Annotated in this window: 60 protein-coding genes (2 of these 60 running past the window's edge); 29 read left to right on the forward strand and 31 right to left on the reverse strand. The window is 46.8% G+C overall.

The window, feature by feature from the left end:
* The 4 genes in view from EXU85_RS12040 to pyrE are tightly spaced (at most 41 nt apart) and all read right to left on the reverse strand, a layout consistent with a single transcriptional unit that may run on beyond the window.
* A protein-coding gene (locus EXU85_RS12040; RefSeq protein WP_142772315.1) for a hypothetical protein crosses the window boundary here: on the reverse strand, positions 1-55 show its start. Its footprint begins 899 nt before the window's first position; 55 of the gene's 954 nt are visible here — the first part of the coding sequence; its start codon is at positions 53-55; the stop codon falls past the left edge of the window.
* A 41-nt stretch (positions 56-96) separates the two neighbouring features.
* Positions 97-546, reverse strand: a complete 450-nt coding sequence (locus tag EXU85_RS12045; protein ID WP_142772316.1) for a (4Fe-4S)-binding protein — start codon at positions 544-546, stop codon at positions 97-99.
* A gap of 18 nt (positions 547-564) precedes the next feature.
* Positions 565-981 carry an OsmC family protein gene (locus tag EXU85_RS12050; RefSeq protein WP_142772317.1) on the reverse strand — a complete coding sequence of 139 codons (417 nt, stop codon included), beginning with the start codon at positions 979-981 and terminating at the stop codon, positions 565-567.
* Positions 982-1013: 32 nt separating this feature from the next.
* Positions 1014-1652 (reverse strand): orotate phosphoribosyltransferase, encoded by a 639-nt coding sequence (pyrE, locus tag EXU85_RS12055; RefSeq protein ID WP_142772318.1) that lies wholly within the window; start codon positions 1650-1652, stop codon positions 1014-1016.
* A gap of 257 nt (positions 1653-1909) precedes the next feature.
* Between pyrE and EXU85_RS12060 the strand changes: the two genes are divergently transcribed.
* Both EXU85_RS12060 and EXU85_RS12065 read left to right on the forward strand, forming a co-directional pair.
* Positions 1910-2890: a cytochrome c gene (locus EXU85_RS12060; RefSeq protein WP_142772319.1), complete on the forward strand. Its 981-nt coding sequence runs from the start codon at positions 1910-1912 to the stop codon at positions 2888-2890.
* Positions 2891-2914: 24 nt separating this feature from the next.
* Positions 2915-3466, forward strand: a complete 552-nt coding sequence (locus EXU85_RS12065; protein WP_142772320.1) for a cupin domain-containing protein — start codon at positions 2915-2917, stop codon at positions 3464-3466.
* Between the two features lie 27 nt (positions 3467-3493).
* Here EXU85_RS12065 and EXU85_RS12070 read toward each other — a convergent pair whose 3' ends face one another.
* The 9 genes from EXU85_RS12070 to EXU85_RS12110 form a co-directional block, all read right to left on the reverse strand.
* Positions 3494-4780: a hemolysin family protein gene (locus tag EXU85_RS12070; RefSeq protein ID WP_142772321.1), complete on the reverse strand. Its 1287-nt coding sequence runs from the start codon at positions 4778-4780 to the stop codon at positions 3494-3496.
* A gap of 84 nt (positions 4781-4864) precedes the next feature.
* Complete coding sequence (locus EXU85_RS12075; RefSeq protein ID WP_142776693.1) at positions 4865-5092, reverse strand: hypothetical protein; 228 nt, start codon at positions 5090-5092, stop codon at positions 4865-4867.
* Positions 5093-5184: 92 nt separating this feature from the next.
* Complete coding sequence (gene ccsA / locus EXU85_RS12080) at positions 5185-7845, reverse strand: cytochrome c biogenesis protein CcsA (protein ID WP_142772322.1); 2661 nt, start codon at positions 7843-7845, stop codon at positions 5185-5187.
* A gap of 3 nt (positions 7846-7848) precedes the next feature.
* Positions 7849-8103 carry a hypothetical protein gene (locus EXU85_RS12085; RefSeq protein ID WP_210422462.1) on the reverse strand — a complete coding sequence of 85 codons (255 nt, stop codon included), beginning with the start codon at positions 8101-8103 and terminating at the stop codon, positions 7849-7851.
* Positions 8100-8297 carry a hypothetical protein gene (locus tag EXU85_RS12090; RefSeq protein WP_142772323.1) on the reverse strand — a complete coding sequence of 66 codons (198 nt, stop codon included), beginning with the start codon at positions 8295-8297 and terminating at the stop codon, positions 8100-8102. Before EXU85_RS12090 ends, EXU85_RS12085 begins: the two co-directional genes overlap by 4 nt.
* Positions 8294-8734, reverse strand: coding sequence for a cytochrome c maturation protein CcmE (locus EXU85_RS12095; protein ID WP_142772324.1), 441 nt, complete (start codon positions 8732-8734; stop codon positions 8294-8296). The genes EXU85_RS12090 and EXU85_RS12095 overlap by 4 nt, the downstream gene beginning before the upstream one ends.
* Before the next feature lie 52 nt (positions 8735-8786).
* Positions 8787-9041: a CcmD family protein gene (locus EXU85_RS12100; RefSeq protein ID WP_142772325.1), complete on the reverse strand. Its 255-nt coding sequence runs from the start codon at positions 9039-9041 to the stop codon at positions 8787-8789.
* Between the two features lie 66 nt (positions 9042-9107).
* A complete protein-coding gene (gene ccsA / locus EXU85_RS12105) occupies positions 9108-9767 on the reverse strand; it encodes a cytochrome c biogenesis protein CcsA (protein ID WP_142772326.1) in 660 nt (219 codons plus the stop codon).
* A gap of 67 nt (positions 9768-9834) precedes the next feature.
* Positions 9835-10509: a heme exporter protein CcmB gene (locus tag EXU85_RS12110; protein WP_142772327.1), complete on the reverse strand. Its 675-nt coding sequence runs from the start codon at positions 10507-10509 to the stop codon at positions 9835-9837.
* 78 nt (positions 10510-10587) lie between these two features.
* Between EXU85_RS12110 and EXU85_RS12115 the strand changes: the two genes are divergently transcribed.
* On the forward strand, positions 10588-11355 hold the full coding sequence (locus EXU85_RS12115; protein ID WP_142772328.1) for a TSUP family transporter: 768 nt from the start codon (positions 10588-10590) through the stop codon (positions 11353-11355).
* 91 nt (positions 11356-11446) lie between these two features.
* Here EXU85_RS12115 and EXU85_RS12120 read toward each other — a convergent pair whose 3' ends face one another.
* From EXU85_RS12120 to EXU85_RS12130, 3 genes are all read right to left on the reverse strand, one after another.
* On the reverse strand, positions 11447-12292 hold the full coding sequence (locus EXU85_RS12120) for a serine/threonine-protein kinase (RefSeq protein ID WP_142772329.1): 846 nt from the start codon (positions 12290-12292) through the stop codon (positions 11447-11449).
* A gap of 92 nt (positions 12293-12384) precedes the next feature.
* Positions 12385-14166, reverse strand: a complete 1782-nt coding sequence (locus tag EXU85_RS12125; RefSeq protein WP_142772330.1) for an ABC transporter ATP-binding protein — start codon at positions 14164-14166, stop codon at positions 12385-12387.
* Positions 14167-14192: 26 nt separating this feature from the next.
* Positions 14193-15518: a hypothetical protein gene (locus EXU85_RS12130; RefSeq protein ID WP_142772331.1), complete on the reverse strand. Its 1326-nt coding sequence runs from the start codon at positions 15516-15518 to the stop codon at positions 14193-14195.
* Between the two features lie 328 nt (positions 15519-15846).
* On the opposite strand from EXU85_RS12130, the gene EXU85_RS12135 reads away from it, so the two are divergent.
* Positions 15847-16074, forward strand: a complete 228-nt coding sequence (locus tag EXU85_RS12135) for a FeoA family protein (protein ID WP_142772332.1) — start codon at positions 15847-15849, stop codon at positions 16072-16074.
* 107 nt (positions 16075-16181) lie between these two features.
* Positions 16182-18299 carry a ferrous iron transport protein B gene (feoB, locus tag EXU85_RS12140; protein ID WP_142772333.1) on the forward strand — a complete coding sequence of 706 codons (2118 nt, stop codon included), beginning with the start codon at positions 16182-16184 and terminating at the stop codon, positions 18297-18299.
* A 457-nt stretch (positions 18300-18756) separates the two neighbouring features.
* Here the strand turns inward: feoB and EXU85_RS12145 are convergent, their stop codons facing one another.
* The gene (locus EXU85_RS12145; RefSeq protein ID WP_142772334.1) at positions 18757-20274 is read right to left on the reverse strand and encodes an NAD(P)H-hydrate dehydratase; all 1518 of its coding nucleotides are present in this window, start codon (positions 20272-20274) and stop codon (positions 18757-18759) included.
* 114 nt (positions 20275-20388) lie between these two features.
* On the opposite strand from EXU85_RS12145, the gene rplS reads away from it, so the two are divergent.
* The 3 genes from rplS (at position 20389) to EXU85_RS12160 (ending at position 22594) form a co-directional block, all read left to right on the forward strand.
* Positions 20389-20763, forward strand: coding sequence for a 50S ribosomal protein L19 (rplS, locus tag EXU85_RS12150; protein WP_142772335.1), 375 nt, complete (start codon positions 20389-20391; stop codon positions 20761-20763).
* 83 nt (positions 20764-20846) lie between these two features.
* Positions 20847-21620, forward strand: a complete 774-nt coding sequence (dapF, locus tag EXU85_RS12155) for a diaminopimelate epimerase (RefSeq protein WP_142776695.1) — start codon at positions 20847-20849, stop codon at positions 21618-21620.
* A gap of 44 nt (positions 21621-21664) precedes the next feature.
* Positions 21665-22594 carry a bestrophin family protein gene (locus EXU85_RS12160; protein WP_142772336.1) on the forward strand — a complete coding sequence of 310 codons (930 nt, stop codon included), beginning with the start codon at positions 21665-21667 and terminating at the stop codon, positions 22592-22594.
* A gap of 1 nt (position 22595) precedes the next feature.
* On the opposite strand, the gene EXU85_RS12165 is transcribed toward EXU85_RS12160, so the two are convergent.
* Positions 22596-22904 (reverse strand): rhodanese-like domain-containing protein, encoded by a 309-nt coding sequence (locus tag EXU85_RS12165; RefSeq protein WP_142772337.1) that lies wholly within the window; start codon positions 22902-22904, stop codon positions 22596-22598.
* Positions 22905-22954: 50 nt separating this feature from the next.
* On the reverse strand, positions 22955-23320 hold the full coding sequence (locus tag EXU85_RS12170; protein WP_142772338.1) for a hypothetical protein: 366 nt from the start codon (positions 23318-23320) through the stop codon (positions 22955-22957).
* 149 nt (positions 23321-23469) lie between these two features.
* On the opposite strand from EXU85_RS12170, the gene htpG reads away from it, so the two are divergent.
* A complete protein-coding gene (htpG, locus tag EXU85_RS12175; protein WP_142772339.1) occupies positions 23470-25314 on the forward strand; it encodes a molecular chaperone HtpG in 1845 nt (614 codons plus the stop codon).
* Positions 25315-25384: 70 nt separating this feature from the next.
* Here htpG and EXU85_RS12180 read toward each other — a convergent pair whose 3' ends face one another.
* Both EXU85_RS12180 and EXU85_RS12185 read right to left on the reverse strand, forming a co-directional pair.
* On the reverse strand, positions 25385-26017 hold the full coding sequence (locus EXU85_RS12180) for a DUF4126 domain-containing protein (RefSeq protein WP_246859535.1): 633 nt from the start codon (positions 26015-26017) through the stop codon (positions 25385-25387).
* Between the two features lie 95 nt (positions 26018-26112).
* Positions 26113-27606, reverse strand: coding sequence for an ATP-dependent RecD-like DNA helicase (locus EXU85_RS12185; protein ID WP_142772340.1), 1494 nt, complete (start codon positions 27604-27606; stop codon positions 26113-26115).
* Between the two features lie 165 nt (positions 27607-27771).
* Here EXU85_RS12185 and EXU85_RS12190 point away from each other — a divergent pair, with 165 nt between their 5' ends.
* The 5 genes from EXU85_RS12190 (at position 27772) to EXU85_RS12210 (ending at position 30894) form a co-directional block, all read left to right on the forward strand.
* Positions 27772-28209, forward strand: a complete 438-nt coding sequence (locus EXU85_RS12190) for a CBS domain-containing protein (protein WP_142772341.1) — start codon at positions 27772-27774, stop codon at positions 28207-28209.
* 119 nt (positions 28210-28328) lie between these two features.
* Positions 28329-28859, forward strand: coding sequence for an NUDIX hydrolase (locus EXU85_RS12195; protein WP_142772342.1), 531 nt, complete (start codon positions 28329-28331; stop codon positions 28857-28859).
* Between the two features lie 102 nt (positions 28860-28961).
* Positions 28962-29840 carry a DUF3822 family protein gene (locus EXU85_RS12200; protein WP_142776697.1) on the forward strand — a complete coding sequence of 293 codons (879 nt, stop codon included), beginning with the start codon at positions 28962-28964 and terminating at the stop codon, positions 29838-29840.
* 67 nt (positions 29841-29907) lie between these two features.
* The gene (coaD, locus tag EXU85_RS12205; RefSeq protein ID WP_142772343.1) at positions 29908-30378 is read left to right on the forward strand and encodes a pantetheine-phosphate adenylyltransferase; all 471 of its coding nucleotides are present in this window, start codon (positions 29908-29910) and stop codon (positions 30376-30378) included.
* A gap of 9 nt (positions 30379-30387) precedes the next feature.
* Positions 30388-30894 carry a heme-degrading domain-containing protein gene (locus EXU85_RS12210; RefSeq protein ID WP_142772344.1) on the forward strand — a complete coding sequence of 169 codons (507 nt, stop codon included), beginning with the start codon at positions 30388-30390 and terminating at the stop codon, positions 30892-30894.
* Positions 30895-30917: 23 nt separating this feature from the next.
* Here the strand turns inward: EXU85_RS12210 and EXU85_RS12215 are convergent, their stop codons facing one another.
* From EXU85_RS12215 to EXU85_RS12230, 4 genes are all read right to left on the reverse strand, one after another.
* Complete coding sequence (locus EXU85_RS12215; RefSeq protein ID WP_142772345.1) at positions 30918-31565, reverse strand: SCO family protein; 648 nt, start codon at positions 31563-31565, stop codon at positions 30918-30920.
* A gap of 35 nt (positions 31566-31600) precedes the next feature.
* Positions 31601-32257, reverse strand: coding sequence for a toxin-antitoxin system YwqK family antitoxin (locus EXU85_RS12220; RefSeq protein WP_142772346.1), 657 nt, complete (start codon positions 32255-32257; stop codon positions 31601-31603).
* Positions 32229-32981 (reverse strand): YHYH protein, encoded by a 753-nt coding sequence (locus EXU85_RS12225; protein ID WP_210422463.1) that lies wholly within the window; start codon positions 32979-32981, stop codon positions 32229-32231. Before EXU85_RS12225 ends, EXU85_RS12220 begins: the two co-directional genes overlap by 29 nt.
* 457 nt (positions 32982-33438) lie before the next feature.
* Positions 33439-34143 (reverse strand): NUDIX hydrolase, encoded by a 705-nt coding sequence (locus tag EXU85_RS12230; RefSeq protein WP_142772348.1) that lies wholly within the window; start codon positions 34141-34143, stop codon positions 33439-33441.
* A gap of 119 nt (positions 34144-34262) precedes the next feature.
* Between EXU85_RS12230 and EXU85_RS12235 the strand changes: the two genes are divergently transcribed.
* Together EXU85_RS12235 and EXU85_RS12240 are read left to right on the forward strand one after the other, a co-directional pair.
* The gene (locus tag EXU85_RS12235; RefSeq protein ID WP_142772349.1) at positions 34263-35552 is read left to right on the forward strand and encodes a hemolysin family protein; all 1290 of its coding nucleotides are present in this window, start codon (positions 34263-34265) and stop codon (positions 35550-35552) included.
* Between the two features lie 65 nt (positions 35553-35617).
* The gene (locus EXU85_RS12240) at positions 35618-35968 is read left to right on the forward strand and encodes a hypothetical protein (protein ID WP_142772350.1); all 351 of its coding nucleotides are present in this window, start codon (positions 35618-35620) and stop codon (positions 35966-35968) included.
* Here the strand turns inward: EXU85_RS12240 and EXU85_RS12245 are convergent, their stop codons facing one another.
* Entirely contained in the window at positions 35969-37729 is a 1761-nt protein-coding gene (locus tag EXU85_RS12245) for an ABC transporter ATP-binding protein (protein ID WP_142772351.1), read from the reverse strand.
* Between the two features lie 138 nt (positions 37730-37867).
* On the opposite strand from EXU85_RS12245, the gene EXU85_RS12250 reads away from it, so the two are divergent.
* Positions 37868-39199, forward strand: a complete 1332-nt coding sequence (locus EXU85_RS12250; RefSeq protein ID WP_142772352.1) for a Gfo/Idh/MocA family protein — start codon at positions 37868-37870, stop codon at positions 39197-39199.
* Between the two features lie 134 nt (positions 39200-39333).
* A complete protein-coding gene (locus EXU85_RS12255) occupies positions 39334-40590 on the forward strand; it encodes a DUF2264 domain-containing protein (RefSeq protein ID WP_142772353.1) in 1257 nt (418 codons plus the stop codon).
* A gap of 1 nt (position 40591) precedes the next feature.
* Here EXU85_RS12255 and EXU85_RS12260 read toward each other — a convergent pair whose 3' ends face one another.
* The 3 genes from EXU85_RS12260 to metG all read right to left on the reverse strand — a co-directional run bounded on the left by EXU85_RS12260 (position 40592) and on the right by metG (position 43403).
* Positions 40592-41092 (reverse strand): DUF6169 family protein, encoded by a 501-nt coding sequence (locus EXU85_RS12260; protein ID WP_142772354.1) that lies wholly within the window; start codon positions 41090-41092, stop codon positions 40592-40594.
* Complete coding sequence (locus EXU85_RS35325; RefSeq protein ID WP_168207777.1) at positions 41073-41231, reverse strand: hypothetical protein; 159 nt, start codon at positions 41229-41231, stop codon at positions 41073-41075. Before EXU85_RS35325 ends, EXU85_RS12260 begins: the two co-directional genes overlap by 20 nt.
* Before the next feature lie 123 nt (positions 41232-41354).
* Positions 41355-43403, reverse strand: coding sequence for a methionine--tRNA ligase (metG, locus tag EXU85_RS12265; RefSeq protein WP_210422464.1), 2049 nt, complete (start codon positions 43401-43403; stop codon positions 41355-41357).
* Positions 43404-43603: 200 nt separating this feature from the next.
* Between metG and EXU85_RS12270 the strand changes: the two genes are divergently transcribed.
* From EXU85_RS12270 to EXU85_RS12285, 4 genes are all read left to right on the forward strand, one after another.
* Positions 43604-44728: an AAA family ATPase gene (locus EXU85_RS12270; RefSeq protein WP_142772356.1), complete on the forward strand. Its 1125-nt coding sequence runs from the start codon at positions 43604-43606 to the stop codon at positions 44726-44728.
* On the forward strand, positions 44721-45236 hold the full coding sequence (locus tag EXU85_RS12275) for a hypothetical protein (protein ID WP_142772357.1): 516 nt from the start codon (positions 44721-44723) through the stop codon (positions 45234-45236). The genes EXU85_RS12270 and EXU85_RS12275 overlap by 8 nt, the downstream gene beginning before the upstream one ends.
* Complete coding sequence (locus tag EXU85_RS12280) at positions 45217-46230, forward strand: NAD-dependent epimerase/dehydratase family protein (RefSeq protein ID WP_142772358.1); 1014 nt, start codon at positions 45217-45219, stop codon at positions 46228-46230. The genes EXU85_RS12275 and EXU85_RS12280 overlap by 20 nt, the downstream gene beginning before the upstream one ends.
* Before the next feature lie 206 nt (positions 46231-46436).
* Positions 46437-47840: a tetratricopeptide repeat protein gene (locus EXU85_RS12285; RefSeq protein WP_142772359.1), complete on the forward strand. Its 1404-nt coding sequence runs from the start codon at positions 46437-46439 to the stop codon at positions 47838-47840.
* 61 nt (positions 47841-47901) lie between these two features.
* Here EXU85_RS12285 and EXU85_RS12290 read toward each other — a convergent pair whose 3' ends face one another.
* Positions 47902-48516 (reverse strand): hypothetical protein, encoded by a 615-nt coding sequence (locus EXU85_RS12290; RefSeq protein WP_142772360.1) that lies wholly within the window; start codon positions 48514-48516, stop codon positions 47902-47904.
* A gap of 323 nt (positions 48517-48839) precedes the next feature.
* Between EXU85_RS12290 and EXU85_RS12295 the strand changes: the two genes are divergently transcribed.
* Entirely contained in the window at positions 48840-49598 is a 759-nt protein-coding gene (locus EXU85_RS12295; RefSeq protein ID WP_142772361.1) for a hypothetical protein, read from the forward strand.
* A gap of 175 nt (positions 49599-49773) precedes the next feature.
* Positions 49774-50967, forward strand: a complete 1194-nt coding sequence (locus EXU85_RS12300) for a BamA/TamA family outer membrane protein (protein ID WP_246859537.1) — start codon at positions 49774-49776, stop codon at positions 50965-50967.
* A 98-nt stretch (positions 50968-51065) separates the two neighbouring features.
* Here EXU85_RS12300 and EXU85_RS12305 read toward each other — a convergent pair whose 3' ends face one another.
* The gene (locus EXU85_RS12305) at positions 51066-51947 is read right to left on the reverse strand and encodes a mechanosensitive ion channel family protein (protein ID WP_142772363.1); all 882 of its coding nucleotides are present in this window, start codon (positions 51945-51947) and stop codon (positions 51066-51068) included.
* A 105-nt stretch (positions 51948-52052) separates the two neighbouring features.
* On the opposite strand from EXU85_RS12305, the gene EXU85_RS12310 reads away from it, so the two are divergent.
* The 5 genes from EXU85_RS12310 to EXU85_RS12330 all read left to right on the forward strand — a co-directional run.
* Positions 52053-53216 (forward strand): cysteine desulfurase family protein, encoded by a 1164-nt coding sequence (locus EXU85_RS12310; RefSeq protein ID WP_142772364.1) that lies wholly within the window; start codon positions 52053-52055, stop codon positions 53214-53216.
* A gap of 67 nt (positions 53217-53283) precedes the next feature.
* Entirely contained in the window at positions 53284-53805 is a 522-nt protein-coding gene (locus EXU85_RS12315) for a hypothetical protein (protein WP_168207778.1), read from the forward strand.
* 274 nt (positions 53806-54079) lie between these two features.
* The gene (locus EXU85_RS12320; protein ID WP_142772366.1) at positions 54080-54634 is read left to right on the forward strand and encodes an RNA polymerase sigma factor; all 555 of its coding nucleotides are present in this window, start codon (positions 54080-54082) and stop codon (positions 54632-54634) included.
* A 22-nt stretch (positions 54635-54656) separates the two neighbouring features.
* Positions 54657-55676, forward strand: coding sequence for a FecR family protein (locus EXU85_RS12325; protein WP_142772367.1), 1020 nt, complete (start codon positions 54657-54659; stop codon positions 55674-55676).
* Between the two features lie 181 nt (positions 55677-55857).
* Positions 55858-57671, forward strand: partial view of a TonB-dependent receptor gene (locus tag EXU85_RS12330; RefSeq protein WP_246859538.1) — the 5' portion only. It continues 1801 nt past the right edge of the window; the window shows 1814 of its 3615 coding nt (coding positions 1-1814); it begins with the start codon at positions 55858-55860; the stop codon falls past the right edge of the window.

The following is a 57671-nucleotide window of genomic DNA, read 5'->3' on the forward strand; positions in this document are numbered from 1 at the left end:
GGATGTCGATCAAGTCTGGCCGACCAATTCGTTCCGCTATCTTTTTTCCAATCATAGCCGTAACGCGACTCTTTTCTAGCTGTAATAGGGTTCTGTTTATCCCGTAAAGCCAATTTTAAGATGAGACCCATCACAGTAGGGTTTGTTGCTGCTGGCTCCACATCGGCAAAAAGCCGTGACTTTATTTTTCTGGGTCTCATGGCCACTGGCATCTTTTACGCGTAGGTTACCATATACCAGCAAAGGGCCGTTGGGCAATGGTTCCACAAGGCTTTCGGCCTGAATATCCTCAGGTTTCAGTGGTTCATCGTTTCGGAAATAGCTTAAGGCTTTCGATGGGCAGCGGTCTACCTGTTCGGCAATACGATCGGTGGTGGCGCCCTCCATTTTGATCCAAGGACGCTCTCTTGGATTGAATACCTCAATCAACTGCGTCCAGCAAACTTTGGAATGAATGCAGACGGCCGGTTTCCAGACAACCGTGATTTCGCCGTTGGTGTAGGTTTTGGTAATATCGGGAGTTGAGTTGTGTTCGGCCTGGCTCATAGTAGGTTGAGTTGAACCTTATCGGTTTGTGGTTATAGGATCTTCAATCAGGATCGTTTCAAAGTCAATGGGATTTTGCAAGGCTCGATGAACCGGGCATCGGTCGGCCATCTCAAGCAGCCTTGCCCGCTGATCATCGGTCAGGCTGCCATTTAAGATCAGTTTCAACACAAAAAGCGATCGCCTGGAAATCGGGTCATTTGAATACTCAACATGGGCAACGGCCGAATCGAGTGGCCAGCCTTTCCGATCGGCGTACATACGCAGCGTCATTACGGTACATGTAGCCAACGAACCTGCCAATAGTTCACCCGGTCGCATACCCCGATCCTGACCACCCATGTCCATCGGCTCATCGGCAACAATAACCTGCGAATCAGTTGAGAGGTGTGTTTCGTACGGTGTTCGCTCGATTCGTGCTGTTACAATAGCCATGAGTGATTGATTTTAAAGTCTAATTAGCCTAACTATTGTCCCCACTGAGCTGGATTTTGTCGCCAGGCAGCTAATGAGTCCATGGCTTCGGCTGGAATATAGTCGAGTTCCTGCGCTTCGATCAGGAGAGCATCATAATCACTAAGGCATACAAGTGGCACGTTTTTACTGGCAAAATTCTGGCTGGCAATTGGAAAGCCGTAGGTGAAAATAGCAGCCATGCCCAATACTTCGGCACCCGCAGCCCGTAGCGCATTCACCACTTTAAGGGAGCTGCCTCCGGTTGAAATCAGATCTTCAATCACAACCACGCGTTGGCCTTGGGCTAAATGTCCTTCAATCTGCTTGCCCATGCCGTGGGCTTTGGGTTCGGGTCGGACGTAGCAATAGGGGAGGTTGAGTACATCGGCAACCAGGGCTCCTTGTGGAATACCCGCCGTGGCCACACCGGCAATAACTTCTGCCGTTGGGAACTGCTGTCTGATAGCATCGGCGAGTGCATTTTTAATAAATGTACGAACGTCAGGATAAGCCAGTGTAACCCGATTGTCGCAATAGATGGGGGACTTCCAGCCGGAGCTCCAGGTAAAAGGCTCATTGGGCTTGAGTCGAACAGCCTGTACGGCGAGCAAATGCCGCGCTACAGTTTTTTGAATGAGTAGTGAATCCACAGGGTCATGAAAAGTAATGGCCCAAAAGTAAGCAAACTCCTTAAATTCTCCGGTGAATCTATTTGCCGATTTAGCAGGATAGCTACGGATCAGGATACGCTTTAGGGCTGTCCTGGTTGACAGTTACGGTCCGATTACACCCGCTTCATCGGAAATTTCTTCCGTTTCACCTGTCTGAGCATTGAATTGGGTATAGGTCAGACCTCAACTTTGACCCCGTCGACACGACACTTCCTCTTTTTAACTCAATCAGTACCATGAAAAAAATAGTAAAACTCGTCGGCATCGTTTTAGGGTGCGTTGTCCTGCTTGTGCTGGTTTTCTGCGCATATGTTGCCGTGGTCGGCGTTGCTTCCTACGACCCTCCTGTTACACCAAAACTAACGGTCGAACGAACACCGGCTCGGGTGGCTCGCGGTGAAGCTATTGCCCAGGTACAGTGCATGAGCTGTCATGCGAACGATGAAAATCGGTTGACTGGTAAATATTTAGGTGAAATCCCGGCCGCTTTCGGTAAGATTTATTCGAAAAATATTACGCAGGATACCGAGAAAGGCATTGGGAACTGGACTGATGGTGAGCTTATGTATTTCCTGCGGACAAGCGTTAAACCCGATGGTACGTTTTCTGGAATTATGCCACGCTATTCGCTAATGGCTGAGGAAGACCTTAAGTCGGTAGTGGCCTGGCTACGTTCAGATCGGTTTCCTGTGCAACCCACGAAGCAGGAAGCACCGGAAGCGGAGTACAGCTTTCTCTCAAAGCTATTATCACACACGATTATTAAAGCTGGTGACTATCCACAGCAACCTATACCGATGCCGGACTCTACCGACCAGGTAGCGTTAGGACGTTATATCGCTGATGGGGTAGCCGATTGCTATAGCTGCCACTCATCCGATTTTCTGGATCAGGATAAACTTCATCCCGAACGCTCGAAAGGGTATTATGGCGGTGGCAATAAGCTAAATGGCGAAGGTGGAAAACCGATTTTTACGGCCAATCTGACCTTTGATGAGGAAACAGGGATTGGCAAAAAATACACAAAAGAACAGTTTATACGGGCTGTAAAATTGGGAGTTCGGCCGGATGGTTCGACCCTGCGCCTGCCTATGGAGCCGCGGCCTTCCTTGAGTGACTATGAAGTGGGCGCCATCTATGAATACCTGAAGACGATCCCAAAATTGAAGAATGATATCGCCGGGAAGAACGCTGAATTACAACTGGCGAAAAAATAAAGCTAACCTGCCCAAACAATACTCATGGCCTACGCAAACAAAACAATACGCAATACCCTAACCGGGCAGGTTATTCGATTTATTAAGACTGGTAAAGATACGGCCGGAGAGCTTCTCGAGATGGAAGCTTGGTATGAAGGACAATCCATTGAACCAGCTCCCCATTATCACCCACATCAGGCCGAAGATTTTACGATTTTGTCGGGAGAATTAACGACGAAAATTAATGGGCAATTGAAAACACTTCGAGCTGGCGACAAACTACACATCCCGAAAAATACGGTCCATTCCATGTGGAATCAGTCGGGAGAGAAGACGATTGTAAAGTGGCAGGTACAACCTGCTCTGGATACAGAATACTTCTTTGAAACGGCGACCGGACTAGCTAATGATGGAAAAACCAATGCTCTGGGTATGCCCAATTTTTTGCAGGGTCTTCTACTAATCAATCGGTTTTCGAGCGTATACCGGTTAACGAAGCCGAAGTTTTTTGTTCAGAAAATTGCCTTTCTGGTACTAGCACCGGTTGCCTATCTACTCGGTTATCGACCAACGTACACAAAGTATTTGGATTGACAGGGCTTGTGTAGACCTGGCTACGTTTTATTCTGGATTTAAATGCACTTTAACCGTGTCGATCCGGGTGCCATCCATAGAGACGATAGTGAATGTGAAGGGAGAAAATTCAACAACCTCGCCCACTTGGGGAACATCTTCATGGGCGGCCAGAATCAGACCGCCAAGCGTATCGTAACTTCCGTCGGGTATGTGCCAGCCATAGGTTTTATTCAGGTCGTCAATCTCGTGTCGGGCACTGAGCAGCCAGGTTTTTTCATCAAGTTGTTGCTCGGTCCAGTCTTCATTGGTATCGTATTCATCCTGAATCTCACCAAAAATCTGTTCAACCATATCCTCAACACTCACGATACCCGCTGTTCCGCCAAACTCATCTACCACCAAAGCCAGACTCTTGCGTTCCGAGAGAAACCGAAGAAGCAAATCCTGCGCAGGCATAGTTTCCGGAACCGTAATAATGGGGGTGATGATTTCTTCGACAGTCGCCGGTTTTTTAAACAGAGCTAACGCGTGGCAGTAGCCAATTACGTCGTCGATGGTATCGCGATAGACAACAATTTTAGAATGGCCGCTTTCCTGAAAGGCATGTCGTAATTCCTCTACTGTATCGTCTACAGCTATGGCAGCAATTTCGGTGCGGGGTACCAGGCAGTCACGAACGCGCACATCGCGAAACTCAATGGCGTTGTTGAAAATCTGCGTGTCTACTTCTACCGACTCTTCCGTGGTATCGGCTTTCTGATTATTGAGTTGCTGGAGATAATGATTTAAGTCCGTTAAGCCAAAAACGGGGCGAATTTCCGGGTTTTTCTTGCCCAATACATACCGAATAAAAAAACGCGCTGTGCCAACCAATACCCGAACCACTGGCGCAATGGCTTTGTAGATCACCCAAAGTGGGACTGCCAGAGCCTCCAGAAAGCGGTCGGGATGGATAAGGGCCAGGCTTTTGGGTATATAATCGGCAAAGGGAAGGAAAATGATCGTCAGAATGAGGGTCTCAATGGCAATAACGACGAACTCATGGGCTGTCCATGACTGCGGTAAAATTGCCGTCAGGAGAGGATTCAGGGCCATTACACCCAGTACCGTATACAGAACCAGAAAGAGCGTATTGCCAGTCAGCGTGGTACCAACGAACAAAATCGGGTTTTTCAAAAAGCCCGATACTAATTTTTCGCTGAGCGGTCCCTGCTTGCTATGGAGCTCAAAATACAGCCGGTTAACCGATACATACGCCATCTCGACTGCCGAGAAAAAACCGGCTAGCACAAGAGCAAGTAAAGCACCGAATAAGAGGGCGTAGGACTCCATAAGTAGTGAATAAGTGTAGTAGGTGGAGTGAGTGTAGTAGGGCTAAGGGCAAAATTGGCCACTACACTCACTCCACCTACTACACTATTTTTTCTTTTTCTTCCGATCGTCCACCATTTGCTTTATGGTTGGCGAGATGGCTTTTTCGCGTTCGAGACGCTTATTTTTAACATATTGAAAGGCGAACAAACAGGTCATTGACAGCATGAGCAGCCAATAGCTATCGCCAAAGGTTGTACGCTGATATTCGGCAATCCAGAGTAGTAGAAAACCGGCAGCAGCCGATAGAAGCAAAATTTCTGAGAGTTTCAGTTTCATTACGAATTCACTGGTTGACAGTCGTCAAGTGGAGTCATTTGTTGGCAGTGGGCTACAGACTGCAACCGTTGACTAAAACCTGTTGACTAGGCAACTTTGTTTTTCATCTTACTGAATTCCCGATACCGACGGATAGTTGCAATCAGGAAACCAAGTACAACAACCAGCGTTCCGATCCAGAGTATATTGATGAGTGGCTTTTCAAAGGCTTTCATTACGATATAATCCCGTTGCGTCCGGTTAACGGCAAAGGTAAACTTGCCCGTCCGGGGATCAATTTCATTAAGCTGGATACGAACACCCAACTCATCGCTCATTTCGGCCGGGTGCGCTACCATACGATCCTTAATGATAAAGGCCGGGTTTAGAATATGCTCACCGGTTTTATCCAGCACCCGTACCCGCGCCCGGACTGCGGCATCGTTGGGGCCAATCTCCATTCCTTCTACCTCAGTTGCCCGTGCCACATCATCCAGAATTGCCACATAGTCGTTCAGGAAAAATGTGTCTTTGATGGCAACGCTGTACGTTTCGGTTTTCTCCCACTTATTTTCGTCTGCTGGGTTAGGTACCGAGTTGACATACGTGTAAATGTCGCGATCGATTTTGTGTCGAGTATCCGGTGATGCTAGCAGCCCCATTTTTTCATTTACCTGTGCCCGTGGATACAGGTTGAAAATGGGCCCGTTTGGCTCCCGATATTCAACTTCATAATAGGTATTTTCGGGATACAAGGCCAGCGTATCACCCTTCTTGTGGTACACCTTACCATTCTGTTCAAGGTCTCGCTGGGCAATACCGTGGAAATCCCCTTCAATGACCGTTACATCCTTAATGGGGATGTATTTGGGCATATCCCGAACTTCAATACGCTGACCACGATAGGTAATTTGGTAGTTCCCCATTTTCTCGGGCTGGTTCAACCAAAGCAGCGTATTTTCCTTGTTTTCTTTATTGTCGTTTTTCGTAAACTCATCCTGTTTGGAAATGAGCAGGCCACTATTATTGATCGAAATAACCTTCGAGAAACCGGCCGAGTACAGAATACCAAGCAGCATAAGCGCCATACCAATGTGCGCAATCGCTCCTCCCGACATCCGGTAGTTACCACGAATAATACCCAGCAGAATAGTGCCATTGGTAACCAGTGCAAAAACGCCAGCCACCAGAATAGCCATATAAACCGGACTTTTTACCGAACCGAAGGCAATCAGACCCGCGCTGATAAGCAGCGTCAGAATACCGGGCGTAATCAGCGCATCCCATTTTTTATTGTCGAGCTTCCGCCACCACATAAACTGACCAATACCCGTCAGCAAAGCAATGACAACAAAAAACCAAATCTGAAACTTGGAATAGTGCGCAATCTGATCGGCGGGTAAAGCAAGGTTAGAGATTTTACCAAAAGCTTCCAGTATCTTGTTATAAACTGGGATCGAGGTGGTGGCAATAACCTGGAAAGAAGCCAGACAGATAACCGTTGCGCCAATAAATAACCAAAATTCTTTAGTATAGACTGACGCTTCCTGCTCATCGGTTGGAATGTATTTCCACTTACGGGCAGCTAGTACGACGGCAAAAACGACAAATACCATCAGATAGATAAGCAATTGTCCCGACAAACCTAAATCGGTAAACGAGTGTACCGATGCATTCCCCAGAATACCACTTCGAGTCAGGAAGGTTGCGTATAGAATCAGCAGGAATGTGCTGATGGTCAGGATAATGGCTGATTTTAACCCTGTTGATGACTTCTTTGCGATCAGCATGGTGTGTAGGGCGGCCACCATCACAAGCCAGGGTACATATACGGCATTTTCGACGGGATCCCAGTTCCAGTAGCCACCAAAGTTGAGGGTTTCATAAGCCCAATACCCCCCCATCATGATCCCGATTCCCAGAATCATGGCGCCAAACAACGTCCAGGGCAGCGCAGGGCGAATCCATTCGAGAGGTTGGTTGCGCCACAGCCCGGCAATGCAATAAGCAAATGGCACCAGAGTCAGCGCAAACCCAAGGAATAAGGTTGGCGGGTGAATCACCATCCAATAGTTCTGAAGCAGGGGGTTCAGGCCATTTCCGTCTTTTGGAACAAAGTTCGGGTCGGCACCGAAAATGGGTGCTTCGGGCATGGCTTCTCTCAACAACAGAAAGGGTGTAGAGCCAATTTTAAACGTTTCTCCGAAAACAACGCCCAGAATCATTGAGGCCAGGAATACCTGCACCAGGGCGAAAAGTGCCATGATGGGCGCTTCCCAGGTGGAACCGGCTTTCCGAATTAAAATAGCACCCAGTACCGCATTCCAGAACAGCCAGAGTAAAAATGAGCCTTCCTGGCTTTCCCAGAAACAGGCAATCATGTACTGAACCGGCAATGCCCGAGACGAGTGACTCCAGGCATAATGGTACTCGAAGTAGTGATTGAAAATAATGTAGAATAGGCTGGCAGCCACACCGACTACAGCCGCTCCATGAATATAGAACGCCCAGCGAGCCAGCGTTTTCCACTCATCACGAGCGGGGGGCGTAGCGGCCTGGGCCGTGGTTTTTACCTTACGTTTGGTCGTCTTGCCGCCAAAACTAGACTCTCCGGCGTAAGCAAGCTGAGGCTCTTCAATATGCTCAACCTGTGATTTAGCCCCTTTGCCTAAAGCCGAAAGGAAATAAGCAACCGTTGCTACGAGTGCCGTAACGAACGATAGAATAACAAAAAAGTGGCCGAGTTGCCCGACTGTGGTATGTATCATTCGCTAAATAATTCTATCGTATTCTGCCTGAGAGCCTATCCAAAACCAAAGCAAGTCTTCGCCATCTTCACTAGCTAAAGAACGATACTTTTTTCCAACTCGAACCGACCATAAGCCTTCCCGAACTACTTTAAAATGTAAAGATGGGTGATGCAAATTGGTTTTGAGGAGTGCAAAGTTTTTGTCAGCCAAATTTTGAATGTCTTTGGGTAATACATGATAACAATCCCAAAAATCTGGAGTTGTCTTATAAATCAAAGTGGTCGAGTTAAGCCTTGACGGTTTTGTTCTTTCGCCCTGGCAATAAGCGCGTCTAACCGACCGGCCTTGTCATCTTTTTCAATTTGTCTGTCCCACAGTTGGTTGCGAAGTTCTGCTAACCAGTCTGCCAATTCATGTATCTCCTTATCAGGAAGATTTTCGATGGCTGTTTCAATTTCCTGTACGCTCATAGTTGTGCTGTTTTCGCTTCATGCTCAGTTGTTTCCAGCTTACCATCCTGATATTTTGAAGGACATTTCAACAGAATTTTGTTGCACTGAAAATGGTCGCCTTGCATATCGCCAATGATCACGATCTGTTCTGAACGTTCAAAATCCTGCGGTTTAGGACTGTTGAACACAACTTTTTGGGCCCGATTGTCATTGTCGATTAGCGTAAACTCGAAATGGTTAGGGTCGATGGCGGGGTTATAGAACATGTCTACGATCTGCCCCTGCGCATCTTTTTTGACCTTGCCCACTACGTGAATCATCTTATCGTCGCCATCCTGTTTCATTTGTTGCGCTTTGGCAAATGTGACATAAACACTGGCGTCCCCGGCAGTCGAGGCAATAATACCGATGGCGATTGCAATGATGACAATGCCAATTATGTGAGAGATTTTCATAGTACAACTAACTTATGATCAGGATTTGGGGTAATCAAAAGGTGAGCAGTCTTTAGTGACTAACAACGGTTGATTTGTTCTTTACTTCTTTTTCCAGTTTGCCAATCTGCCGATCGAGCCGGATCAGATAAATGATAATACCGGTAAAAACAGCCGCAACAACCGCCACGACTACCCAGATTTTGCCATCGGCCCGAAGCTGATCCGCCATTTCAACACCGCCAGAAACAGGTTGCTGAGCGAATACATGTTGGCTAAGTAGAAGTAAAGCCGCTAATGAGAATTTCGTCAAAAAAGACAGTCGCATTTGAATACGAAATAGTTAGAAAAATAACGCAAAAATAAGCTGAATCATTCCAGAAACCCGATGACTTTAGTCATCTAAAGCCGCTTTCACTCGCCGAAACCGGATGCTAAGTTCCGTAATCCAGACGCCTAATAAGGTAAATCCGATAATAGCCGGATAGAAAACCATACGCATGTTATTGTCCATATCGTATTTGCCAAATGCCGGGTTACCTCCATTACCAGGGTGGAGTGAATCTGTCAAACGGGGCACGATAAAAATCAAGGGAACAAATACGGCAAAGGCAAAAATATTATAGACTGCCGAAATGCGGGCACGTCGTTGCTCATCATCAAACGAACCGCGCAGGATCAAATAAGCAAGGTACATGAGCATCCCGACGGCCACGCTGTTGAGCTTCGGATCATTCGGCCAGGGTTCGCCCCAGGTAAAGTTTGCCCACAAAGAGCCCGTTGCACAGCCCAGAATCCCGAACAAAATAGCGGTATTGGCAAACTCAACAGCAATTAAATCATCATCAAACCGACCACTGCGCAGGTATTTAATTGAGAAAATAGCCGATGTGAGCAACAAGATGATCATCCCGAACCAGAGGGGTACATGGAAATAGACATTCCGAATACTTTCATTCAGAATGGGTTGGCGAGGTACAACGCCCAGAAAGCCTTTCAGAATTACGTATGTTAAAATCAAGACTCCGAGAGCCTTCCACCAGGTATTTTTCATTGTGCAACGCGGACATCCTGTCCGCATTTAATAATCAGGTACATGTAGACAGGATGTCCACGTTACGTTAACTCCTCCACAAAAACGGAAATAACAGCCACGACAGTGTTAATACAATAGCATCGATAGCCAGCACGGTTCCAATCTCACTCCAGCTAACACTACGATCCAGACCGTCGAGGGCATTTTTTGAAATTTTTACTAACATCAATAACAGCGGCAGGATAATTGGAAAGCTCAGTACCGCCATTAGCGTGGCCGGATTTTCTGCTTTACTGGCAATGCCTGAAACTAGGGTAAGTGAAGCCGCGAATCCTATAGCGCCTAATAGTAACGTCAATAGGTATAAAGGCACGTCGTTGACTGGATTACCCAATACAAACGCATAAACCCCAAATCCCAGAAACGCTAACGCAAGCATTAGTACGGTGTTGTAGAGAATTTTTGAGAGGATGATCTGCTCCGGACTGGCCAGTGTATAATAGTATAACTGTCGACCGGCACGTTCCTGTACAAAGCTTTTGGCAATGGCATTAATGGCGGTGAATAACAGGATAATCCAGAAAAGCGTGTTCCAGACAATGGGTGTTAGCTGACCACGCCGGGCATTAAAGCTTAGGTAACACACAAACACGGCTCCTACAATGTAGAGCAGCATGCCATTGAGTGCATAGCGTTGACGCCATTCCAGCAGAAACTCTTTCCGCATCAATGCACTCATCTGCCGTACCGACTCTGCCATATCTGTTTTGTTGATTCTGCAAATTTACGGTGCAATGCTGACGCGGAAAAGAAATAGTTTTGTGTTCTGATTCTCTTCATGGACTACAATTCTATTATTACCCTTTGTGGGTTCTCCTTTCTGGCGGGCTTTATCGATGCGATTATTGGGGGAGGTGGGTTAATTCAAACGCCTGCCATCTTATTTACCCTGCCGCAATACCCGGTTCCCACACTCATTGGTACCACTAAAATTCCATCGCTGGGTGGGAGCCTGATGGGGGCGTTTCAATATAGCCGACGGGTTGCTGTGGTTGGACGGTTTATTGCGCCCATGATGGCGATTGCTTTTGGTGCCTCCTGGCTGGGCGCCTGGACACTTACGCGGGTGCCGAACAGCTTTATGAAACCATTGGCACTTACCATCCTGATAGCGGTATTCATCTATACGCTCACGCAAAAAAACTTTGGGCAGGTATCGCATCGGATCGTTACCGAAAAGCAGCAGCGATTACGCATGTGGTTGATGGGAGCCATTATTGGTTTCTATGATGGCTTCTTCGGACCGGGGACAGGTAGCTTTCTGGTCCTGGGTTTCATCGCACTGATTGGCTTCGATTTCCTGAAAGCCAGTGCACATGCTAAACTGGTGAATGCATCTACAAATCTGGCCTGTACATTGTTTTTTGCAAACAAGGGTTATATACTCTATGCCTTTGCCTTCCCAATGGCGTTGGCAAACCTATCGGGGGCGTTTTTGGGCGCTCGTTTGGCTATTTTGAAGGGCAATCGGTTTATTCGGATATTCTTCCTGTTGGTTATTGCAGCTACCATCCTGCGGTTTGCGTGGGATCTGCTGGTTAAATAGAACGCTGATTGGTATGATTATCAAGATCAATCATTTTTATGATCATAATAAATCATAATGATCATAAAAATCAGCGTTCTATAATGTGAAATCAAAAATTCAGTTTCCCCCACAATTTCCGAATTGGATCGGCCCAACTGGGCAAATCCAACTGTGTTGGGTCCTGACAAATCGCTAATACCTGTTCGGCCGTTAGCCGTTGATCGGGGTTGACAACCAGTAATTTATCAATGAGTCGTTCGCAGGTGCGCGATAGAGTAGGCTTTAATTTAATAGGAGAGAGGTAATCCGCTTTTTGAACCAGCCGTCCTATTTCCGATTCTGTAGTGCCGCCAAAGGGAGTATAGCCGGTCAGCATTTCGTAAAATAACACGCCCAGCGCCCAGCAATCTGATGCCGATGTGCTCTCTCCGGTAAATTGCTCAGGGGCCATGGTATAGGCTGTACCAACTAAATGTCCTTGACGCGTAAGCCGGGGGGAGTTGGCTAATCGGGCTAGGCCAAAGTCCAGTAGTTTGGCGTTACCCTGACGTCCAAATTTTATGTTCCCTGCTTTCAGGTCCCGATGCACGATCTGATGACGGTGCAGATAGGCCAATGCCGACGCAACCTGCCCCAGTATTTTCCAGGCGGCTTCTTCGGTAAGTGGGCCATTTTTGCGGGTAAACTGTTCAATTGTTGGTCCCTCTATGTACTCCATTACCAGGCAGAAAAGACCACCTTCAACGAAAAATTCGTGTAGTAGGGCGATATGTGGATGCCGTAATGATGCCTGAACGGTAGCCTCGTTTCGAAAACGTTCCGCGTGTTCCAAGCGACTTAGCAATTTGATGGCTACCGTTTGGCGTGTCGTATCATTATACGCCTGATACACTTCTCCCATGCCGCCCGACCCCAGCCATTGGGTGAGCGTATAGCCTCGAATTGTCTGGTTCATAGTTGTTTGACGTTTTCGGGATTCAGTTTGAGGTTTACGGCGATGGACCACCGTAGTGACGGACACCGTAAACCAAATACTGTAAACCGACTTTATCCTAACACCGTTGCGGCTAATCGGGTAATATTGAGCGTTCTTGCATTAGAGTCAATGATGTCACGGTACAGACCTCCTTCCTGATACAGAGAATCGTGGGTTCCCTGGCCAACGACTTCGCCTTCCTGAAGGACATAAATCTGATCGGCATCCATGATCTGGCTGATGTTATGCGAGATGATCAGTACGGTGCGGTTCTGCTTGATGGCATCCAGACTGTCTTTGATTTGCTCAGCCGTAATGGCATCGAGGCTGGCTGTAGGTTCGTCGAGCAGGAGTACAGGAGGGTTTTTTAGGAATAACCGGGCAATGGCGATCCGTTGCTGTTGCCCGCCCGATAAGGCGCGGGCTTCGGTCTGGTAACCCTGTGGTAACTGTTGAACCTGATCATGAAGACTGGCGTTTCGGGCTGCCTCTATGACTTCCTCAGCGGTGGCTTCTAGTCGCCCATAGCGGATGTTTTCTTCAATGGTGCCAGCGAAAATGTGGTTTTTCTGAAGGACTAATCCAACGTTTTCCCGAACCAACTCGCTGTCGTAGCTCGCCAACGGTTGCCCATCTAAGAGCACGTTGCCGCGCGTTGGGTCATAAAAGCCGGCCAGCAGATTCAGGGCTGAACTTTTACCCGCTCCCGACAAACCCACCAGTGCTGTTACTTTGCCTGGTTTTAGATCAAGCGTCACGTTACGAAGCGCCTGCTTGCCATTGGGATACACAAAATCCACGTTCTGAAGGGCGAAGTGTCCTTTCCAGACGGTAGGTTTCACTGACCCGCGCTGGTGTAGATACGTATCATTTTCAATCATATCGAAGAATCCTTCGGCATACGTCAGTGCTTCGGAGTATTCGTCGTAGATGCGATGCAGATGGCGTACAGGTGCCGATACATTGTTGAACAGCATGATATGGAGCAGAATAGCGCCAACAGTCATCTGACGGTTCAGAACAAAATAGATTGTCACGACAAAGACCAGAACGATACCCACCTGTTCGGCAATGCTTTTCAGCCCATCGAACCAGTAATTTGTGCGGTGGTGACGGATTTCCTTTTCGCACAGACTCAGGTTGAGCACCTGCTGACGACGCTGCTCGTAGCTTTCACGGACAAAGGATTTTACGACAAAAATAGACTCCAGCAGTCCGTAAAGTGCATTCGCTTTGTTCTCCCGGACTTCCTGAATATTCCGTCGAATCAGCTTCTGACGATTTGTCTGCTCCCGGCTGATATAGGCATATACGGGTAGTACCAGCGTAGCCACGATACCTACCCCAATATTTTTATTGTAAATCAGGATCAGCGCAAAAGCGGCATTGGCAACCATTGGCGTAATATCGACAAATAGGTTTTTGACAGTTTTGGTAAGGCTATCAATCCCTTTATCGATTCGTTTTTCGAGTTTGCCAATTTGGTTATGATCCTGAGCGAAGAAGGATAAATGATAGGATGCAATTCGGCTGATTGTGAAATCATAGAGGTCAGCAGCCATCCGAAACCGGATGCGGTCACTCAGAAACTTCTGACCTAACTGGACCAATAACGCCAGCAATTCCTTCGAGAGTAAAATAGCGACCAGACTACCAACTACCCAGGTTACTTCTGATTTGTCGATGGGTCGTTTAAGCAAATCCTGTACTGTATTGACCGAATATTCCATCACCAGGGGCGTAACCTGGGCAAGCAAGGCTCCAACGGTTGTCAGTAAGAGTGCCAGGATCAGACTGCCCTGGTAGTTGCGGACAAAAGGCCAGAGTTTGCGGATAAGAAGAAAGGTGTTCATAAGTATCAAGTAGTTTATCAATGAGATTACATGATCTGACGAATGAACTCCTGTGTATTCAGTTTGCCGTCGGTTTGGTAATCGTAGAAAAGCTCGGTCATGGAGGCTACGATGTGTGGGTCTTCGGTCAGGAAAGCGGTTAGTTTGGTAGCCCGGCCACTTGCGCTTGACCCACTGCCCAGAATACAGACGCATAGACCCCGGAAGATGCCCGGCTTATTGTCGCGGGGAGAGCTGATAAAGAGCTGTACGGGAAGGGTTTTGTTAACCTTCGAGACACGAATACCTATTTCCTGCATCTCCCGAATGGCCTGCGCGTGATCTTTGTACAGTTGATTGACTAACAGTGATTTAGGCTCAATCGCTTCGTCGGCTGAGGAGGGAACTAAAAAGCGGTTATGGTGGGGGATATCCTCCCGCTGGGTCAGGATCGTATTGCTGCCAGGACGGTAGGTTTCGACGGATACGTGTTCATTGACAACCTTGCCGAGGTACTTCAAAAAGGCGTGTGTTGCGCCTTCGTTCTGGTCATTGAGGGTTACAAACTCCACATGTGCATCGCTGCCCATATTTTGAAGGTAAAGAGCCGCGCCTTTTAGCTTGTTTTCAACATCCGTTCGGTCGCGCTGAAGGGCTTCGGCCTTGCGGGCGTAATCAAACTGTGTAGCATTGCGAAGCTCGTGGGGTTTCAGATCAGCGTGTTTGGCTACGTATTCCATTCTGAACGGCGCGATACCTTCCAGGCGAGCTGTATTGGAAAGCACCAGCAGATCGTTCCCCTGCGATTGCGCCGATTCGACCACCTTACTGATGCCGTTCAATACTTCGTCAGACCCCTCCATGAGCAATACTTTTTCATTGACTTTGCCGCTTACGTCAACCATTAAGGTATTGAGCGACTGGGTTGCCTGAACCAGCAGATTGGTCTGTGTTTTAATGTGTTCCATCTCCTGCTGATTGAGCTTTTCCTTCTGACGGTTGGCTTTTTCAGTCGAGACGGTTACGAACAGGCCAATGAAAATACCGACGATGCCCCCCAGCAAACCGGCAATGTCTAGCTCGCGGATGTACCGGTCAATGCCGGGACTGAAATAGCGACCTTGATCAGACCAATTGCCCGTTTTTGGGTCAATCTGAAAGTTAGACAGGTAGTGGGCCGAGTCGTTAAAGACGTAGAACCATTTCAGGCCCATTGAAATCAGTAAGGCAACAAATGGAATCATGAATAATACGGTGAATAGAACCGGGTGCCGCCGAATGATTTCGTACAGTACGCTGAAGAAGCCTTCATCTTCGGTTTTCAGATCGGCACTGGTAAGTGTATGAGCAGGAGCAGATGAATTAGATAGCATGACGTAGTTGATTTTAAGGACATTACAAAGGTCATGCTTCATCGCTGGCTGTCCCATCTACAAAGACCTACATTCAGACTACAGGAAAACCTATAAATTGATCTATAGGGTTGTCCGTTATTTTACGTCCCAGGTACTGGGCATACCATTGGATTGTCAATGGGAAGGCCTTTACTAAAAAGCAAGAAGCTTGTTGGAGATAGGCGGAAAAACTGATTTTAATCAGCCTGCTTATATTTTTCCTGATCTGACTTGTATGGAAAAACTTTCCGTTGTAATCTTGCGTTAATTAAACTGAATCTAAATAAAGAGTAAGACCACCGACATCATGAGCAAGCGCAGTGTAGCTGATTTGAAAGTTGGCGAACGAGCCACCATTCAATCGTTTAATAATCAGTTGATGTCGCTCAAATTGCTCGAAATGGGCTGTTTGCCCGGTGCGGAGGTATGCTTATCTGGTAAAGCGCCACTTGGTGATCCTATCTGTCTGAATGTATCTGGTTACTGCCTGGCTATGCGTCGATCAGAAGCAGCCACCATCCTAATTGATAATTAAACGTTTACGGTTTTTGATTTTCGGTGGACCGTCGCTACAAATAGCTCACGTGTCAGCAACCCTCGTTGCAGTTAACCGAAAACCTTAAACCGCAAGCCGTCACTGCCTTGAATCAGTCCCCCGTAATCGCCCTCATTGGTAATCCAAACGCTGGTAAATCGTCCCTCTTTAACCAACTCACGGGCCTGCGTCAGAAAACGGGCAATTTTCCCGGTGTTACGGTAGACAAAAAATCGGGAACCTGGCCGATTGATACCCAAACGGTTGCTACCATCATTGACTTTCCTGGTATTTATTCCATTTACCCAAAGTCGTTAGATGAGCAGATCGTAACGGATATCCTGGCCAATCCTGCCCACCCCGATTACCCCGATGTCTCAGTTGTTGTTGTCGATGCGGCTAATTTGCATCGAAATCTACTGCTCTTTACGCAGGTGGCCGATCTTGGTGTTCCGGTTATATTAGCTCTGAACATGCTTGATGTGGCCCGGCAGCAGGCCAAGGATGTTAATTCGGTTCGCCTGGCCATGCGACTGGGCGTTCCCGTTGTTCGGATTAATGCCCGCACAGGCGAAGGTCTTGATCTGCTCAAAAAGGCTGTTATTGGGCAGCTTTCAGAGCCAACACTGCCAGGTAAATTGTTTTTTGATCCAGCAGAAGAACTACCGGACCTGATTACGGATACCAAAATTCGCTATGAGCTCGACAATAATTATCTGGCTTTACAGTACCTCATTCAGCACGATGGGTTTTCATTTTTAGATCGCCCCCAACAAAGAGGACTGGACGAGCTGATCGATAAATATCAGTTTAATGAACAGACGTTTCAGGCAGGGGAAACCATTACACGCTACAAACGTATAGCAACTATCGCAGCGGAGGTTGTGACCAATCAACGCCCGGCAAACCAGCCCACATGGAGTCAGAAACTTGATCGCTATTTACTGCATCCGATCTGGGGGTATGCTATTTTTAGTTTTATCCTGTTGCTGATTTTTCAGGCTATTTTTGCCTGGGCACAGCCTTTCATGGATGCCATTGATACGGGAGTAGCCTGGATTAATGGGCAACTGAAAGAAAGCCTTCCTGCTGGCCCACTAACCGATTTGCTAACCGATGGTGTTCTGGCAGGAATTGGGGGCATTTTAGTGTTCATTCCGCAAATAGCCTTTTTATTTTTGCTGGTAGCTTTGCTTGAAGAATCGGGCTATATGTCGCGGGTGATGGTGATCATGGATCGCATCATGCGCAAATTTGGGCTCAATGGCCGGAGTGTAGTGCCGCTCATCTCGGGTGTTGCCTGCGCTGTACCGGCTATTATGGCAACCCGCAGCATCGGTACCCGGCGTGACCGACTTATTACGATTCTGGTAACTCCTCTGATGAGTTGCTCGGCCCGACTACCCATTTATACCATTCTGATTGCGCTGGTCGTACCAAGCCGACGAATCCTGGGCTTATTTAATTTACAGGGGCTGGCACTAATGGCTTTGTACCTGTTGGGTTTAGTGAGTGCTCTGGTGGCTGCTTATATATTGAAACTGTTCCTCCGCACTAAAGAACGTAGCTATTTCATTATGGAGTTACCCACGTTCAAGCTGCCCCGCTGGAATCACGTTGGGCTAACGGTTTGGGAAAGTGTACGTTCGTTTGTTTGGGAAGCCGGACGGGTTATTCTAGCCATTTCTATTGTATTATGGGTATTGGCAAGCTATGGACCTGATGATTCAATGGATCAGGCCGAAGCACGAGCAAAGCAGCAGCATTCGACGCTTACCCTTAATCAATTACAGAATATAATAGCCTCCGACCGGCTTGAAGCATCGTATGCAGGCCAGTTTGGACACTTCATCGAACCTGTCATTCGTCCACTCGGTTATGACTGGAAAATTGGGATTGCCCTACTGAGTTCGTTTGCTGCCAGAGAGGTGTTTGTTGGTACAATGTCCACCATTTACAGTATTGGGAGTGGAGCCGACGATGATGGAATCACCATTCGTGAGCGACTCCGTCAGGAGCGAAACCCTATTACAGGCGGACCTATGTATACACCGGCTCTGGCCTGGTCGTTGCTGATTTTTTATGTGTTTGCTATGATGTGCATGAGCACATTGGCGGCCACGCAACGGGAAACCAAAAGCTGGAAATGGCCTGCTGTTCAGTTGGTATACATGATGGTGCTGGCTTATGGAGCGGCCTTTTTTACTTATCAGATAATGCAGTAACGCATAAAATCGGAACGCGGGTTGTACCAATTTACTGTAAATTGGTACAACCCGCGTTCCGATTTTATATGAAGTTTTGGTTACCAGAGCAAACCCTTCGAAATTAAGGGGTAAATATGGTATAGGATATAGGCAAATAGTGCTACAGCCAGGCTACCTAGTGCCGTTGTATGATCGAAACTCGACCGTTCTCTACGTGAAGGACGATTGTTGCGCCAAGCTCGTTGTGCCACATTTTTCATTGGTGTGTCAGTAAGTGGTTATATACCGGTACAAAATTGGGGGATTACCTTTGGCTAAAACAGCGGAAAAACCCTGATTTTTTTGATACGTATAACTACCTGATTGTACACTAACCAATATATGTTCGTGGTTTCAAAACGGTAGCTTGGTTGATAAGACACCGAGTGAACCATAAAGTAACGGGTGTAGTAAATAAACTACCTGTTTCACGAATTTACTCCCATCGCAATGCATCAATTACATCTGTAGCAATCATGCCAATTTGACCTCGCTGTACGGCTATACGGTCGCCAGCCAGTCCATGCGCAAACACGCCTAATACCGCTGCCTCTACAGAATCGTAGTTTTGGGCTAGTAGAGCGGTTAGTACCCCAGTCAGAACATCGCCTGTACCGCCCGTACTTAAACCAGGGTTGCCCGTTGAGTTAAAATGAATATCGCCATCGGGTGTTGCCACCGCAGAATTTGCGCCCTTTAATACAACAACGACCTTATACTTCTGGGCAAACTCCCGTAGGATATCTAATTTCTGATAATCATTCTCCCACTTTTTTGTTAGTCGCTCAAACTCTTTGGGGTGGGGCGTCAGAATGCTGTTTTTAGGGAGATAAGTCAATAACTCACGGTTTTCGGACAGCAGATTCAGTGCATCTGCATCGACTACCATTGGTTTTTTCATCGTCTTGAGCAGCCCTTTTAGCATATCCAGCGTTTCATGCGCCTGCCCAATACCTGATCCAATACCCACTACAGCGTAGTCGGCAGGAGTAAGACTGCTTAACTCACTGGCACCGCGGTCTGGCGTTCCGGTTAGTACATTGGGGTTGCCATCCGGACGGCACATTGCTTCGGGCACAGCTATTTGCATCGTGTCATAACCGCATCGGGGTACATGAACAGTTAACAGACCAACCCCCGATCGTAGGCAGGCTTTGGCTGCCAGAACAGCTGCGCCCATTTTTCCGTAACTACCTACCATCAGCAGGGCATGGCCAAACGTACCTTTATTGGAGAACCGATCCCGTTTGCGTAACAGTAGTCGGGCATCCTGAGGCTGCGTATAATAATAGGGGGTAGGGGCGAGGTCAATATAGCGTTTATGCAACCGAATGTCCACAATATGCCAATCACCTACATAACGGCCATTTTTTGGGAGCATGAACGCTAGTTTAGGCAACTGAAATGTAATCGTGTAATCCGGTTCTATGATGACGTCGGTCAGCTCATTCGGTTTGTCTGTATACAAGCCACTGGCAATGTCGACCGCAATCACTGTTGCGGGAGAACGATTGATGACTTCAATAACACTCTTAACAATGCCCTCTGTTGGGCGCGAGAGTCCTGACCCCAGAATGGCGTCAATTAGTACTTCATTATGGCGAAGAGCAGGAATTTCCTGGGGCAGTTCAATGTATCGGATTGTTTCGGTAATTAATTTCAGGCGCCGATGATTGTGCATAAAATCATCTGACTCACGAGGTGCATAGCGCACCACATTTACCTCAACAGGATAGTTCCGTTCCAGAAGTAGTCGGGCAATGGCCAGGCCATCACCCCCGTTGTTACCTAATCCGCAGAAGAGTTTAGTAGGCGTTGTATTGGGAAAACGATCAACAAACCAGTCAACGAAAGCAAGGGCCGCCCGCTCCATCAAATTGATGGGTGCAATGGGTTCATGCTCGATAGTCGATTGATCAAGGGCGCGGATTTGGTCAACGTTCAGTATTTTCATAAAGGTGGTGCAAGGTACATACCATAATTTTGCAAAAGTATTTTCTCCTACCGAGAAATTTACTATCTTTGCGGCTCATTTCGCAAATACTTATCTGGCGATTTATATACGGTCATGAGCGAGTTAATCAAATTAGTGGAGGCAGACAACGCGCAGCGTCGCACCGAGTTGCCCACATTCCGGGCCGGCGATACGGTGAACGTACACGTTAAAATCCGCGAAGGAAATAAAGAGCGTATTCAGGTCTTTACGGGTACGGTAATCCAACGCCGGAATCCAAGCAGCGGTGGTGAAACATTCACCGTTCGCAAGGTATCCAATGGTGTAGGTGTAGAACGGATTTTCCCGCTTCTGTCGCCTAATATCGACAAGGTTGAAGTTGTTCGTCTTGGTAAAGTACGCCGGGCCCGGTTGTTCTACCTGCGCGGTCGCCAGGGTAAAGCAGCTCGTGTGAAAGAGCGGAAACCAAAGGCAGTTGCAGCAGCTTAATTGCCTGTTTGCCCAAAAAATCAAAAGCTGCCTGAAAAGGTGGCTTTTTTTGTTCCCTTTGACCACCATTTACGCATATGACTATCGACTTTTTTAAATACCAGGGCACCGGCAATGATTTTGTGCTGATTGATGACCGAGATGAAACCTTTCCCGTGTCTGATCAGACATTGATTGAGCGGATTTGTCATCGTCGGTTTGGTATTGGGGCGGATGGGCTTATTCTCCTGCGCAACGATCCTGAGTACGACTTTCGGATGATTTATTTTAATGCGGATGGTGCCGAAGGGAGCATGTGTGGGAATGGGGGCCGTTGTATTGTCCGATTTGCCCACGATCTGGGCGTGTTTGAAAGCGAAACCCGCTTCCTAGCCGTTGATGGTGAACACAAAGCCGAGGTTCGTGGAGACGATATTTTCCTGAAAATGAGTGAAGTGGCGGGAATTGATGATCGAGAAGGGCTTACATTTCTGAATACGGGCTCCCCCCATGTTGTTCAGTTTGTTGATGACCTGGAATCACTTGATGTAGTAAGCGAAGGCCGCTCTATTCGTTATGATTCGCGTTTTCTGCCTGGCGGTACAAATGTTAATTTTGTTCAGCCAATTGATAGCAATACCTTGTTTGTCAGGACGTATGAGCGTGGTGTTGAAGACGAGACCTACTCCTGTGGTACTGGTGTAACGGCTGTTGCGTTAGTCGCACAGCGTCAACTACATATGTCCGATCCCGTATTTATTAAAACCCTTGGCGGCAACCTTCGGGTATCGTTCCATCCCAAAGCTGATGAGCAGTTTGATAACATCTATCTGATTGGGCCAGCTAAACGAGTTTTTGCAGGAACAATAACTGTTTAGCATTCCTGTTGGTTAGGTAAGGAACTACACACGTTTATATCCGAATGATTCTTTACAAGAATAAAGGAATTCTCCCATCCATCTGGCATTTCCATACGGGCCCTACAGCCAAAGCGCTCATGCGTCGGTTAGTTGTGGTAGGCGTTTACGTAACATTGATTACGGTCGCTGAAATGCATTATACCGATTTACGTCTGAAAGATACCCCCGGTTCATTTCTGGGAGCTATGGGTATTTTGTTAAGCCTGTTGCTGATTTTTCGGACTAATACAGCGTATGACCGTTTCTATGAGGGACGACAGGCCTGGGGCGAGTTAGTGAACAATTGTCGTAATCTGGCTATCTTCTTTAATGCTGTTTTGCCGGAAGGGGATAAAGAGAGCCGCTTGTTTTTTGCCAAAGCAATTTCCAATTTTCCATTTGCCCTTAAGAATCACCTGCGCGATATGCTCAGGATGGACGAACTGGATATGGTTGAAGAAGGAGAACGACGTGACCTGAATAATTTCGATCACAAACCTGCTGGCGTGGCTAATCAATTATGGGTAAAAACGGAGGCACTCTACCGGGCAGGGCATATCTCAGAATCGCAGCATATCAATCTGAATCAGCACCTAACGACCTTGATGGATGTGTGTGGCATTTGTGAGCGGATTAAAAGTACCCCAATTCCGTTTTCGTACATGCTGTTTATCAAGCTGTTTATCATGCTGTATGTAGCCTTATTACCGTTTACGGTTATGGATGCTTTTGGATATCTAACTATTCCAGCCGTTGTGTTAACGTCGTATATTCTGGTTGGGCTTGAAATGATTGGCGAAGAAATTGAAGAACCGTTCGGTTTGGAGCGGAATGACTTACCTCTAAATCAGTTGAGCCAGTTGATTCGGGTAAATGTCCACGATATATTACAGATCTATCTGCCTCATGTTGAAAAACAGGCTGCCCGGCCTGGCTTCACGATTGTCACATAAGCTAATCGACTGCTTCGATTATACCTCCATGCAGGTGATAAATGGTTTTATGCTGAAATTCTGGCTGGCGGAGTAAATCTTTGGCTGCAACCCGGCTACGAACCCCGTTGGTACAAATCACAATCAGCGGATTGTAAGGCAAGAGTTCAGCCTTTCGGGCCCGGATGTCGGGCAGTGGAATGTTTAACCCGCCAATGTTGAACTCGTCAAATTCCCACTCGTCTCGTACATCTAGGACAGCGCTAGCCGGTTGCTGGCGTAGCAATTCGAGATCAGACAAGGAAATATCGGTGTAAGAAGGCATGTCCATATGGCAGCCTAACAATGAACACGCAATCCCTGTTCACTCGACTCATTCACTTATCGGGCTGTTAGTTCCAGAATCTCTATTTCGCCTACTTTGGGTTTGGCTCCCCATCCACACAGTAGCTCGACTTGGTTGCCCGTCTCTCTAAAACGAATTGTAACCGATTTTTCGCCCTGATTATCATTTCCGAGAGCCTTTTGTAAAATAGGTAGTGAGGCCGATGTCGGTTTATAGCGAATCGGGGTCGCAGAAGCACTGGTCTCAAGTCTAACCGATTCTTCACATCCATCAAAAGGGATCTGATTGCCAACTATATAGGCTGATTCAGTGCGCTCGGATTTTGCTTCAGGTGTTGTTTGTGTTTGACAACCTACAAACTGATACATCAATATATAGGTAAGTAGGGTGATTAGTCGCATGGCTATGTTTTTTGGTGATAGACTCTTAAAAGGCACAAACCGTTGTATCTAGCAGGAAAAAGTAATCTGTCAATCTGTCAGCTAAGCTCACACTGGAACAAGATTTGACGACAAATCTGCTATATCATACATACATCTAACTATACCTTATGGAAGCCGTACAGAACGAGAAGGGCGAGTCTACGCGGGGCCAGATTTCGATCCATACCGAGAATATCTTCCCCATTATCAAAAAGTTTCTTTACTCTGATCATGAGATTTTCCTGCGCGAATTAGTCTCTAACGCTGTCGATGCCACCCAGAAACTGAGTCAACTGACTTCATTTGGTGAGTTTGGGGGCGAATTAGGTGATTTGAAAGTGACAGTTTCGCTGGATGAGGAAGCCAAAACCATTACGGTTAGCGATAACGGTATTGGTATGACCGCCGATGAAGTCAAAAAGTATATTAACCAGATTGCGTTCTCGGGCGCAACTGATTTTCTGGAGAAATATAAAGACAAAACAGACGATAAGGGCCAGATTATCGGTCATTTCGGCTTGGGCTTCTATTCGGCCTTTATGGTTGCCTCGTCCGTTGAAATCGTTACGAAGTCCTATCGCGACAATGCAGAGCCTGTTCGCTGGGTTTGCGATGGCTCAACCGAATTTGAATTAACGACTGCTGAGCGGGCTGAGCGCGGAACGGATATCATTCTGCATATTGCTCCAGATTCTGAAGAGTTTCTGGATAAAGGTCGGCTACAGTCTATATTAAACAAATACGCTCGCTTCCTGCCCGTACCGGTGGAGTTTGACGGAGAGGTGGTTAATAACACCACACCCATCTGGACGAAGTCGCCAGCGGAACTAACCGACGAAGATTACAAGACGTTCTACAAAGAGTTGTATCCAATGAGCGAAGAGCCGCTGTTCTGGATTCACCTGAACGTTGATTATCCGTTTAATCTGACGGGTATTCTGTACTTCCCGCGCATCAAAAACGAACTGCGTTTCCAACGGGAGAAAATCCAGTTGTATAGCCGCCAGGTGTTTATTACCGATGAGGTGAAGGACGTAGTACCCGACTTCCTGATGATGCTTCACGGCGTGATTGACTCGCCCGATATTCCACTTAACGTATCGCGGAGCTTCCTGCAGGCTGATTCGAACGTCAAGAAAATTAACGGGTATATAACCCGGAAAGTCGCTGATAAACTGAACGAGTTGTTCAATGCCGATCGGAAAGCCTTTGAAGAAAAGTTTGATGACATCGGTCTGTTTATCAAATACGGTATCCTGAGCGATGAGAAATTCTGGGATAAAGCCAAGAACTTCGTATTGCTAAAAAATACGGAAGGCGTTTTTTCTACCTTGGACGAGTATCGGGAGAAAATACAGGCTAACCAGACCGACAAAAACGGAACGCTGGTTCTGCTTTATACGTCCGACCGTAAACAACAGCACAGTTATATTGAGTCGGCAACCCGGCGTGGGTATGATGTTTTGCTGATGGATAATGTTATCGACGCACACTTTATCAATGCACTGGAGCAGAAGCTCGAGAAAGTGCATTTCCAGCGTGTCGATGCCGATTCAATCGACAAACTGATTGACAAGGGCCTTAACAACGAAAGCGTATTATCGGAAGCTGATCAGACAAAACTGAAAGAGGTGTTTGAGCAGGTGCTTGACAATAAAATGCTCAATGTGAGTGTGGAAGCCCAGCCAACCGACGAATTGCCCGTTACCATCACCATGCCGGAGTTTATGCGCCGGATGAAGGATATGGCGGCTCTTTCAGGCGAACAGTCATTCTATGGTAATTTACCTGCAACCTACAATGTGGTCGTCAATGCTAACCATCCACTGGTTGCTAAGATTTTGGCTGAAGCCGATACCGACGCTCAGAAATCGCTGGTGAAGCAGCTGTATGACCTGGCACTGCTTTCGCAAAATATGCTTACGGGTGCTGACTTAACAGCCTTTGTCCGCCGGACAGTAGAGAAACTGTAATAGCTGAACTGGTTTTCGGTATTTGGTTTACGGTTTTCTGGTTTAACCGTAAACCAAATACCGAATCTGTTTAGGAGCGGCCATTGTTACTGCGGGGTATCTGGCTTATTGATCCGCCCGCTTGTTTGGGAGCTCGGGTAAACCATACTTTTCGGCGGGATACTAAGCGGCCGAGGATAAAAATAAGGATAAGGACGATAACAGCGACAGCCAGCAAGGGTAGAAAAATACTGAAGATTGATAACCCAATCGATGCAACGTTCTCGCCTGTAGCCACAACGGGATTTCCCACTCCGCCGGTAGTGGCGGTAGAGCCAAGCCGAAGTAAACTTGTTCCTGCCTGAACGATACCGGCTGAGCTTCCCCCCAGAATTGCGCCCAGGCCCCAGTGTAATACTGGATTATCAATTTGAAGAAGCGAGGTGCTAAGTATAGTGCCAGCAATAATAGAGGTAGGCGTGGCAATGGTATCAAGGGCATTATCGAGCCAGGGAATGTAATAGGCCCCGATTTCAAATACGGTAGCCACCGTTAGTCCTAAGATGGCAGGCCAACCACTTAGCCACTCAAAACCGGCCATGGTGTCAATAAAGCCAAGTTTGGTAGCTGCACTGGCAATGAGTAAGGGTACAAATACCCGAAAGCCACAGCAGGCAGCCAGACCAACGCCAATACAGGCACTCATAATCCATTCGAAGGACATAATTAGTGAACGTTTTAAGTATTCTGTTTATAGTAGGTAGGTTCTAATGAAAGCCTACTGAGTTTGTAAACTGAATACGGGAAACCGTGTTCAATCTAATTAAAAAACTGCGGATTGAAATTCATCAGAAAGGCTTCGTCCGTTGCTCGGGTAAGGGCTGTATAGAGCCATCGCACAAATTCATCGTTCACCTGACCTTCGGGCAGAAACCCCTGATCGACAAAGACTGCACTCCACTGGCCACCCTGCGCTTTGTGGCAGGTGAGGGCGTAGGCAAACTTTACCTGTAAGGCATTCAGGTATGGGTCGCGCCGGATCGCTTCCGATCGTTCTTTCTTGCTTTTGATGTAAAAATAATCCTTTGCAACGCTCTCGTATAAAGCCTTGTATTGATCCGATGTCAGCGAGGGTACCGGCGTATGCAGGGTATCGAGCATGATTTTTGCGTCGAAATCGGGTTGCTCTTCATAATCGACTAATCGGAGCGTAACGGTCGCGAATCGGAAACCGTGCATTTCTTCTTTATTTCGGATTTTCTGCACCTCGGCAAACTCTCCGTTGGCCAGAAAGCCCGCTGGTGAGTCTTCATCGAGCACGGTGTAATTATTTCGGGCAATCATAAGCATATCGCCCGCATCGAGTTCTTCCTCGCACTGGTCAATCATTCGCCGGACAAACTGATTGTACTGAACGGCTGTTTTATTCGAGCGGCAAATAATGGCTGTATTCTCCCGACCATACTTATCGTAAGCATACCGAATGCCATCTTCCAGTTTGGTCAGTGGCATTTTATAAATATCAGTAAAGGAGCGAACATTCAGACGTATGGCAGGCATATCTGCCGATGGTGACGATGTGTTATCAGTCAGGAGGGCATCGAAACCAACTGCTTTTGGCGTAGGTGAGCCATCATTTGTAAGTAACATGCGTAAACCCGTAGCATTGTAAAGAATACCTGATTCTTCCTCCTGACGCATCACTTCGGTCAACTCCTGCTCATATACGGTCATGTCGAACGCACTGGCCAGAAACCCCCGATCCAGGGCAGGACTTAACTCACGACCAACAGGAGGAAGCTGAGCAGTATCGCCAACGAGCAGCAACTTGTTGCCGGGCCCTTCAAAAACAAAGTCAATCAGGTCGGTTAATAAGCCTTTGCCACCAAAATCGGCTTCATCGGAAATCATCGACGCTTCATCGACAATGAAGAGGGTGTCTTCGTGATAGTTTTTCTGCCGTTGAAACGCCAGCGTTCCTGAACCCGGATCGGCTACCTGTCGATAGATTTTCCGGTGAATCGTTTGCGCTGACTTTTTGGCGTAATTGGTCATAACCTTAGCTGCCCGACCCGTAGGGGCTAGTAGGATCGATTTGTAGCCGAAACGGGGCAACACCTTAATGAGCGTGCCAACGAGTGTGGTTTTACCTGTACCCGCGTAGCCACGTAAGAGAAAGCAGTCGCGATAGTGTTCAACATCTTCCTGAGCGATGAATGCACCAATTTGTTCAAAGAACTGTGTTTGACCAGAAGTAGGCTTAAAGGGGAACCGTTTAGCCAGCAAATCAGCAGCTGTTTGGGTTTCGTTCATGCTTCTAAGTTACAAAAAAACAGGCAAAGGAAAAAGTAAACGGATACCCTTCTCCAGGAGGAAAGGAAGATGTTTTTAAGTTATTTTTAATCCTTTCTCCACTTTCCCTTTCGTCCTTTCTCCTTTTTTGTTATTTTCACCGACAACTAAATCCTTCTGACTCACATGAAAATTCGTCAAATCCTTCAGGGCAAAACGGTGAACGCCCTTTACTCCGTTTCGTCGGACCAAACCGTACTGGATGCACTCAGGGTAATGGCCGAAAAGAATATCGGTGCTTTATTAGTTGTTGATAAAGGGGTACTGACGGGAATCTTCTCCGAACGTGACTATGCCCGGAAAGTAATTCTGAAAGATCGGCATTCGGATGATACGCTCATTGCCGATGTTATGACCGCCAATGTGATTACCATTGGGCCAGACCAGCGGTTGGAGGAGTGTATGCAAATTATGTCAGATAAGCATATCCGTCACCTGCCTGTTATGGATAATGGAGAACTCATTGGGATAATTTCAATCAACGATGTCGTAAAAGCGATTATCGTAGACCAAAAAACCCGGATCGACTCATTAGAAAGTTATATTTCTGGAAGCCCGTATTAAGTAGTATTAGTAGTTAGTAGCGAGGAGTGAGAATAAGGATTGCAGGCATTCTCACTCCTCGCTACTAACTACTAATACTTAAAATCTCATACCTTTGCGTCCCCAATACCAATTATGCCATGACGCAAGTAATGGATTTTCCCGGCCTGTCCTCTGCTGATGCAGTAGATTCGACCCGCGAAGAAGTACAAAAACTATATGGAAATCGCCTTCGTTTGCGGGTATGTGGCCTGTATCGGGAAGGAGATCGTTTATTAATGGTTCGGCACCGGGGTATCGGGCCAACAGATACGTTCTGGTGCCCGCCGGGTGGTGGACCGCAGTTTAATGAGACAGCGCCCAACGCTTTAATTCGGGAGTTTATGGAAGAAACGGGCCTGGAGGTGGAAATTGGCGATATGTTGTTCGTGAACGAATTTATCCAACCACCCCTTCATGCCATGGAGTTGTTTTTTGAGGTTCGCGCAACGGGTGGTTCTGTTCGACTGGGAATAGATCCCGAAATGAGCCTCGACGGACAAATTATTGAAGAAGTCAGGCTGATGAGCTTCGAGGAAATCAAACGCTACCCGCCCAAAGAGGTGCACGCGTTATTTCAGTATTGCGATTCACTCGATGATGTATTCCGCCTTCGTGGCTATTTGCAGTAATAAGTAGAAAGGCCTGGTATTGCTGACCTGACTATTAAAAAATTCAACGGTTTATTGATTTTTTCCTTCACCTGTTAGTTCGCTGAAGTTGTGCAAATCGCTGTGACCCTCGCACCCACCGTAACCATCCATGCTGACTCGTTCGACCCGAGGCAAACCGATAAATCGGTGCTTTGCCTTGAAGTAGGCCGGGATCGGTTTCAATTATTGGTTCAGGATAAGCGCGGCCGGGCTTTGTATCTGGAGGACTACATGTTTCCATCCCTATTGACCGATCGACCGCTGACGAGCATCCTTCCTGATGTATTCCGCGATCATGCGGTGCTATCGGCTGGCCCCTGGCAGGAGATTCGGATTGGTGTCAATTCGCCATCGTTTACCCTGGTTCCACAGCCACTCTATCGTAAAGAATATGCTGGTAGCTATCTGGCGCTGATGAGAGGAAGTGAACTACCCGCTCACGAGTTTGCCCAGGCCTACCCGCATGAGTCGGAAGGTTTTCTAACGGTATTCAATCTGGAACACCCACTTGCCGATTATTTTTCGGAAGTGTATCCGCTTCAGCCGTTGACATTCGTGCATCAGGTTAGTGCACTGATACAAGCCACTGCCGATTTAGACCGACGTTCGCTGACACCTGATACCGTTTATTTATATTTTGAAGACGAGTTTGTATCAATCATATACCGGAAGGAGCATCAACTACGCTATTGTAATCGGTTTGGGTATAAAAACGTCCAGGATTTGGCCTATTATGTTCTGTATGTGATTGATGAACAGGGGTTAATGATTGACAACGTTAACTTATCCTTATATGGTGAAATCACACCATTTGCGGAGGCCTATACCGAGTTGAGTCGATTCCTGCCCAATTTGTCGTTTGGACAAACACCTCCTGGCCTGATATTGGCCAATGAATTTGAGGACTTACCAGCTCATCGGTATTTGAGCTTATATGGATTAGGTTTACTGAGTGAATGAGTGAATGCCGTCCGGCAATTTTAGTCACTTATTTATCCATTCGCTCATTTACTAACTCACGTGAATTATGAAGCGTATCGCTCTGTTCCCTGGCTCATTTGACCCATTTACCAAAGGCCACGAAGACATTGTATTAAGAGGTTTACGACTATTTGACGAAGTCGTTATTGGGATTGGGCGTAATGCACGTAAAGAGCGGTATTTCCCACTGGAACAAATGACCCAGTTAATTGAGGGTGCATTTGCCGATTATTCGGCAGTACGGGTTATGAGCTACGATGACCTGACCGCGAATGTTGCCCGTGACATTGGCGCAAAGTTCCTGCTTCGGGGGCTGCGAAACACCACTGACTTTGAGTACGAAAATGGTATCTCGCAGGTGAATCGATACGTTTATGAAGATGTTGAAACGGTTTTTTTAATTACCTCTCCTCAATTAGCGCCTATCAGCTCCAGTATTATTCGCGACCTGCATCGCTATGGCCAGCAGGTGGATGAGTTTTTACCCTATCAATTGGAAAAAGCGAAAGCCGTATAAACTGGATATATGGATGCATCAATCGATCAGGATCTGGCGCGGATTGCGCTTCAGGAACAGCAGCTTCAATTCGACGCTTTTACGCACGATACGGCCTGGCAATTGGGCACTCGACTAAAAGAATCTGTAGAAGCCCGTGGTAAAGCCGTAGCCATCGACATTCAGTTTATGGGTCAGCCCTTATTTTTCTTTGCCATGCCCGGTACTACACCCGATAATGTGGATTGGATACGTCGGAAGCGGAACGTGGTGCTGCGTTATCACCGGAGTTCGTACGCCGTTGGGCTGGAGTTGAAGAAAAATCAAACCACACTCATGGATAAGGCTGGGCTTCCCGATCGTGATTATGCCCCCCACGGGGGTTGCTTCCCGCTTTGGATTCGAGGAACGGGCTGCATGGGTACCCTTACTATTTCAGGTTTGCCACAGCGGGAAGATCATAATGTACTAGTTGACGTTCTGGCAACCTGGTTGAATCATCCAATTCGCGAGTTGGCGTTGGATACTCCTAGCTAGAAAAGACAGTTGATGAAATAGGGCTATTCCTTTTCTAACGCCCGGATATCGGCAATAAGATTTTGCACGGACGATATATTGAGGCCATTGTAAATGCCACGAATGCGCCGTTTTTTATCGGTTAACACAAAATTTTCGGTGTGTAAAAAAACGTCGGTGTCTCTTTTTTCGCCAAGATCTTCTTCGACGAAGTAGAATTTTCGTCCGAGGTTATATATTTCTTCTTTACTGCCAGTAAGCAATAGCCATTTACGAGCATCTACCTTTTTTGATTTAGCAAACGCTTGTAGTCGAGCCACGCTGTCTTTGTCCGGCGTTACGGAGTGAGAAATAAGCTGAATGTTTTTATCGAGGAGGAAGGTATCCTGTAACACCTTCATATTGATGGTCATGCGTGGGCAAATACCTGGACAGGTCGTAAAAAAGAAGTTAGCAACACATATCTTCCCATCCATGTTTTTTTCGGTGAATGCCTGCCCCGTGTGCGCAGTAAGCTTAAAAGGCCGTATGCGATGAAAATTGTCCGATACTTCTTTGTCAAAATGGGGAGTGAAGTCAGAGGTGTTATAATAGGGTAATTTCCGTTCCTGCGGCTGCTCACAGGTGGTCAGCAGGACAATCAATACAACTAGTAAACTATAGTTAATTCGTTGTTGGTATGTAGTTGACATTGATAAGGGTTGCAAGGCGGGAAGGTACAGTCCGTTTATTGGGATTTTATTTTCTGCTTACGAAGTGTATAACAAAGTGCAGCTTGTTGTAGGCCGTATCGATGACCATCTTTGGCTACATAGTTCAGATACAGTTTTCCATTCTCTCGCCAGCCTTGTTGAAGCCCATCTTCATGGTCATCGGTGTAGGTAGTAAATAAATAAGGCTTGCCATTCTTGTACCATCGTTTTTGTTGACCTTCTCGTTTTTCGTCAAAATAGGTGTAATCAAATTTAAGGATTCCCCGCTCCGGCCAATAGCCATAATGCCGGCCCGTGCTCAGGTTATTCCTATAAAGCCGCACTTCATATGGATGCCCATTTTCATAGAAACTTTTATACCGGCCATGTAACCTTCCCTGATATACGGAGGCATAGGTTTTTACGGTGCCGTTCGGGTAAAGCTCTTTTAGAATACCCGAATATTTTTTGTTGTTCAACAGATAAATGCCGTTAAGCACCGCCAATCTTTGGTCACTCCCTAACACAGTATCCTTTGGAATGCCCGTTGTGTCAATGGTGTAATCCTTCGCCTGTATTAGTTTGGTCGTTGCTGTTGATTCATTGACACAACTGCTTATTGCCACCACAAAGCAGCAATAAGCAGTTGCCAACAGAAAGATTCTATTGAGTGAATGTTCCCTTTGTACCATAATAGCTACCCGATTTAAGGATGTAATAGCCCGTATTTAGATAGTTCTCATTTCGAGTATGGTAATGGTAAATTCCGTCTGGAAACTCAGTAGTAGCAGCGGTATGGCCATTATAAGCATCAAGGTTGCTCGGGTAGGTGCCATCTTTATCCTTGCGACCGTATAAAGGGAAACCATCTCGTAAAAATCCTACTAGTTTGGCATCATCGGTCGTTGTATACGTACCCGTAACGTGATAATGATAATCGCCTGCTTGCGCTGGGTGAGCACCAGCTCCATCAAACGAGGTGATGGTCCCCGCGTTTAAGGCGACATTACCCCCTTCGTTATTATTGAAAATAGGGGCACCCGTGATTGCCAGTCCAATAGCCCCAAGCGATGTTTCCTCATGGGTGCTTGCCCCAGCAGGTTTGGCTGGAATGGTCATGGTATAGTTTTGAGCAACCATCGTATTGGGGTTGGCCGCATGACCTGACGGAAATGGTTCATATAAGGCATTGCCCACACCCCAGTAAGGCGTTTTATGATTTGGGCGACCATCGCTTTTTAATATCAGGTTATCACCACTGGTGGTAATTGTAACCCCGCTTGCAAACTTGGCCTTCACCACGCTGGTAATATCCACACTACCTGTAGTAATAGGTGTGGTTGTGCTGGAGGTGTCATCGCTCTTGCTACAGGCCAGCACGCTTAATAGCAACATTGGAAATATTAGTTTCTGCATTTTTTTTAGTTTTCCTGTTGGACGGATGATTGGTCTTCGGGTCATTAGACGACCAGTTGAAAAAAAACCTACGGCTACCAGAAAACTTTTTTGCTAGATAATCAATGCAGATTATTCTTGGCCATGAAGCCTCCACCCCCAGAAGGCAGACTGAATTCGATAATGCGAAATGTGTTGCTGTGTAAGCCCAGAAGCTCCTAAAGTATGGAGCTTGAATTGACGAAAAGCAGATTACCCTGATGAATAAGACGGGCGTCTGATTCGTGATTGTGCCTGGTAAATGGGCTGTTTTTGGCGTAAAGTGTGCATGGGTAAGGTTCGTCCCGACGCAAAGATTACACTAATACAAGCGAAGTGGCAGATAGGACTCAGTCGCCCGTTTCCCGAACTGGCGTTAAATCTATACTATAGCTGACCTGCTGTTGGACATTTTCAGGAAACCAATTTGCTCTCTTACCTATACGTTAGAACCCTTTCCGGCTTCATCAATAACAAATCGAATGGAGCTAAAGGAGTTCGTGAGGGCCAATTTCGTTTCTTTGGGGTTGAGCCAGGCCAGTTTCTCAATGTCCTCATCGGCCTGAGGTGTCATATGGCTATCATCTAAAACGCTCATTCTGTACCACTTAGTTCGTTTCAGGATACGGTTGCCGTTAAGTTTATAGGTATGCCAGGTGGTGCAGATCCGTTCACTAACGGCTACCCGAACTCCAGTTTCTTCTTCTACTTCGCGGGCAGCCCCCTGTTTCGATGATTCGCCAGCGTCTAACTTCCCTTTGGGAAGATCCCAAACACCCCGACGGAACATCAGCAGTATTTTGTCTCCCTTATAAACGATACCCCCCGCTGCTTTAATGACTTTAAATGGCTTTTTAATGGCCTCTTCGCAGGCTGCCTTATCAAGGCAGCCCAACGTAATAGACAGCAAATGACTGGCATCTGCTTTTTGAAGAAGATTGAGAACTTTACTGACTGTGGCTGGAGTTGTGTTCAGGACTAGTAGATGCCCGTGCAGGGAATCTTCCTTGAGCGACTCTAAACGTGCATCGACAATCTCATCATAATCAGTAAAGGTCGGACTATTCGACCCAGAATTGGTAAGTTGCGCAGCGGCTTTGGGGCCAACGAGCCGGATTGGGCGGTCGTTAATAAAAACAATCATCAGAACAATAAGCGGATCAAGTCGTAAAAGTAGTGAAACTGACGGTCTGTCACACGGTCAATTTAGTTGCAAACCAGTTCAGTTTCTATATTTTTGCAATAAGTCAACCTACTTCCTTTGTGGAACTCCTCATTATATTACTCCTGACCATTCTGAACGGCGTGTTCTCGATGTCAGAAATTGCTCTAGTCTCATCGCGTAAGTCCAAATTAGAAACTGCCGCCAAAAACGGTGATCGCCGTGCGCAGGTAGCGCTCGACCTGTCAAACTCCCCCAACCGATTTTTGTCAACAGTACAGATCGGTATCACGCTGATTGGTATTTTACTTGGTATTTTTTCGGGCGATAAACTGACGGACGATGTTCAGAATTTTGTTGCCCAGATAGATATTCTCCGGCCTTATGCGCACTCGGTGTCCGTTGTACTGGTTTTGTTTCTGCTGACCTATCTCTCGTTGGTCTTTGGCGAACTAGTGCCGAAACGCATTGGTCTGTCGAATCCCGAAGGCATTGCCAAAACAATGGCAGCCCCCATGATTTTTCTTTCGAAACTAACCTCACCTTTTATTGCACTGCTCACGGTTTCGAGCGATTTGTTGCTTAAGATTCTGAATATCAAACCCAATGAGAGTGCCGTAACGGAAGAAGAAATTAAAAGTTTGATTCAGGAAGGGACCTCGGGTGGCGCCATTGAGGAAATTGAACAGGAAATTGTTCAGAATGTATTTCAGCTTGGCGACCGTAAGATTACCTCCCTTATGACCAATCGACAGGAGATCGTGTACCTCGATCTGGAAGATGAGCCGTTTGAAAATAAGGCCAAAATTCTAGACTATAAGCATTCGGTTTACCCACTTTGTAACGGCAGCGTCGATGAGGTAGTGGGCCTGATTTATTCGAAAGATTTTCTAGGAAAAGACCTCGATACGGAGCTTCTGCGCTTGACTGATATGAAGCGGGATGCGTTGTTTATCCCCGAAAATAACAAGGCTTATCAGGTATTGGAGCGCTTCCGGGAACGGCGGCAGTATGTTGGCGTAATCGTTGATGAGTACGGTGGGGTTCTGGGAGTGATCACGCTTAACGATATCCTGGATGTGCTGGTTGGCGATATTAATGACGATGTTCACTCCGATTACGAAATCCGTGAGCGGGAAGATGGCAGTTTCCTGATTGATGCTCAATTGCCGTTCGAAGATTTTCTCTCTTATTTTTCCATTAATATCAATGCCCAGGCTAGACGAGAATTAACGGGTTTCGATACGCTCGGTGGTTTTGCGCTCCATATCCTGAAAGACATTCCTAAAGCGGGGGAAACGTTCGTTTGGCATAAGTACCAGTTCGAGATTGTGGATATGGATAAAAGCCGGATTGATAAGATTTTGGTGAAGAAATTAATCGAAGAATAATTCCTGTTTGTAAACAGCTATCGGGTGTTACGGGTTATCAATGAGAACTAAACTCATCGACGCCCATGCGACACTTCATGCTTAACCCCAGCGAGTTAACCGGCGGTGACTCCAGCCGCGTGCAAACCGGTATGGAAAATGATCCTAATGCTGATGAGGAAGTCATTGATCAGCGCGATGGTCTCTCGTCTCAGGAATCCTATCCCGAGCCAGTTAGTTCTGACCAGATTGAGTCGAGCGATGCCCAGCCCGCCAAAATTGCACCTGATGATCTGGCCGATTCAATTGCGTATGCGCTCGATGGGAGCGGACCAGGCCCTACCAATGCAAAGCCTAATGTATCAGGTCACGATGTACTTACAGAAGGGACTTCTGGAGCCGGACCCGAAGAAGAGGAAGCCCTTTTTGGCAAGTAACTACACCACTTCTTTATACTGCATGCGGTACAAATTAGCGTAGAAGCCCTCTTGTTGTAGCAATTCTTCGTGGTTGCCCTGCTCAACAATGCGGCCTTTGTCGACCACAATGATGTTATTGGCTTTCTGAATGGTCGACAGACGGTGAGCGATTACGATAGCTGTACGGCCTTTCATCAGCTTGCTGATCGCATTCTGAATCATCTCCTCTGTTTCGGTATCTACAGATGAAGTGGCTTCGTCAAGCACAATGATTTTGGGGTCTTGCACCATAGCCCGAACAAACGAAATCAATTGCCGCTGTCCAACCGAGAGGGTGGAACCGCGTTCCATGACGTTGTACTGATAAGCGCCTGGAAGTCGTTCGATGAAGTCGTGAACACCAACTAATTTTGCGGCTTCCACAATTTTATCGTGGCTGATTGTTTTATCGCCCAGGGTAATGTTGTTTTCTATGGTATCGGAGAACAGGAAAACGTCCTGTAGCACAACGCCAATGTTCCGACGTAAATGCCCTAGCTCATATTCATGAACGTCGACGCCATCGATCTTGATTTCGCCTTTGTTAATATCATAAAAGCGGCTCAATAAGTTAATAATGGATGATTTACCCGCGCCTGTTGCGCCCACAAAGGCCACCGTTTCGCCCGCGTTGACCCGGAACGAAATATCGCGGAGTACCCAGTCTTCATTATTATAGGCAAACCAAACATGGTCAAATTCGACTTTTCCCTGAATAGCCGTAGGCGTAAAGGAACCGTTATCAACGGTAAATTCGTCGCTATCTAAAAGTTTCAGAATGCGGTCGGTGCTGACGATACCCATCTGGAGTGTGTTAAACCGATCGGCCAGCATCCGAATAGGACGGAAGAACAAGTTGATAAACATCACGAATGCTGTAACCGTCCCGAACGTAACATCGGAGTGAATAATCTGCGTTGCTCCATACCAGACGACCAAGCCAACCGCTACTGCCGATATTATATCGGCAACGGGATAATAAACGGAGTAGTACCAGATGGAGCGAATGTTAGCAGCCCGGTGTTCGTCGTTGATAACCCGAAACTTTTCGGCTTCGATTTTCTCACTACCAAAAATCTGGACAATGTTCATGCCCGTAATATGCTCCTGCACAAACGAGTTCAGGTTGGCAACCGCAGTCCGCACCTCATTGAAGGATTTTTTGATTTTCTCCTTGAACACATAGGTGCTGAATAACATCAACGGAATGGTCGACAGACTGATAGCCGCCAACCGCCAGTCGGTGTAGACCATCACCCCAATAATCAGGACCAGTTGCAAAATATCACCCGCAATAGCCGCCATACCTTCGCTAAACACATCGGCCAGCGTTTCTACGTCCGAAATGGACCGCGTAACTAGTCGACCGATAGGGGTGTTATCGAAGAATTTTAGGCGCAGATGTAGAATTTTGCGGTATAACTGGGTCCGAATATCACGGATCACATACTGCCCCAACCAGCCTGATAAATAGGTGTTTAAAAATTGAATGACGGCCTGAACCACCAGTACACCAATCATAATGACCAGCATTTGGGTCAACTTCTGGTAGTCGCCCATCGCAATCACGTTATCGATCGTATAGCGAATGAGTAAAGGTGTTAGTGGTGCCAGGCAGGCTGCCAGCATAATAATCCCTATCAAAAGATAAAAACGAGTTTGATAAGGTTTTACAAACGCATATAGTCGGCGGAGAATGGCGAGGTCAAAAATCCGACCGCTTTTCTGTTCTTCGTTCACGGAAAGCAAAATGGCGAGTTCAAAACGGTAACAGCATTTTCCGGCCGAACGTTTCCGAATTTAGTCCATAGCAAACGGAAACAGTAAGAACGCTATCGTTTGTCGCTTTAACAGCTATCTACGTAATCAAGCATCGAGATGAATCGCCGAGACTTTGTTCAGAATACCGCTGTTGCCGGACTGGCAACCCAGATTTTACCCTTCCCAATTTTTGGGCGAAATGCGCCCAGCGAAAAAGTGGTCATTGGCCTGATTGGCGTTCAATCGCGGGGGAGTTGGCTGGCTGGTATTTTTTCAAAACTGCCCGGTGCCGAAGTGGGCTATATCTGTGATGTAGAAGACGGAGCCATTGCCAACGGGCTGAAAGCGGTTGAAAAGGCGGGACAAACCCGTAAGCCAACCGTCATAAAAGACTTACGTAAATTGCTGGAACGAAAAGACCTCGATGCTGTTGCCATCGCCACGCCCGATCACTGGCACGCTCCAGCAGGTATTCTGGCCTGTTCGGCGGGGAAACACGTATACGTCGAAAAACCGTGTGGACATAATCCGCAGGAAGGGGAGTGGTTGCTGGAAGCCGCCCGAAAACATAACCGTATTGTACAAATGGGTAGCCAGCGCCGATCTTGGCCGACCCTGCAACAGGCGGCTAAAGATATTCAGGACGGAGCGATTGGAAAGCCTTATTTTGCCCGAGCATGGTATTACAACAACCGAAAGCCAATTGGAACCGGCAAATCCATCGCGGTTCCTACCACCCTCGATTGGGATTTATGGCAGGGCCCAGCTCCGCGAAAAGGGTATCAGGATAATGTTGTTCCCTATAACTGGCACTGGTTCTGGAATTGGGGAACGGGCGAAGCCTGTAACAACGGTACGCATGAACTTGACTGCTGCCGTTGGCTGATGGGCGTGGATTTCCCGACCAAAGTAACTTCTGCGGGCGGTCGCTATGCCTATAAAGGCGACGACTGGCAGACGCCTGATACGCAGATCGCTACCTTTGAATTCGGTGACAAGGCGACCATTACCTGGGAAGGGTTAAGCTGTCAGGCATTTGGTCCCGAAAAAAGCGGCCGTGGCTTTACCATTTATGGCGATAAAGGAGTACTGTCTGCTCCACAAAGTGGGCCAGATTACCAGATTCTGGATTTAGGGGGCAAAGTCATAAAAGATGTAAAGGGAGATGCACCGACCAGTACCTCTACGAATGCCGTCAGTCCGGGTGGCGAACAATTGGATGCCTATCACCTGGATAATTTCCTGGAAAGTGTCCGGGGTAAGTCAAAACCCAACGCCGATATTGCACAGGGACACAGATCAGTATTGCTGTGTCATTTGGCGAATATTTCCCAACGCACCGGAAGTATCGTTCATACAGATCCATCGAACGGCCATATTCTCCATGACAAAGAAGCCATGAAGCTGTGGGGACGTGAGTACGAAAAAGGATGGAAGCCTGTTGTTTAATCGTCATTATTTGTCATGTGTGGTCATGAATTGTTATTTGTAGTGCATAGTCACTGATTGGTAAAACGGTATCGGAATTAGGACAATGATTGACTACAGAATAACAATGACTGACGGCGAATGACAATAACTATATGAAACGACGCACATTTGCCCGGTTAGCTGCCGCGCTGCCAGTTAGTGTAGGCATTAACCCGATTGCGAGTTTGGGGTCTGCTTCAGGTGTTTCGGAAGATACCAAAGCCCCTATCGATGACCGCGCTTACTGGCTCCAAACAGTATTGAAAATTGCTGACCCGGTTTTATCGGCTCTAGCACAGAATCGACTGAAAGCGACTATGCCCGTAGAAGCGGCACCTGGTCAGCAGGCAAGCCGAATAGACGTTTCACATCTCGAAGCCTTGGGACGTACCTTAGCTGGCCTGGCTCCCTGGCTTGAGTTAGGGGCAGATGATTCGCCAGAAGGTCGTTCACGGCAAACATATCTGGCGCTGGCCAAAAAGGCCATTGCGAATGGTACGAATCCGCAGTCAGTCGATTTTCTGAATTTTACGAAAGGGGGGCAACCATTGGTCGATTCTGCATTTCTGGCGCATGGCTTAGTTCGCTCGCCCAAACTTTGGCATTCGTTAAGTGCAGAGGAACAGGCTAATGTAGTGAAAGCCTTACAGGCGAGTCGGGTTATTAAGCCGGGTTATAGCAATTGGCTGTTGTTTACGGCGATGGTCGAAGCTGCCTTGCTGAAATATACGGGTTCTGGCGATGAAGTCCGGATGGATTATGCCATTCGGCAACACCAGGCCTGGTATAAAGGCGATGGTGCCTATGGCGATGGCCCTGATTTTCATTGGGACTATTACAATAGCTATGTCATTCAGCCCATGTTGCTGGATGTGGTTAAAACGCTGGTTGACGCTGGAAAAGCGGAGAAAAGTTTGTACGAATCCTTGCTAACTCGCGCCCAACGTTATGCGATGATTCAGGAGCGATTGATTAATCCCGATGGTTCGTTTGCTGCTTTCGGACGCTCCTTAGCTTACCGATGTGGAGCGTTTCAATTATTGTCACAGATTGCTTTGCAGGGAAACCTACCGCCAGAGCTGTTGCCCGGCCAAGTCCGCTCGGCACTAACTGCCGTGATGCATCGAACGATGGACGCACCGGGTACGTTCGATATAAAAGGCTGGCTGCAAATCGGGTTGTGCGGTCATCAGCCTTCTATTGGCGAAGCCTATATTTCGACGGGAAGTTTATACCTGTGTTCAGTGGCGTTTTTGCCGTTGGGCTTAGCTGTGTCAGATCCCTTCTGGTCGGCACCTGCTACAGACTGGACATCGAAAAAAATCTGGTCAGGACAGGACGTGAACGTTGACCATGCGATAAAGGGGTAAGTTATTTACGGGAGCGGAGATAAGCATTGAGTTTGACGAAGGATGAGAGCACGTCTCCGCCATAAGGGTGATCGTTTCGCATGATTAACGCGATAAGGAACAGCTTGTTAATGGCCGGATAGTCAATGCTGTCTTCTAGTTTGAGATACCGCCGATTGTTATTCTCCCGAAACCAGTCGTTAAAGCGTTTGAAACGGGCATGATGTCTGCCATCGGCAGTGTCGCAGGTGAAGAATACAATGCGTAGTGGGTCTTTCTCAATGAAATTTTGAATAATACCTGTTAATGTAGCGCCAATTCGGGGATCGGTTGAATAGGCGGGTGGTGCTTTTTGCAGGGTTAGGAAAACTTCATAGGTACGATCGGCGAGCACAAATTCGCTGTCCTCAAAGAAAGGTTGCTCTTCGAACGTAACGGAATAAATTCGTTTATCATCTGTAGTGAATACATACGCTCCGTTAATAAAATAAGGCCTGTATCCTTCAATAGGCGGGTTTTGCATCTTTCAATAATTCCTGAATTCGCCCCGAGTCGCAGTCTTTTTGAAACTGTTCCTGTAGCTCTCTCTTCCGTTCCTGACTTCTAATTAGCCAGGCGAGCGCCTTTTCGGGTGTTATTTTTTCTTTTTGCTGTGTTTCCATGACGAGGACGGTTTTTTTCAAAAGTACTTATTTGTTAGTAACAAATGAAACAGCCAGGCGGGTTCAATGCAAAAAGCCGGGAACTAAGGCTCCCGGCTTTTTAGCTTACTGTTTTTGAATGGCTTAGCTCACCGTTCCGCCATTCCAGACTCCGTCGCTAGGCGCGATGAGAGCGAGTTTTCCATCGCGGTCTTCGGCCATCAGGATCATCCCCTGCGACTCAAAGCCCATCATTTTTCGGGGTGCCAGATTGGCCAGGAATGTTACCTGCTTACCAATGATTTCTTCGGGAGCGAAGTGCTTGGCAATGCCGCTTAGAATTTGACGGCCGCCCAATCCATCATCAACTTTTAGTTTGAGTAACTTATCGCTTTTAGGAACGCGTTCGGCTTCGGTGATAGTGCCGATACGGATATCTAATTTGGCAAAGTCGTCGTACGTAATCTCAGGCCGTAGTTCGGGTACTGTTTTAGTTTCTAGTTCATTCATTCGTTTCGCATTCAGCAATTTCTGAATCTGTGTATTTATTTCGTCGTCTTCTATTTTCGCGAACAGTAATTCGCCTTTGCCTAAGAGGGTTCCCTCAACCAGAAGGTCAGCTCGGCCTGCGTTCGTCCAGTTGAAATGCTCGGTGATGCCCAATTGGCTGCGAAGTTTCTCTGACGTGAACGGCAGGAATGGTTCACAAACAATGCTCAGGTTCGCCGAGATTTGAAGCGCGATATTCAGGATCGTATTGGCTCGCAGCGGGTCGGTTTTGACCACTTTCCAGGGCTCGGTTTCGGCCAGGTATTTATTGCCAAGTCGTGCCAGATCCATCAGAAAACCCAATGCCTCCCGGAATTTATAATTCCCAATCGATTGCCCGATTCGGTCCGGAAACTGCGCTAGCTCATCTATAACCTGTTTATCATAGTCCGTTAATTCACCACGGACAGGCACTTTGCCATCGCAGAATTTCTGTGTAAGGACTACTGCCCGGTTTACAAAATTGCCGAAGATGCCCACCAATTCGGCGTTGTTACGGGTCTGGAAGTCTTTCCAAGTGAACTCGCTGTCTTTGGTTTCGGGCGCATTAGCCGCCAGCACATAGCGCAGTACGTCCTGTTTGCCGGGAAGTTCTTCCAGATATTCGTGCAGCCAGACCGCCCAGTTGCGCGACGTACTAATCTTATCACCTTCGAGGTTCATAAACTCGTTGGCTGGCACATTGTCAGCCAGAATATAGCTGCCTTCCGCCATTAGCATGGCGGGGAAGATGATACAGTGGAAAACGATATTGTCTTTGCCAATAAAGTGCACCAGTTTCGTATGCTCGTCTCGCCAGTACAGTTCCCAATCACGGCCTTGTTCAGCGGCCCACTCTTTGGTCATAGAAATGTAGCCGATAGGCGCATCGAACCAAACATACAGCACCTTGCCATCGGCATCAGGCAGGGGAACTTTGATGCCCCAGTCGAGGTCGCGGGTCATGGCGCGGGGACGCAGACCTTCCTTCAGCCACGACTGACACTGACCAAATACGTTCGTTTTCCATTCGGTATGGCTGTTAACGTATTCTTCAATTTTTGGCTGCATGCGGTCTAAAGGCAGAAACCAGTTTTTGGTCGAGCGCATTACGGGCTTGGAGCCCGACAGCATGGAATGAGGCTCAATCAGTTCGGTAGGGCTGAGGGCCGTACCGCAGCGTTCGCATTGGTCGCCATAGGCATTGGGGTTTCCGCAAACCGGACAGGTTCCCACAATATAGCGGTCGGCCAGAAACTGATTGGCCACTTCGTCGAAATACTGTTCCGTAACTTCTTCATCAAAATCACCTTTTTCGTAGAGTTTTGTGAAAAACTCCTGTGAGGTCTCGTGGTGAACTTGATTTGAGGTTCGCGAGTAAATATCGAACGAGATACCAAAGTCGCTGAACGCCTGTTTGATCTGGCCGTAGTATTTATCCACAACCTCCTGAGGAGTAATGCCTTCTTTTTTGGCTTTAATAGTAATAGGTACTCCATGCTCATCGGTACCGCTGATAAAGGCGACATCTTTGCCCGTTGAACGGAGGTAGCGTACGTAAATGTCGGCGGGCAGGTAGCAGCCAGCAATGTGGCCGATGTGAATCGGGCCGTTGGCATAGATCAGGGCCGCCGTAACGGTATAGCGTTGGGGATTTTCTAACATCAGTTTGAGGTTCGATGTTTGACGTCTGAAGTTATCTGGCGCGTTAGCCGTCTTGCGTAGCTAACGTCAAACCGCACCGGCGGCCCGGATCAAACTATAAACGTCAAACTCAATTTCAATTTTGGGCAAAATTAGCAATTCAGGCCCGAACGTTGTTATGTTTACGCAAACTCGCCGAAGCAACAGCGAACCGGGCCACTATGGAGAACACAGCACCGAACACGAATAATTTCCTTAACTGGGTTGAAATCAAAAACTTCAAGTCGATCAAAGACCTGCGTCTCGACTGCAAGCGGGTCAACGTTTTCATCGGTAAGCCAAATGTTGGGAAGTCGAATATTTTGGAGGGGTTAGGGTTGTTGGGAGCAGGGTATGATTCTGGAAAATTCCTAAAAGGTGCGGCAAGGTATAAGCAAATGAATGACTTTTTCTTAGATAAAGATTTAAGAAATGCAGTCACCATCGTCACTGATAAGCGGGTTGCTGTTATAGGCGAAGGATTTGGTATTACGGCATTTAATGATGCTAATGAAGAAATAAGTAAAGTAGTGAATTTTGAAATATGTGCTTTTGAACTAGAAGAATTTATTCAGATAACAAGTAGTGATCAAGCAAACTTATTATTATATCGTGCTAAGGCGAGAAGGGGAGTGAATGAAGTTGGTAATGTGAATAGGAACGTAAAAGTAGATACATCTGCTCTAGAAAGTAAGCTTAATGATGCATTAAGAATTGTAAAAAAATATGATTTTGCAAATTTAACTCAATTTGAAAGTTCATTTGAGAGCTTTTTGCGCCCCCCAAATGGTAACAATCTCTATGCTGTGATTAGAAGAAATCCAGAATTATGGGCTGAATTCTCTAAACTGTTCACGGAGCAACAATTAGAGTTTGTGCTTTATGACGAAAAACAAGAATTTATTCTTCAAAAAAGAAATGGCCCCTTTGTAATACAATACCCTTTCTTCTCCATTGCCGATACTTTCCGGCGGTTCATGTTTTACATCACAGCTATCGAATCTAATAAGGACTCGGTGATTGTACTAGAAGAGCCTGAGGTACACTCATTTCCACCTTATGTAAAAACATTAGCCCACCGGATTGTAGATAGCGATACAAACCAGTTTTTCTTATCGACACATAGTCCATATTTATTGCAAACACTGATTCGTGAACTGGATTCGACCGATTTGTCTGTCTTCATTACGTACTATAAAGACTATCAAACATGTGTCAGGGCATTAACGCCTGAGGAATTACAGGAGGCCGAGGATTTAAGTATTGATTTATTCTACAATCTTAATCGCTACGAACCGAATGCGTGATCGTAACATCCAGTTTTTGCCTGAATGTCACGCAGATACGGCACTCCTTCGGCACTTTATTCCCGACCACGGGCGTAGTATCCATAGTTTCGGCTGTCCTGAGGTGGCCAGAACCATGCTCTCGCCTAAAGCTGATGACTATCGTTTAATTGGTATGGTTGATAATGATCCTGATTTAGATACTCGATGTAAAGGTTTTTTTAAAACATTCGAGCTTGTAAAACAGGAGCATAAAGTGATATTTCGGCAGAACCTAATTCGGCAGCAGTACCTGATAATTATTGATAGAGCTGTCGAAAGTTTTTTACTATGGAATGCCGAACAAATTGGCCTACAGATGAATGAGTATGGGTTTGGGGCAACCGTTAAATTGTTGAAGGTTCAGACTAAATCGCCAACTATAGAAACTGATCCCAATTACCTTCAACTGCTCACCGATCTCCACACCCGCCAGGCTCCCGGTTTCCAAACGCTTGAACGCATCCTGAATGACCTCATCACTACCTAATTCTGTTTTCATTACCGGTGCAACCGGCTTCATTGGGTCCCACATTGCCCGGCGGTATCTGGCCGATGGGTACATCGTTACGGCTTTGTATCGCCCGCAAAGTGGCTATGGATTACTGACCGACGTAGCCGATCAGATTACCTGGCATGAGGGTGATGTGCTGGATATTCCGTCGCTCGAAACGGCCATCTTACCAGGTATAGATGTGATTCATGCCGCTGCAATTGTCTCATTTGTTCCGAAAGATCGCGACCGCATGGAACAGATCAATGTAGAAGGAACGGCCAACGTTGTAAATGTCTGTCTGAATACGGGTATCCGAAAGTTAGGTTATGTCAGTTCGGTTGCCGCTCTGGGTCGACCAGTGGCGAAGGGCGGGAAGGCAAACGAGCCCGTTGTGATCGACGAAGATCAGAAATGGGTGGACTCGCCGAATAACTCACTCTATGCCAAAACCAAATACTGGGCCGAGTTGGAAGTCTGGCGCGGGCAGTCCGAAGGGTTGACTGTGGTCATGGTCAATCCGTCCGTCGTTCTCGGTGTGGGCGACTGGAACCGAAGCAGCTTACAACTCATTAAATACGTTTACGACGAAAAACCGTTTTACCCGGCTGGCCTGGTCAATTATGTGGATGTACTCGATGTAACAGATGCACTCGTGGAATTAATGCAGTCCGATATAACGGCCCAGCGGTTCGTTCTCAATGGGGGCACCATTCCGTATCGTTCCTTGTTAGAACAGATAGCAGCCGCATTGAACAAGCGCCCACCAACCCGGCGGGTAGCCCCTGCGCTAACGCGGCTGCTCTGGCCTATCGAGGCCGTTCGGGCATGGATAACCGGTAGGGCACCGCTTATCACCCGCGAAACAGCTCGGTCGGCGAGTTCACTTTACGAGTACAATGGGCAGAAAATTAAGCAGACGCTTGATTTTCAGTACCGACCATTAAGCGAAACATTACGGCGAATAACCGACGCGTTTCGTACACGTTAGTAGGTTTGTAAATTTTCGGGTTAGGGGTTGCAGTTTTGTTTTTTTGGATATATATTTCAATGGTAAAGGATAAATCGCATCGTTGATGCGTCCCCTATCCGTGATTTAGGAAGTACGATGCTATCGTGGTTTATAAATCGCAACCTGTAAATCGAACCCGCACCGGAATGCCGGACCACGGCGCCCCGGTTCTAAATTTTTTATACATGGAGCAAGAGTTCGAAGAACGAGAAGGCGATATTAAAGAATCAATCCGGCGTTTTGAGCAGATGCTGGACCAGCAACAAAGCCAGTTTTTCGACCTGGATGTCTATGAACAGATGGTTGAGCATTATCTTAACCAGGGTGACTTAGACAAAGCGCTGAAAGCCGCTGAATCCGGTCTGGAAAACTTTCCCTATGCGCTGGAATTAATGCTCGATAAAGCCCAGATTCTGGCTAATTTTCAACGGTTCGATGAATCGCTGGAGTTACTGGAACGGGCTTCGTTGTTTAATCCCGGAGATCTCGACGTACCGTTTATGCAAGGCTCTGTGCTGAACATGGCCGGGCGGTATGAAGAATCCATTCAGGTGCTGGAAGAACTGCTCGATCGGGCTGAGGATAAGGACGACATCCTGTTTCAGCTTGGGCAGAGTTACCAGAACTGGGGGAAATACGATGAAGCCATTACCCAGTACAAAAAGTCGATCGCGCTGAATATTAACAATGAAAACGCGCTGTATGAGTTGGCGTTCTGTTTGGATGTAACGGGCGAGTTGGAGAATAGTCTGTCTTATTATCAGCAACTGATTGACACAGATCCCTATTCGTACAATGCCTGGTATAACATGGGTATTGCCTACAGCAAGTTAGCCCGGTATTCAGAAGCTGCCGAAGCCTACGATTACGCCGTTATCATTAAAGATGACTTCGCGTCCGCCCATTTCAATTTGGGTAATACCTATATGAATCTGGGGTTGTTCGAGAAAGCCGAACATTGTTATCGGGAGACGTTGAAGTACGAAGAGGCTACCGCCGATACGTATTGCCACCTTGGGGCGAGTCTGGAAAAACAGGATCGCCTGCCCGACGCTATTAAAGAGTATCGTGAGGCTATCAAGCTGGATGCCATGTGGGACGAAGCTTGGTATGGCATTGGCGTCTGCCTAAGCGAATCGGGCAAGTGGTATGAAGCCCTGCCGTTTCTGCAAAAAGCAGTCAAATTGAATGATCAGAACGGTGAATATTACATTGCCATCGCCGAAACCGAATACAAAGTTGGCAATGTATTGTCGAGTGTGGAAGCGTTCGAGAAAGCAGCCGAAGTAGATGCCGAAAACCCCGATGTGTATCTGACCTGGTCATTAGTGCCGTTCGACCAGGGTGATTTTCTTCGGGCGAATGATATTATCCAGTCAGGCATCAATGATATGCCGACCGATGCTGATTTGTATTATCGCTCAGCGGTTTATCTGATTCATGCCGGTCATTACCGCGAAGCATTGATTCAACTGGAAGCCGCCTTGTCACTTGACTATGATGCGCACGTTCAGTTGTTCGAGTTCTTTCCTGAACTGGAAAAACAGAAAGCGCTGTACAAGATCATTCAGCAGTATAAAAAGGAATAATCAAGAATTCCATAAAGATCAAAAAGCCGCTCTCCAGTACTGGGGAACGGCTTTTTGATCTTTATGGAATTGGGTCAAGCTGCGCCAGACGTTTAATAATTTCGGTTTTGCTCAAAAAAACATCTGAGTTTGGCCAATTATTCTGCTGGCAGATTTGATAAAACCACTGGTTCGCCTGCTCTAGATTGTGTAATCGCCTAAGGCTGCCATCGTTATCCCACGTAAATAAGATATCGCCGATTTTACCCTTATCCTCGTTTATAGAATACGTTTTATCGTAAAGCCCAACTTTGCCGACCGTTAGTCGACGGAACAAATTATTTTTTACCCGTAGAAAAACGGTTGAATCGGTACGGGGTGTTGCTGCGGTATCGGCACCGGCCAGCTTTAGGTATTCGAATTTATAGTTGGCGATAGACTTACCCGGTGAGTGCCCATCCTGATAAAAAGTGAATGAACTATTCTTGTTGTACATGAATCGCCCCTGTAATTGAGATCCATCGGTTAGTCGGGCAATGCCGTCATGTAATTGATAAATGATCGGTTGCACGTATGGAGTCGATGGGTGGGGAATAATAACAGGATAACTACGATTCATTGGCGTGGTACGCCCTGTCTGACCAAAGCTGGCATAAGTTGCCAGAATCAGTATGATACTACTAATCAGGGTTTTCATAGGTGTGTTTGGTTAATAATATTTCCACTAGAACGATATGGGCTGCTTCTACATATGCTTTAATGTTAATTTAACAACAGAAATAACAGATTGATCAACTACTTGATTGAACACGCATTAAGGTGACCCCAGAGAATAACAAAAACAGTCTATATTGTTAACTCGGCGTTGCCTGAATTACTGATTCTTTTGATAGAAAGATGGTTGCAAGGCGTCCAGGTACTGATAGCTATATCCTTGATTTAGTGGGTAGATTACCATTTAAAAAAGATGGCACGGTTATGGCATTTGGAGTACTGTGCAGACCGTGTTGACTACCAATTATGATAGCCTATAAACAATTATTTCTAACTACCTTTCTGATAACTACTGGCACAATTTGTCAGGCGCAGGTGAGCATCCAAAAACAGGTAGCCATTCAAAAAACAGTTGTTCGAACGAACCGACAAACCGATGATACTACACCCATCACCAATCAGGCAACCGGGAAGCGGATTACAATGGAAGACTACAGCCAACTAACAAAAGCGGACCCATTCGCGTATCATCTGGTACCTGAATACAATGAGTATGGCCTACCTGCCTTCTATACGATGCGGCCAGCTACGCCTGAAGAGCACGAAACACACCGTTTTCGCGACCGTGATCCCGCTAAACAACCCAAAGCAGGACAACAGATTGCTCCATTTGTACTCGCAGGTTCAGACGGGAAAACATACAAGTCTGCCGAACTTTTGGGGAAAGTAGTTATCCTAAGTTTCTGGATTAGCCTGGATAAATCACTTTGGGATGATAAACAGAGTGCTGACTTGGCGAATGCCTTGCGTCCTTATCTGGCCGGAACAGCGCCGGTTGTATTGGGAGTTTTAAATAGCGAGCAGCCTAAAGAAGCGGACGAGACTGCACTGAAAAAGCTTCCTTTCACCCCTATTTTCAATGCATACGGATTTCATAATAAATACCATATAACAACTACTCCTACGTTTGTTGTTATTGATAAAACGGGCAAAGTGGCTGCTAACCTTCAGGGAGCCGGGAGTTTTGATAAACTGAAGCAAGTACTGGCAACAGTCACACAATAGGAACCTGGTTGTTTTAGCTCGGTAATCGAAAAATGAACGGAATAGTAGATGAAGGGGTTAGGCAACAGAGTTTAATTTGGAACTAACCTTTTCTGGGTTTATTATGTATAAGCCGACTAACGGCCTGTTAAGTTTTGGTGCAAGGTACCTCTCACTGATAGCCGGTATTTTGCTTTTGTTGACTTTGCATCAGGAAGTCTGGGCTCAGACAGACTCAAGCCAATTAGCTAAGGAAAGTCAACCTGTTGTCTCTCGCACCGATACGTCGGCCGATGTCTGGGATGTGTATTATCGGTTTATAAACAGAAAGGGTCATCGTACCGCCGAAGGTCAGCAGCCCGGGTTTCATCCCTCTGTTTTTCCTGAGTTGGCTTATGCCTTGCAAACAGGCTTTGCGGTAGGGTTAAATGCTAATCTATCTTTTACCAGCGCCGACCCTAAACAGAATGTCTCGGTAATTTATTTTACTCCTCAGTACACTCAATATCAACAAGTCATTATACCCATTGAAGCTAACCTTTGGACAAAAGGGAACCGGTACAATATTTTGACTGACTGCCGGTACTATGACTACTCTGCGGATAATTTTGGTCTGGGCGATTACTCACGGGCAGACGTCGACGACCAGTTGAAGTACTCCTATTTTCGGTTATATCAGTCTGTTTTACGGCAGGTTGCACCTAACTTTTCAGTTGGTATCGGGTATTCACTCGATTACCATTGGACTATTCGGGAGGAGAATAAGACGCCCCAATTGAACAATGATTTCCAGCAATACGGATCAACGGATCAGACTGTCTCTTCGGGGCTGACCTTCAGTTTGCAATATACCAATCGGCGGAATCCCAACAATCCCCAGAATGGCTTTTTTGGAAGTGTTGTGTTTCGGCCTAACATGCGCTGGTTGGGCAGCGACCAAAACTGGCAGTCGGTGCTGGCTGATTTCAGGAAGTATGTGCCTTTATCGACCGATGGACGGCATATTCTGACATTCTGGAATGTGAACTGGTTAAGTTTTGGTGGCCAGGCACCGTACTTAGATCTGCCCAGCACGGGTTGGGATACACACTCTAACCTGGGCCGTGGCTATGCGCAGGGCCGATTCCGGGGTAGAAATTTAATCTACCTCGAAACAGAATACCGTACCGTATTACTTAATAACGGCTTACTTGGTGGGGTCATTTTTGCCAATATGCAAACCTATAGCGATTACCCCAACACGAAACAATTTGGGAAACTACTACCGGGTGGTGGGGTTGGTTTGCGTATTAAGATCAATAAACATTCAAATCTGAATCTGGCCGTCGACTATGGTTTTGGCATTGGCGGTTCTCAGGGGCTGTTCCTAAACTTGGGCGAGGTCTTTTAATTGCTAAAAAGATTTAACCACAGAGGCACAGAGAACACAGAGTTTTAATCATCGCAATAAAAACTCTGTGTTCTCTGTGCCTCTGTGGTTAATAAAACTTACTTGCTATCAGTTGTAGTAGTTTGGTTCGTGGCCAGTTTCTGTTTCAAATCAAATGTCTGTCCGGCAAATACAATCAGAATCTGGTTCTCATCAAATACCTTTTTCACCGTAATCATGGCTTCGCTCAGCGCCATTTGCGAATTGGTGGTGGTTGGGTTAATCCAGAACCAGAGTACAAACTGAATATTGGCATCGGCAAAGTTGCGGTAGTGTAACTCAACCGGAAAGGTTGGCAATACAAACGGTAGCGCGTTAACCGCTGCTTTGGCCAGTCGCTGGGCTGTTGCCATATCGTCGAGATACGAGATACCCGCAGCCAATTCAATGCGTCGCTGACCAATTCGGGAGAAATTGGTGATGGGTTTCTGGAAAACATCTTTGCTTGGAATCTCAACGGTTTGTCCCTGGCCATTATCCATCACAATGGAGCGCAGTTTAATATCCAACACTTTTCCCGTATAACCGTTTGTTTCGACTGTATCGCCAACCTGAATGGGGCGGGCCAGCGCGATCATTGCGCCCGAAATAAAATTGGTCGTTAAATCCTGAAAAGCGAATCCAACGGCTAGCGCAATAACCCCTGCTCCAGCCAGTAAGGACGTTACCGTTTTGTCTAAACCTAATACGCCCAGCGCAACAAATAGCCCAATAGACAGAACTACGACCCGCATGACTGCCCCGGTCAGGTTAATTAGGGAGACGTTATTGCTAACCCGATCCAGCCCCTGCACAACCCATCGGCTCATCCAGCGCGATAGGAACGTAAAGAAAACAAGTAGCAACAGCGCTACCGCTAATTTGGGTGTGTAGCGGATGGCAGTACGAATCCAGGTCGAGAGTTCTCCGTAAATAAGCCCGGCAGCCTGCGTAAAATTCATTTTATAATCGACTAGTGATACGACTAGAACGACACAGTTTTGCTTAGTGTTTCATCAGTAAACCGAATCACCGTACCTTTGCAAGGTAGACAAACCTCATCGACAATGACACCCACCACTGCTATTTACCTGGATAACGCTGCAACCACCCGGCTCGACCCCAACGTGTTAGAGGCTATGTTGCCCCTAATGACCGAGCATTTTGGCAATCCATCCTCTATTCATAGCCATGGCCGGGCAGTACGCACCGCCATCGAAAAAGCACGTAAAACGGTAGCGTCACTACTAAATACATCACCTGCCGAAATTTTCTTTACATCGGGCGGGACCGAAGCTGATAACACGGCCATTCGGAGTAGCATTGAAACTTACGGGCTAACCCACGCTATTACCTCACCCCTGGAGCACCATGCGGTGTTGCATACACTCCAGCATTTGGCCGAACAGGGAACCATTCAACTCAGCCTTGTCGATATTGATGAAAAAGGCCATATTGATCTGGCTCACCTGGAAGAATTACTACGCATGAGCCCCCGCTCGCTGGTGTCGCTCATGCATGGCAATAATGAAATTGCCAACCTGTTGAATTTGAATCGGGTAGGGGAGTTGTGTCGGGCTTACGATGCTATCTTTCATTCCGATACCGTGCAGACGATGGGCCATTTTCGCCACGACCTACAGCAGCTACCCGTCGATTTTATTGTGGGAGCAGGCCATAAATTTCATGGACCCAAAGGGGTTGGTTTTCTATACGTTAATGCCGATCGGGTGAAAATCCACCCGTTTGTGTATGGAGGAGCGCAGGAGCGCAACATGCGGGGTGGCACAGAAAATGTATACGGCATTGTTGGACTGGCGAAAGCCCTGGAAATTGCTTACCATGATATGGATGCGCACCAGCAGCACATTACGGGTTTGAAACGCCGGATGATCGACCAGTTACGGGCAAAAATGCCGGATGTCCAGTTCAACGGCGATTCGGCGGATATAGAGAATAGCTTATACACGGTACTGAACGTGAGTTTGCCCGCATCAGATATGAGCGACATGCTTTTGTTTAGTTTAGATATTGCCCGTATTTCGGCTTCGGGAGGCTCGGCTTGTTCGAGTGGTTCCAGCGTGGGATCGCACGTGTTGGCTGCACTGCCGGGACTGGATTCGGAGCGAGGCTATGTCCGATTTTCATTCGGAAAATATAATACAGCGGAGGAAATTGATTACGCTGTTGATACGCTGGTCGGGTTGTACCAGAAGGAACTTGTGAAATAAGAAGCGATACTGGTTTGGATGATCCATTTGAATGGATCATCCAAACCGATACTACCACAACCAGGCTATGGTGCTTTTACTAACTGCCTTACAGGAAGAGGAAGTGGTTACCTTTTCATTTCGGCCCGATAAGCTGGAAGTCGGCTTAGACTTTTTAAATCTGGTTAAAGCACAGGGTGATATTATCCTGAGCGCCCATTTAGTTGATGAAAACGGGGTTCTTGAGTTGCCTCTTGACATTGTAGATGGAGAGTCATTCTCCGCGCCTATTCAGGAATTAGAGCGGGAATGGGAAGAGCTTTTACGGGAACCTAGTCCTTTCTCTTCTCAATTGACGCAGGAATTGATTCAATGGAATCTAAGATGTATCGATTGCTGTGAGGTTAAACTGGCCAATCAACTACAACAAATTAATCGATTTGAATGGTTACGTCAACGGGCAGAAGACGTACTGTTTATTGAACCCGCGAAGTCCAGATTAATTAATCGTTATACCGCTCTGATTGATACATATAGCCAGCAGAAAGCTAAGTCAGAGGTTTTTCATAAGCAGATACTCCAGCGTCTAAAAGAGTTATTAGCCATATAACCTATTTCCATTGCCTTTGTCAGCGCGAATAAACGCTGATCCAGCTCCAGGCAATGCCCTTCATCCGGTTATCTGCATCAAGATTGGCGCAGATAGAATCTCTTGTCTTTTAAGTAATGAAGGAAAATAGTTACATGTTAATATGTAATCTCTATCAGTAAATAAGAACAGTCATATTTATAGGCTTAATATTGTACTTATCATATATTTTTAAAAACTATTTAGGGATTTATTAGGGTAAATTGACTATACATAAAATTCATCTACCCGTTCAATGAATGTACGAATAACCGATGCAGAATTAGTGTGTTTTCTCAGGGAGGGCAATCAGAAAGCCTTTGAGGAAATATATAATCGCTATTGGTATAAGTTGTTCTGCGTGGCTTATCACGAAACCGGCAGCCGGGAAGACGCCGAAGAATTAGTGCATGACCTCTTTGAAAGTCTTTGGAATAAACGCCATCAAGCCAGTATTCAGCATCTAAGTTCCTACCTGGTTGTTTCGGTTAAGTATCTGGTAAGCAATTATATAAAATCAAAAATTACCCAGCGCAGGTACCAGGAATACCTGATCCTTCACGAATTGCGGCAATCAGAATCGACCGACGAAACGGTAAACTTTTCAGACTTATCGAAAGCAGTTGAGGAGGTCATGAAAAAGCTCCCCGAAAAAACCTGCGAGGTATTTAAACTGAGTCGGTTTGAGCATAAACCGGTGAAAGATATTGCCCGCCAGCTCAGCCTGTCCGAAAAAGCCGTTGAGTATCATATTACAAAATCCCTCAAAGTATTACAGGAGCAGTTGAAAGGGTATCAGTCAGATAACTGATTCGAAGCAAACGCATAGCCGAATGAGCCAATACGATTTCGATAAATTAGTAGAGAAATACCTTGCGGGCGAGAGCAGTCCGGAAGAAGAAAAGCTAATGCACGAATGGGCGGAGTTGATGCTGGAGCAGAACCGAATGAGCCTGAGTGAGACCGATAAGCAGGTAATTCATAAGCGACTCTGGGAACGTATCTATAGTAACACAATTCGTCAGCAGCCGTTTCTGGTTCGCCATGCCTGGTTCAGGCCAAGTGCTGTTGCTGCATCAGTTCTGCTTCTACTAGTCGCTGGTATTTCCCTATGGAAGTTGCCAAAAGAAAATAAGCGATTCCTGGCAATGACTCAAAAAAAGCAGGAGTTGCCGGGGACTGTTAACATCAGAAATACGTCCGTAAAGGAGCAGACAATTACCCTGAAAGACGGGAGTACGGTTGTGTTAAGCGCGAGGAGTACCCTAAGTTACCCTGAACGGTTCGGCGACAAAAAACGGGAGGTGTATTTGCAGGGAGAGGGCTTTTTTGATGTAAAAAAAGACTCGGCCCATCCCTTTATTGTTCATACGGGCAATCTGGTAACACAGGTGCTGGGGACCAGCTTTATGGTGAAATCGTATGACGAAGACAGCGCCATTGAAGTGCATGTAACTCGTGGCCGGGTGTCCGTTTACGAAGCTTCCGAAAAATCGTCGGTTAACCGAAACGGAGTTATTTTAATACCCAATCAGAAAATTACGTTCGATAAAACCTCTCAGAAACTGACGCCAGGTCTTGTCGAAACTCCCCGTATTATTCAGCCTCCCGATACCAGAACAAGCTTCGTATTTGATCGGGCGCCCTTAGCGCAGGTGCTGGCTACGCTCCGAAAAGCCTACGGAATAGAGTTCGTTGTCGAAAATCAGGCCCTCAATCACTGTGCATTCAATGGTGACCTGAACGACCTGCCGCTTTACCTGCAACTCGACCTGGTTTGCAAATCGCTGAACGCTACGTACGAGCGCCGGGGAACTACGCTTTTTATTAATGGTGAGGGCTGTTCTGACTAAAGAGTTAACCCTTACATAACATCATAGACGCATAATTAACACATCAGTAACATGGGCTGGTCTAGTTTTGCGATGCAAAAAATCGGCAGGAATATACCCCCATCAGCAATCGAATTCAGGCCCACTTTGGGCTCGTAAGCACTCTCTTATTTACTCAAATCTTTATGAACCCCTTACTAGTATGACGAGAAGTATACACCTAAAAAAGGTTCTCTTTAAGGCCATGACGACAACGGTTGTACAATTACTACTCTTCGGTCTTGCCTACAGTTTGTCGTTTGCCCGAGACACGCACGCTCAGGAAATACTGAATAAAGAAGTAAGCCTGAAAATGGAATCGACCGAAGTTTGGAAAATTCTGAACCGGCTCGAAAAGCAGACGGATGTTAAGTTTGTGTATAGTACGAACAGCATTCGGGCCGACCAGAAAATGTCGGTGAACGTATTGAACGGGAAGTTATCGAAAGTGCTGGATGAATTACTGACTCCCCTTCGGATTTCGTATGAAGTAGTTGGTACGCGGATCTTGTTGCGTAAAAAATCGACCGAAAACTCCTCATTTTCCTTGCCGTCGATTACAACGATCTCACTTCCAGCGGTGGCTAGCGCCGATCAGACGGTGAGCGGAACAATCAGTGATGAAAAAGGCGAAGTTTTGCCCGGCGTAAGCGTGGTGATCAAAGGCACCCAGCGCGGTACAACAACCGATGCCAAAGGGCAGTACCGGATTAACGTACCCAATGGATCAACAACCCTGATTTTCTCCTTTGTTGGCTATCTGCCTCAGGAAATTGTGGTAGGGAATCAAAGCCTTATCAGCGTAACGCTCAAGGTTGATTCCAAGTCGCTGGAAGAGGTTGTAGTTGTTGGGTATGGCACCCAAAAGAAGGTTAACCTGACTGGCGCCGTTGATCAGGTAACGAGCGAAGTGCTTGATAATCGTTCGTTACCTAACCTGAGCCAGGGCTTGCAAGGAACAATTCCCAACCTCAATTTAGTGATGGGCGATGGGAAGCCCATTCAATCGCCGACCTACAACATCCGCGGGACAACCTCCATTGGGCAGGGCGGTAGTGCATTGGTTCTGATTGACGGGGTAGAAGGGGATCCAAGTCGCCTGAACCCGAACGATGTGGCCACGGTTTCGGTCCTGAAAGATGCCGCTTCTGCCGCTATTTACGGAGCAAGGGGTGCGTTTGGGGTGGTGCTGATCACTACCAAAAGTCCAACGAAAGATCGTACCAGTGTTACCTATTCGGTCAATCATTCCATCAAAAGCCCAACCACCGTTCCAAATTACGTAACGAATGGATTCCTGTTTGCCAAGATGTTCAATGAAGGCTGGTCGGCCTGGAACGACTACTCGCAAACGCCCCAGAATATCAACAAAACGGTAAAGTTTTCACCCGCATACCTGACTGAACTGGAGCGAAGGAACAACGATCCCAGCTTACCCAAGACTGTAGTTGATCCCACAACGGGCGAGTACGTGTATTATGAAAACACCGATTGGTATGGCGAACTCTACAAGAAAAACACCAGTGCCACCGAGCACAACCTGTCGTTTTCCGGGAGCAGTGGTAAAGCTGATTTTTACGTAACAGGTCGTTATTATTCGCAGGATGGCATTTTCAAGTATAATTCCGATGACTACCGGATCTTAAGCTTACGGGCCAAAGGTTCTGTTCAGGTATTTCCCTGGTTGAAGATTGGCAACAATGCCGATTTCTCGTCCATGAAGTACCACAACCCACTCAACGTTGGAGAGGGGGGCAGCATATGGCGTAACATCTCGGATGAAGGCCATACGGTTGCCCCCATGTTTAACCCCGACGGAACCTTGAGTTACTCGGCGGCTTATACAGTTGGGGATTTCTGGTATGGCAAAAATGGGATCAATATGGATAAGCGCGTGTTTCGGAACACGGCTGACTTCTCCACCAAATTCTTCGATGATAAATTTCGGGTGAACGGGAATTTTACCTTCCAGACGAC

The organism is Spirosoma sp. KCTC 42546 (genome assembly GCF_006965485.1).
Classification (GTDB): domain Bacteria; phylum Bacteroidota; class Bacteroidia; order Cytophagales; family Spirosomataceae; genus Spirosoma.

Coding starts and splice junctions, on each gene's coding strand:
- EXU85_RS12045 (WP_142772316.1), bottom strand. CDS start 546: ATGAGCCAGGCCGAACACAACTCAACTCCCGATATTACCAAAACCTAC.
- EXU85_RS12050 (WP_142772317.1), bottom strand. CDS start 981: ATGGCTATTGTAACAGCACGAATCGAGCGAACACCGTACGAAACACAC.
- EXU85_RS12060 (WP_142772319.1), top strand. CDS start 1,910: ATGAAAAAAATAGTAAAACTCGTCGGCATCGTTTTAGGGTGCGTTGTC.
- EXU85_RS12065 (WP_142772320.1), top strand. CDS start 2,915: ATGGCCTACGCAAACAAAACAATACGCAATACCCTAACCGGGCAGGTT.
- EXU85_RS12070 (WP_142772321.1), bottom strand. CDS start 4,780: ATGGAGTCCTACGCCCTCTTATTCGGTGCTTTACTTGCTCTTGTGCTA.
- ccsA (WP_142772322.1), bottom strand. CDS start 7,845: ATGATACATACCACAGTCGGGCAACTCGGCCACTTTTTTGTTATTCTA.
- EXU85_RS12090 (WP_142772323.1), bottom strand. CDS start 8,297: ATGAGCGTACAGGAAATTGAAACAGCCATCGAAAATCTTCCTGATAAG.
- EXU85_RS12095 (WP_142772324.1), bottom strand. CDS start 8,734: ATGAAAATCTCTCACATAATTGGCATTGTCATCATTGCAATCGCCATC.
- EXU85_RS12100 (WP_142772325.1), bottom strand. CDS start 9,041: ATGCGACTGTCTTTTTTGACGAAATTCTCATTAGCGGCTTTACTTCTA.
- ccsA (WP_142772326.1), bottom strand. CDS start 9,767: ATGAAAAATACCTGGTGGAAGGCTCTCGGAGTCTTGATTTTAACATAC.
- EXU85_RS12110 (WP_142772327.1), bottom strand. CDS start 10,509: ATGGCAGAGTCGGTACGGCAGATGAGTGCATTGATGCGGAAAGAGTTT.
- EXU85_RS12115 (WP_142772328.1), top strand. CDS start 10,588: ATGGACTACAATTCTATTATTACCCTTTGTGGGTTCTCCTTTCTGGCG.
- EXU85_RS12120 (WP_142772329.1), bottom strand. CDS start 12,292: ATGAACCAGACAATTCGAGGCTATACGCTCACCCAATGGCTGGGGTCG.
- EXU85_RS12125 (WP_142772330.1), bottom strand. CDS start 14,166: ATGAACACCTTTCTTCTTATCCGCAAACTCTGGCCTTTTGTCCGCAAC.
- EXU85_RS12130 (WP_142772331.1), bottom strand. CDS start 15,518: ATGCTATCTAATTCATCTGCTCCTGCTCATACACTTACCAGTGCCGAT.
- EXU85_RS12135 (WP_142772332.1), top strand. CDS start 15,847: ATGAGCAAGCGCAGTGTAGCTGATTTGAAAGTTGGCGAACGAGCCACC.
- EXU85_RS12145 (WP_142772334.1), bottom strand. CDS start 20,274: ATGAAAATACTGAACGTTGACCAAATCCGCGCCCTTGATCAATCGACT.
- rplS (WP_142772335.1), top strand. CDS start 20,389: ATGAGCGAGTTAATCAAATTAGTGGAGGCAGACAACGCGCAGCGTCGC.
- EXU85_RS12160 (WP_142772336.1), top strand. CDS start 21,665: ATGATTCTTTACAAGAATAAAGGAATTCTCCCATCCATCTGGCATTTC.
- EXU85_RS12165 (WP_142772337.1), bottom strand. CDS start 22,904: ATGGACATGCCTTCTTACACCGATATTTCCTTGTCTGATCTCGAATTG.
- EXU85_RS12170 (WP_142772338.1), bottom strand. CDS start 23,320: ATGCGACTAATCACCCTACTTACCTATATATTGATGTATCAGTTTGTA.
- htpG (WP_142772339.1), top strand. CDS start 23,470: ATGGAAGCCGTACAGAACGAGAAGGGCGAGTCTACGCGGGGCCAGATT.
- EXU85_RS12180 (WP_246859535.1), bottom strand. CDS start 26,017: ATGTCCTTCGAATGGATTATGAGTGCCTGTATTGGCGTTGGTCTGGCT.
- EXU85_RS12185 (WP_142772340.1), bottom strand. CDS start 27,606: ATGAACGAAACCCAAACAGCTGCTGATTTGCTGGCTAAACGGTTCCCC.
- EXU85_RS12190 (WP_142772341.1), top strand. CDS start 27,772: ATGAAAATTCGTCAAATCCTTCAGGGCAAAACGGTGAACGCCCTTTAC.
- EXU85_RS12195 (WP_142772342.1), top strand. CDS start 28,329: ATGACGCAAGTAATGGATTTTCCCGGCCTGTCCTCTGCTGATGCAGTA.
- coaD (WP_142772343.1), top strand. CDS start 29,908: ATGAAGCGTATCGCTCTGTTCCCTGGCTCATTTGACCCATTTACCAAA.
- EXU85_RS12210 (WP_142772344.1), top strand. CDS start 30,388: ATGGATGCATCAATCGATCAGGATCTGGCGCGGATTGCGCTTCAGGAA.
- EXU85_RS12215 (WP_142772345.1), bottom strand. CDS start 31,565: ATGTCAACTACATACCAACAACGAATTAACTATAGTTTACTAGTTGTA.
- EXU85_RS12220 (WP_142772346.1), bottom strand. CDS start 32,257: ATGGTACAAAGGGAACATTCACTCAATAGAATCTTTCTGTTGGCAACT.
- EXU85_RS12225 (WP_210422463.1), bottom strand. CDS start 32,981: ATGCAGAAACTAATATTTCCAATGTTGCTATTAAGCGTGCTGGCCTGT.
- EXU85_RS12230 (WP_142772348.1), bottom strand. CDS start 34,143: ATGATTGTTTTTATTAACGACCGCCCAATCCGGCTCGTTGGCCCCAAA.
- EXU85_RS12240 (WP_142772350.1), top strand. CDS start 35,618: ATGCGACACTTCATGCTTAACCCCAGCGAGTTAACCGGCGGTGACTCC.
- EXU85_RS12250 (WP_142772352.1), top strand. CDS start 37,868: ATGAATCGCCGAGACTTTGTTCAGAATACCGCTGTTGCCGGACTGGCA.
- EXU85_RS12255 (WP_142772353.1), top strand. CDS start 39,334: ATGAAACGACGCACATTTGCCCGGTTAGCTGCCGCGCTGCCAGTTAGT.
- EXU85_RS12260 (WP_142772354.1), bottom strand. CDS start 41,092: ATGCAAAACCCGCCTATTGAAGGATACAGGCCTTATTTTATTAACGGA.
- EXU85_RS35325 (WP_168207777.1), bottom strand. CDS start 41,231: ATGGAAACACAGCAAAAAGAAAAAATAACACCCGAAAAGGCGCTCGCC.
- metG (WP_210422464.1), bottom strand. CDS start 43,403: ATGTTAGAAAATCCCCAACGCTATACCGTTACGGCGGCCCTGATCTAT.
- EXU85_RS12270 (WP_142772356.1), top strand. CDS start 43,604: ATGGAGAACACAGCACCGAACACGAATAATTTCCTTAACTGGGTTGAA.
- EXU85_RS12275 (WP_142772357.1), top strand. CDS start 44,721: ATGCGTGATCGTAACATCCAGTTTTTGCCTGAATGTCACGCAGATACG.
- EXU85_RS12280 (WP_142772358.1), top strand. CDS start 45,217: ATGACCTCATCACTACCTAATTCTGTTTTCATTACCGGTGCAACCGGC.
- EXU85_RS12285 (WP_142772359.1), top strand. CDS start 46,437: ATGGAGCAAGAGTTCGAAGAACGAGAAGGCGATATTAAAGAATCAATC.
- EXU85_RS12290 (WP_142772360.1), bottom strand. CDS start 48,516: ATGAAAACCCTGATTAGTAGTATCATACTGATTCTGGCAACTTATGCC.
- EXU85_RS12295 (WP_142772361.1), top strand. CDS start 48,840: ATGATAGCCTATAAACAATTATTTCTAACTACCTTTCTGATAACTACT.
- EXU85_RS12305 (WP_142772363.1), bottom strand. CDS start 51,947: ATGAATTTTACGCAGGCTGCCGGGCTTATTTACGGAGAACTCTCGACC.
- EXU85_RS12310 (WP_142772364.1), top strand. CDS start 52,053: ATGACACCCACCACTGCTATTTACCTGGATAACGCTGCAACCACCCGG.
- EXU85_RS12315 (WP_168207778.1), top strand. CDS start 53,284: ATGGTGCTTTTACTAACTGCCTTACAGGAAGAGGAAGTGGTTACCTTT.
- EXU85_RS12320 (WP_142772366.1), top strand. CDS start 54,080: ATGAATGTACGAATAACCGATGCAGAATTAGTGTGTTTTCTCAGGGAG.
- EXU85_RS12325 (WP_142772367.1), top strand. CDS start 54,657: ATGAGCCAATACGATTTCGATAAATTAGTAGAGAAATACCTTGCGGGC.